This window comes from Streptomyces sp. NPDC007875, assembly GCF_042868035.1.
Classification (GTDB): Bacteria; Actinomycetota; Actinomycetes; order Streptomycetales; family Streptomycetaceae; genus Streptomyces; species Streptomyces antimycoticus.
Genome location: NZ_JBIADZ010000016.1, coordinates 169,661 through 226,401, shown reverse-complemented (window position 1 = coordinate 226,401; position 56,741 = coordinate 169,661). Strand labels below are relative to the sequence as shown.

Sequence of the window (56,741 nt, the reverse complement as noted above, 5' to 3'; positions counted from 1 at the left end):
TGACCGACGCCGGGGCGCCGCCATGTCGCGCTGGCGGCCGACCGGCGGACACGGCTGCTGGGCGAGGCCATCGCGGACTGGCCGGACGAGGATCTCGCCCGGCTGACGGAGTTCCTGGAGCGGCTCAACGCCTCCGTGGCGCGGCATCTGCCGGTGTCCGGCGCGTCCGACGTATCTGACGTATCTGACGCGTCCGACGGCCGGTGACACGGGGCCGGGGTGCCGCCGGCCCCCTGTCACCGCCGCGGGGGTGCTTCGCCGCGGGAGCGGCCGCCGGCTAAGCCTTGGACGCCTGGAAGTTCCGGAACAGCAGATAGGTGTCGAGGATGTCCGACGAGGCGCTCTCGACCGAGCGGTAGATGCCCCACTTGGGCCGCTGGTAGTCGTCCTGGTCCGGCATCTTCACATTGGACATGCTGCCCCGGACCGCGACCGGGGCGCCGGACCCGGTGCCGTTGCGGGCCACGAAGGCCGCCTTGCCCTTCGAGCCGATGGTGAGCGTCCACTCGATGGTGATCCACTTGTTGCGCAGCGGCGACAGATTGGTCGAGGCGATGTCCGGTGAGCCGGAGTTGGCGTACGCGCGGGCCCGCAGCGTTTCCGTGCTGCCGCTGCGGCCCAGGTCCAGGGTGATGTACGGACCGCCGTTGTCCGCCGGGGTCTTGGTCTGGAAGATATGCGTGAACTTGCTGGTGCCGTGCAGCGAGGTGGGCATGAACATCTCGTAGCTGATGGTCCATGTCTCACCGTCGCGCATCTTCAGGGTGGTGCCGTCCTGCACCATGCCCTTGGACTCGGTGCGCTGGCGGTCGCCGCCACCTGTGGTGTCCCGGTCGTCCTTCCAGATGTTGAAGCGGTAGTGGTCACCGCCCTCGACGACGACATAGTCCCGGTCGGGGTGCGCGTTGCCCCGGTCGGCCTCGATGCCCTCGAACGCCTTGAGCCCGGCGCTGGACGGGTTCGGATGCCAGAGCAACTGCGCGGCCGCGACCCGGGAGGCGGCGGAGGCCGGGGTGGCCCCCGAGGTCAGTTGCCCGAGGGCGATCGGTGTTCCGACGGCGGCCGCGGCCATCGAGCCGAGGACCCGGCGGCGGCTTAACGAGCGGGGAACGAGGGGTTCTGCCATGGTCGTTGACTTCCTTCCTGATCCGGTAAAGGAGTGGCGTGCTCATGGCGCACCACGCACATTGGACCGGACCAAATGGACCGTCAAGGCTCACGGGCGGTTCTTTACCTCAGAATGGAATTCACGTAGATGAACATGCATGCCCCTTTTTGGGTGCTTCACAGGTTCGCTGGTCTCTGATCGTGGTCATTCATTCGTCATTCTGAACGCGTAGACACTGTCTACTCCACTCTGGTAGACAGTGTCTATGGCTGAGCGTGAGCAGAACTCGGGTCTCCGGTCCCGATTGGTGGACGTCGGAGTGGAGCTGGTGGAGGCGGAGGGGGCGCAGGCGCTTTCGCTGCGGGAGATCGCCCGTCGGGCCGGGGTGTCCCACGGGGCGCCGCGGCGCTACTTCCCGACGCATCTGGCCCTGCTGTCCGCCATCGCGCGACGCGGCTTCGAGAGCCTGGCCGACCAGGCCGGTGAGGCGACCGCCGCTCATGAGGGCGATCCGCGCGGGCAGCTGACGGCTCTGGCGCGGAGCTGTCTCGACTTCGCGCTGACCAACCGCGGCATGTTCGAGCTGATGTTCCGCCACGATCTTCTGGAGAGCAACCAGCTTGGCCTGCGGGAGACGAGCCTCCCGCTGTTCGCCACCCTCGTCGACCTGGTGGCCAGGGTGCGGCAGGACTCCGGCGCGGAGCCGCGGATCGTCGCGGGCGCGCTGTGGGCGAATCTGCACGGCATCGCCCAACTGTGGGGCTGGGGCAGCCTTCAGCTCGCGGTGGGAGTGGATGACGCCGAGCCGCTGCTGCGTGCCGCGCTCGACGCACACCTCGGCCCGGAGGCCCGATGAGTGCCCCGCGTGCACGACGCCTCACCCTCGTCGGCAGCGTCACCGGGGCCGTGATCGTCGCCCTCGACGGTACCGTGCTGACCGTCGCCCAGCCACGGCTGCAGCGGGATCTCCATGCCACGTTCGCCCAGGTCCAGTGGACCAGTACCGGATATCTGATCGCCGTGGCGAGTCTGCTGGTGTTCGCGGGCCGCCTCGGTGACCGCTACGGCCATCGGCGCGTCTTCGCCATCGGGATGCTGGGCTTCGGCGCCGCCTCGGCGGGCATCGGGCTCGCGGGCGGCATCGGCTGGGTGATCGGGCTGCGGGTCGCCCAGGGGGTCTTCGGGGCGCTGCTGCAACCCGCCACCCTCGGGATGCTGCGCGCCGTGTATCCGCCCGACCGGCTCGGCAGGCCCCTCGCGGTGCGGACCGGCGCCATCGGGTTGGCGGCCGCGGCAGGTCCGCTGGTCGGCGGGGCGCTGACCACCCATCTGGGGTGGCGGGCGGTGTTCTTCCTCAACGTCGCGCCCGCCCTGGCCATGGGCCTGACGGCGCTCGCCGTCCGGGCCCCGGTGCCGCCTCGTGAGATCGCCCGGCCGCGGCTCGATCTGCCCGGCGCCGCTCTGCTCGCGGTGGCGCTGGCCGGGCTGGTGCACACGCTCGTCGGCGTCCCCGGAACCGGCTGGACGGCGGCGACCGCGCTCGGGCCGACGGCCGCCGTGGTGGCCGGAGGCGCCTTCGCGGGGCATGAGCGCCGCACGGAGCATCCGCTGGTACCGCCGGGTCTGCTGCGATCGGCCACCGTCGGCCCGGCGCTCGGCGTGCTGGTGTCCGCGTCGGCCGCACTGTTCGGGGCGCTTTTCCTCGGCACCTACTATCTGCAGGAGGTGCTCGCGCTGGATCCGCTCGCCAGCGGGCTGAGGGCGCTCCCGCTGGCGGTGATGATGGTGCTGGGCGCACCGGTGGCGGCGCTGCTGATGCGCCGTCAGGGATCCCGCCGGACGACGGTTGCGGGGATGGTTCTGGTGGCGGCCGGTGTGCTGCTGATGTCCCGTCTCGGCCGGAGCTCGGGCCCCGAGGCGATCGGCGGATGCTTTCTCGTGCTGGGCGCGGGTTTCGCCACCGTGATGGTCACCGCGACCACCGTCGTGGTGCGCGACGCGTCCGTGGACACCGCCGGGGTGGCGGGCGGGCTCCAGCAGACCGCCATGAACATCGGCCCCGCACTGGGGGTCGCGGCCTCGACCACGCTGATGAGCGTGGCCGGGTCGGGCGGCACCACCGGACGGCCGCCCGGCGACGGGCCGGGCTGGGCGGCCGATGCCTTCCTCTCGGCGATGGGGCCGGCGCTGACGGTCCTCGCGGCCGTGGCCGCGGCCGGTGCGCTGCTGGCCACCAGGCTGCCGGGCCGTGCGGCGGCGCGGCCACCCGGGGGTCAGCCGGTGGAAGAGCTCCCGGACGGGCCCCCGAGGTCGGATATCGCGTCGAGCGCCTGACCCCACTGCGGGTACATCGCCACCTTCCTCAGATGCATCCCCATGACCTGTTCGCCGAGCGCCGGGTCCATGTCGTCCGACAGCTGGAACGCCGAGAGCTTCGCGAGATGCGGAAGGATCTCGTCGTCGCCCGCGATATGCAACGGGTCGTGGAGATACCGGTCCAGTGCCGCCAGATCGGCCACCGCCGCGCAGTAGGCATGGGTGAAGCCCTCGGCCGAGTCGCCGAGGAACTGGCCGGCGGTGGAGAACGCGACCGGCTCCAGCGCGCCCGTACGGCGCATCGCCGCCAGAACCCTGGCCTTGTCGTCCTCGGTTGTGCCGTCCTTGAAGCTGAACCGCAACACGTTGAGCAGCATGGGGGGTTCCCCTCGTAGATGAACTGGCCGGTTCAAATTAATGTCCCATCGCGTCAATGGACAAGAGGGTTGGGAAATCTGAACCGACGAGTTCAGTACGGCCGGTTGTGAGATACGATGCGCTGATGACGGCAGTGACAGCCTCGTCCGGGCGGAAGGTCCCGCGAGGGCGTATCGACAAGCGGCAGGCGATCCTTGACGCCGCCTTCACCGTCTTCGCCCGCCGGGGCTACGGCCAGGCGTGTGTCCAGGACATCGCGAATGAGGCGGGTGTCGCCAAGCCCACGGTGTACAACCACCTCACCGACAAGGAGACCCTGTTCCGCCACGCCATGGAGGCCGCGGCCGACGCCGTGATGGCGGAGAACCTCGCCGTCGTCGAGCGGTTGCGCGAGCCCGGGGACGATCTGCGCGCCGCCCTGGAGGACATGGCGTACCGGATGCTCCAGGTGTGCTGCGGTCAGCGGTCCCGCGCCCTGCGGCGGCTCACGTACGCCCAGGCGGCCGACTTCCCCGACCTGATCGAGATCGTCCAGGGGCGTACGGCCATCCGGCTCGCTGAGGCGCTGGCGGACCGGCTGGCCCGGCTGTCGCTGGCCGGGCGGCTGCGGCCGGGCGATCCGGCGCAGGCCGCGGAGCAGTTGCTCGCGCTGCTCACCGGTCCCATGGAAGCGCGGTCCCGGCTGGGCACCCGCAAGGTCTCCGCGGCCGAGACGCGCACGGTCGCCCGGTCCGCGGTGGACACGTTTCTGCGGGCATACGAAGCCGCCGCCACCGAGCACCCCTGACCCGAGGGCCGGGGACCGGTGGCGGCGGCTCGCCGCCGCTGTCGGCTCAGCCGAGGGCGACCAGCAGATCGCCGCCTTCCACCTGCTGGATCGCGCTGATGGCGATGCGCGACACCGTCCCGCTCTTCGGGGCCGCGATGGTTGCCTCCATCTTCATCGCCTCGATCGTCGCCACGGTGGCACCGACCTCCACCTGATCGCCCTCGGCCACCGCCAGCGTCACCACACCCGCGAAGGGCGCCGCCACATGGCCGGGGTTGCTCCGGTCGGCCTTCTCGGTGGCCGGTACGTCGGAGGCCGCCGAGTTGTCCCGCACCTGGACCGGGCGCAACTGCCCGTTCAGCGAGGCCATCACCGTGCGCATACCGCGCTCGTCGGCGTCGCCGATGGCCTCCAGCTCGATCAGCAGCCGGACCCCGGGCTCGAGGTCCACCGTGTACTCCTGCCGCGGGCGCAGCCCGTAGAAGAAGTCCTTGCTGTCCAGCACGCTGGTGTCGCCGTGGGCCTGCCGGTGCGCCTCGAACTCCTTGGTCGGACCGGGGAACAGCAGCCGGTTCAGCGTCGCCCGCGGATCCTTCTCCAGCTGCTCCCGGTCCTCCGTGGACAGCTCCGCGGCCGTCGGCTTGGCGGCGGCGCGGCCCTCCAGCGCCTTGCTGCGGAACGGCTCGGGCCAGCCGCCCGGCGGATTGCCCAGCTCGCCGCGGAGGAACCCGATGACCGAGTCCGGGATGTCGTACCGGCCCGGATCCGCCTCGAAGTCCTCCGGCGACACCCCCGCCCCCACCAGGTGCAGCGCGAGATCGCCCACCACCTTCGACGACGGGGTGACCTTCACCAGATGGCCCAGCATCCGGTCCGCGGCGGTGTACATCGCCTCGATCTCCTCGAAGCGGTCGCCGAGGCCGAGCGCGATGGCCTGGGTGCGCAGATTGGACAGCTGACCGCCGGGGATCTCATGGTGGTACACCCGCCCGGTGGGCGAGGCGAGGCCCGCCTCGAACGGTGCGTAGATCTTGCGCACGGCCTCCCAGTACGGCTCCAGGCCGCCGATCGCCTCGAGGTCGAGCCCGGTCGGCCGGTCGGAGTGGTCGGTGGCGGCCACGATCGCCGACAGCGACGGCTGGGAGGTGGTCCCGGCCATGGAGGCCACCGCGCCGTCCACCGCGTCCGCACCGGCCTGGACGGCCGCGAGATAGGTGGCGAGCTGACCGCCCGCGGTGTCATGGGTGTGGATGTGCACCGGCAGGTCGAACTCCCTGCGCAGCGCGGAGACCAGCGTGGCCGCGGCCGGGGCGCGCAACAGCCCCGCCATGTCCTTGATGGCCAGCACATGCGCGCCCGCGTCCACGATCTGCTCGGCGAGCCGCAGATAGTAGTCGAGGGTGTAGAGCTGCTCCGAGGGATCGGACAGGTCGGAGGTGTAGCAGAGCGCCACCTCGGCGATGGCCGAGCCCGTCTCCCGTACCGCGTCGATCGCGGGCCGCATCTGCCCGATGTCGTTCAGCGCGTCGAAGATCCGGAAGATGTCGATCCCGGTGGCCGTGGCCTCCTGTACGAAGGCGGTGGTCACCTCGGTCGGATACGGCGTGTAGCCCACGGTGTTACGGCCGCGCAGCAGCATCTGCAGACAGATGTTGGGCACCGCCTCGCGCAGCTTGGCCAGCCGCTCCCACGGGTCCTCGGCGAGGAAGCGCAGCGCCACGTCGTAGGTGGCCCCGCCCCAGCACTCCAGCGACAGCAGCTGCGGCACGCTCCGCGCCACCACCGGGGCCACGGCCAGCAGGTCCCTGGTGCGGACCCGGGTGGCCAGCAGCGATTGATGCGCGTCCCGGAAGGTGGTGTCGGTGACACCGATGGTGGGCGACTCGCGCAGCCATCGCGCGAAACCCTCCGGGCCCAGCTCGGTGAGCCGCTGCTTGGAGCCGGCGGGCGGCTCGGTGTCCGGCACCGGGGGCAGCTTGGCGGTCGCGTTGATCAGATGGGGCCGCTCGCCGTGGGGCTTGTTCACCGTGACATCGGCGAGATAGGTGAGCAGCTTGGTACCGCGGTCGGCGGAGTGACGCGCGGTCAGCAGATGCGGCCGCTGCTCGATGAACGACGTGGTGACCTGCCCGGCCCGGAAGTCCGGATCGTCCAGTACCGCCTGGAGGAAGGGGATGTTCGTGGATACGCCGCGGATGCGGAACTCGGCCACCGCGCGCCGGGCGCGGCCGACCGCGGTCGCGAAGTCCCGCCCCCGGCAGGTCAGTTTGACCAGCATCGAGTCGAAGTGGGCGCTGATCTCCGCGCCGGAGTGGGTGGTGCCACCGTCCAGCCGGATGCCCGAGCCGCCCGGTGAGCGGTACGCGCTGATCATCCCGGTGTCCGGGCGGAAGCCGTTGGCCGGGTCCTCGGTGGTGATGCGGCACTGCAGCGCCGCACCTCGCACATACACGGTGTCCTGGGCGAGGCCGAGGTCGGCCAGCGTCTGACCGGCGGCGATCCGCAGCTGCGACTGGACCAGATCGACATCGGTGATCTCCTCGGTCACCGTGTGCTCGACCTGGATCCGCGGATTCATCTCGATGAACACATGGCGGCCCTCGCGGTCGAGCAGGAACTCCACCGTGCCGGCGTTGCGATAGCCGATCTGCCGGGCGAACTTCACCGCGTCCTCGCAGATCCGCGCCCGCAGCTCCGGATCGAGGTTGGGCGCCGGCGCCAACTCGATCACCTTCTGATGGCGCCGCTGCACCGAGCAGTCGCGCTCGAACAGATGGATGACGTCGCCCTGCCCGTCGGCGAGGATCTGCACCTCGATATGGCGGGGCTCCACCACCGCCTTCTCCAGGAAGACCGTGGGATCGCCGAAGGCGGACTCGGCTTCCCGCGCCGCCGCCTCGATGGACTCACGCAGCGTCTCCCGGTTCTCGACCCTGCGCATACCGCGCCCGCCACCACCGGCGACGGCCTTGACGAACACCGGGAAGCCGAGCTCGTCCGCGGCCCGGACCAGCTCGTCCACATCGGTCGACGGCTCGGAGGAGCCGAGCACCGGCACCCCGGCCGCCCGGGCCGCGGCCACCGCGCGCGCCTTGTTCCCGGTGAGCTCCAGGATCTGCGCGCTGGGCCCCACGAACGTGATCCCCGCCTCCTCGCACGCACGTGCGAGATCGGGGTTCTCGGACAGAAAGCCATATCCGGGATACACGGCGTCCGCGCCCGCGCTGCGCGCCGCGCGGACGATCTCCTCGACGGAGAGATAGGCCCGCACCGGATGGCCCGGTTCACCGATCTCATACGCCTCATCGGCCTTGAGCCGATGCAGCGAGTTGCGGTCCTCATGCGGGAACACGGCTACGGTTCTCGCGCCCAGCTCATAGCCGGCGCGGAAGGCGCGAATGGCGATCTCTCCACGATTGGCGACCAGCACCTTGCGGAACATGCCCGATCCCTTCTACCTGCCCGGTACCTACAACACACGCTTGTCGGCGAACACTACTGCCGCGTTCCACGCAGGACGCCCGGGGTGTGATCGAGTTCTCGTGGATGGCGTACGGGATGGCACCCGGTCCATGTCATCCATGGCCGCCGGGGATACGGAGAGTGGCCCTGTGATCGCACCGGGTGGTGCTATACATGGAGCCGGAACGCCGCTTCGAACGCTGGGATCGGTGGGGGATGGAGCCAGGAGCCATCGGCATCGGGATACGTGCGGCCGCGGCGGCGGCCGGTCCGCTGATCCGCAGACTGTTCGCCCAGCCGGCCCCGGGGGCCGAGCTGGTCCACGATCCGGTGCGCATCTCCAGCCTGGTGGCCTGGCAGGGGGAGCAGCGGACGCTGACCGAGGACGATGTCCGCAAACTGGTCGAGGAGCTGGTCGAGCGCGCGGCCACCGCCAACCCCCGCGAACCCGCCGTGCCCGAGGACGAGCGCCGGGCCGTCACGGACGCGCTGACGGTGACCCTGCTGGCCCTGGGCCACATCGGCATGGGCGACGTTCAGGCCGTACGCCTGGGGTACCGCACCCTCGCCCACACCCTCAAGAAGCGGGCTCCGCAGGCCACCCGGGAACTCAGCGCCGACGGAACCCATCTCTACAACAGCCTGCTGGACCTCAGCTGTCTGCAGATCCTCAACTTCTTCACCCAGCGCTCCACCTTCATCGCCCGCACCCTGGTCGAGGCCATCCAGCAGCTCCAGGAACAGTCCCGGCAGCTCGGCATCCTGCTGGAGCGGGCACCGCAGCCGGTGCGGGACGCCAGCTTCGAGTACCGCTACAGCGAGCACGTCGTCGACAAGCACGGCATGCTCCGGATCCTCGGTCTCAGGCTGCGCCATCAGGAAGGCGACAGCTGGCCCTTGGACGCCGCCTATCTGAGCCTGGAGGCCACGGCCCCCGAGGGCCCCGCGCCGGAGGGCCCCGCCCATGGCCTCGGCGGCTACCACCACCCCCGGCCGACCTCGGTGGCTCCGCGCCGGGTGGAAATGCTCCTCCAAGGGCAGCGCCGGGTCCTGCTGCGCGGCCACGCCGGATCCGGTAAGACCACCCTGCTGCAGTGGCTCGCCACCACCGCCGCCCGCCGCGCCTTCCCGGCCGAGCTCGACGAGTACAACGACTGCGTCCCCTTCGTCCTCCAACTGCGCACGCTCACCCGGCGCGAGGCGCTGCCCAGCCCCTCGGGTTTCCTCTCCGCGGTGGGCAGCGTCCTTGCCGACGCCCAGCCGGACGGCTGGGCGGTCCGCACCCTGGAGTCCGGGCGCGCTCTGCTGCTGATCGACGGGGTCGACGAGGTGACCCAGCATCACCGGGAGCGCACCCGGGAGTGGCTGCGCGAACTCCTGGCGGCCTATCCCGACGTCCGCTGCCTGGTGACCGTGCGCCCCTCCGCCGTCCAGGACGGCTGGCTGCGCCGCGAAGGGTTCGCCGAGCTGTGCCTGCAGCCCATGGGGCGCGACGACATCGCCGCGTTCATCAGGCACTGGCATCGCGCGGCACGTGCCGAGTCCGCCGGCGAGCCGGAGCGCACCCGGCTCGAGGTGCTGCAGACGGCCCTCACCGAGACCGTGGCCGTCAACCAGAGCATCGCGCGGCTGGCCGAGAACCCCCTGATGTGCGCGCTGATCTGCGCCCTGCACCGGGACGAGCAGGCACGCCTGCCACGGGACCGCAAGGGCCTCTACGAATCGGCGCTCGAGCTGCTGCTCGTGCGGCGGGACGCGCACCGCAGCATCGACGCCCCCGAGGGCATCCATCTGTCCAAGGAGGCTCAGCTCCGGCTGCTCTCCCGCATCGCCGCCTGGTTCACCCTGCAGAAGCAGTCTGAGGCCGAACAGGACGATGTGGTCGAGGGGGTCCTCGCCGAGACGCTCCCCTCCATCCGGGAGGCCCAGGAGCAGGGCGGGCCGGAGGAGATCTTCCGGTACCTGCTGCTGCGCAGCGGGCTGCTGCACGCGCCGACCGAGGACTCGGTCGCCTTCATCCACCGCACCTTCCAGGACTACCTGGGTGCCAAGGCGCTTCAGGAGACCCGGTACTTCAACACCATGGTGCGCAACGCACACGACAACCAGTGGGAGGACGTCATCCGCATGGCTGCCGCCCACGGGGGCAAGAAGCAATGCGGTCAGCTCCTGCGCAAGCTCATAAAACGCGGCGACGACGTGCGCAAGCACCGCCACCGCCTCCATCTGCTGGCGGCCGCGTGCCTGGAGCACGCCACCGAACTGGACCCCGAGATCAGGCGGGATGTGGAGGAACGGATGGCCTCGCTGATCCCGCCGCGCACCATCGAGGACGGACACACCCTGGCGGCTGCGGGCTCCGTGGTGCTGGATTTGCTGCCCAAGGGGCCGGAGGGGCTCGGGGACGAGGAGGTGGCGGCCGTGGTGGCGACGGCCTGCCGGATCGGCGGTGAGCCCGCCCTCGGCCGGCTCAAGCGGTTCCGCCACCATTCCTCGCCCGCGGTCCACGGGCAGTTCATCGAGGCGTGGGACACTTTCGACTGCCGGCCGTTCGCCGAGGAGATCCTTTCCTGCCTGCCGGAGAACTCCCTCTTCATGGCCAGCTCCCGCGAACAGCTCCATGAGCTGTACCGGATGGGCGGCCGCGCCACGATCCAGTGCACCGGTCCGATCAGGACCGGGGACTTCGCCACCGAGCTGGTGCCGGACGTCCTCAAGCGCCTCAGCGTCTTCAACAACCCCCTCTTGAACGACCTGGCCTTTCTGCACGCCTTCCCGCGGCTCACGGAGTTGATGATCGGGCACTGCCCGGAGGTCAGAAGCGTCGAGCGGCTCGCCGGCCTCCCTATCACCCTCCTCGCGCTGTACGCCCCCACCGCACGCGAGGGCATGGAGGCCCTCGGCTCGCTGACGGCCCTGGAGACGCTGGCGCTCGATCTTCCGCTGCCCTGCGGCGCGCTCGGTGATCTGCCCGTGGACGCGCCGCTCACCGCGCTCTACGTCGGTCCGGCGACGTATGCCACCTCCGGTATGCGGGGCATCGGGCGATGGCCCACCCTCCGGCACATCTCGCTCTTCGACTCGGTACGGCTCTCGGCGGGCGACCGCTCCGAGATCCTCTCCCTGCCGCAGGTGGAGTCCCTCAGCCTCACCGGGGAGAGCGTCGCCCGGATGCGCGAGGCCGTGCCGATGCCGGGCATCTCCCACCTCTCCCTCGCGGGCGCGGTGGAGGCCGAGGATCTTGCCCCGCTGCGGGACGCGTTTCCGGGGCTGCGGCGGCTGTTCCTGTCCTGGCGCCCGGGGCAGGGGCCGACGGTGGACCTGACGCCGCTGAGCGGGATGCGGGAGCTGATCGTGCAGGTGAGCAATGCCGCGTACGTCAAGGGCCTGGGCCGCTTCCCCGATGGCCGCGCCCTGGTTGTCCCGGCGCCGTCGCGCTGAGCCAGGCGCCCGCCGGCGCCCGGCCCAGCCATCCCGCGCGGGGCCGTGGCGTTGACACCGGCAGAAACAATGCGGCGGGGTCCGACCCCGGCCACCCCGTGCGGGGCCGGGGCTCACCCGGACCGCCGAAAAGGACCTTGCGCCACGCCATGGCGACCTCTGGCGAAACCGCCCATCATGCCGCCATGACAGCAAATCTGACGCGTCGTCACATTCTTGGTCTGGCCGCCCTGCAGAGCGCGGCGGCCCTCGGACTCACCCGCATCGGCCTCGCCCCGGCGACCGCCGCCGAGAGCGCCGAACACTTCCCCGCCGTCGTCGTCGGCTCGGGCTACGGCGCGGCCGTGGCCGCGCTCCGGCTCGGCGAGGCGGGCATCAGAACCCTCGTCCTGGAGATGGGGCGGTTATGGGACACCCCGGGCCCCGACGGCCGGGTCCACTGCTCGATGACCGCCCCCGATCAGCGCTCCATGTGGTTCAAGAGCAGAACCGAGGCGCCCCTGTCCACCTTTCTGTGGCTCGATGTCATCAACAAGGACATCATCCCCTACCCCGGCGTCCTGGACCGCGTCCGCTTCCCCGGCATCTCCGTCTACGTGGGCCGCGGGGTCGGCGGCGGCTCGCTGGTCAACGGCGGTATCGCGGTCACCCCGCCGCGCTCGTACTTCCAGCAGATGCTGCCGCAGGTGGCCGCGGACCCGATGTACGACACCTACTTCCCGCTGGCCAACCGCATGCTCGGCGCCACCACCGTGCCCTCCGCGTGGTTCGAGGCCACGGAGTGGTACACCTACGCCCGCGTCGCCCGCGCCCAGGCCGCCAAGGCGGGCCTGAAGACCGTCCTCATGCCCAATGTCTACGACTTCGACTACATGCGGCGCGAGGCCGACGGAACGGCGACCAAGTCCGCGCTCGCCCAGGAGGTCATCTACGGCAACAACTTCGGCAAGCGCAGCCTCGACAAGACCTATCTCGCGGCCGCGCTCGGCACCGGCCAGGTCACCCTGCACACCCTCAGCCGCGCCCGGGCCCTGCGACGGACGCCCGACGGCACCTATGTCCTCACCGTGGAGCGCATCGACGTCACCGGCACCGTCGTCTCCACCGACGAGATCACCTGCGGTTCGCTGTTCCTCGGCGCGGGCAGCCTCGGCACCACCGAACTCCTGCTGCGCGCCCGCGAGACCGGCGCCCTGCCCGAGCTGAGCGCGGAGGTCGGCAGGGGCTGGGGCGGCAACGGCAATGTCATGCTCGGCCGCGCCAACCATGTGTGGCACCCGACCGGCGCCCACCAGTCCACCGTCCCGGTGATGGCGATCGACGACTGGTCCAACACGGCCAACCCGGTCTTCGCCGAGATCGCCCCGCTGCCCGCCGGCCTCGAGACCTGGGTCAGCCTCTACCTCGCCATCACCCGGAACCCCGAGCGCGCCGCCTTCACCTATGACGCGGCCAAGGACACCACCGTGCTCAACTGGACCCGCGACCAGAGCGCGCCCTCGGCCGCCGCCGCCAAGGCACTCTTCGACCGCGTCAACTCCGCCAACGCCACCATCTACCGCCATGACCTCTTCGGCGACACCCGGGCCTTCGCCGACGACTTCTGCTACCACCCGCTGGGCGGCTGTGTCCTGGGCCGGGCCACCGACGCGTACGGCCGGGTGACCGGCTACGACGGGCTCTATGTGACCGACGGATCCCTCATCCCGGGCTCCATCGGCGTCAACCCGTTCGTCACCATCACCGCCCTGGCCGAGCGCACCATGGCCCGGGTGCTGGCCGAGGACCGCGTCGGCGGCCGGTGACGCGCGGTCTGACGCCCGGCCGCGCCCGGATCACTTCCAGGGAAGGGTGAGCCAGGGGCTCTCCGGATCGGTGGTGAGGATGCGATGCGCGGTGAGCATGTCCTCGTACCACTCACCGAACTCCTCGTCGTCGAAGTGGAGACACCGCCCGAGGATGTACGCGGCGGAGAACTCCTCCCAGGAGCGGTAGTTGGCCTGCGCCGACCGTCCCGCGCGCAGCACCGCGCGCTCGGCCTCCTCGAGGGAGCAGAAACGTGCGGCGAGCCCCCAGCGGGCCATCCCCGAGGCCCGCCCGTAGTCCCACGCCTCCACCGTGCGGACGAACTTTCCCTCGGCGAGCAGGCCGTCCGCACGGAACCGGGCCTCATAGCGGGCGATCCGGCCGATGAGCCGCTGCACGCCCGCCACCTGCGCCTCCACCTCCGCGCTGTCCCGGGGCTCCGCCTTGGTGACCCCGTCGGGGGTGATCCGGACCTCGCCGGGCTCGGCGGCGGTGCGCCGCAGCACCCGCTCGGCCACCGTCCGCCAGTGGTCCACCCCGACCGGGCCGGCGAAGTCCAGGGCCAGGGTGCGGCGCACCCCGAGTGCGAACTCCCAGACGCCGCTGATCATTTCGGCGCCCAGCAGCAGCTCCTGGATGCGCTGCCACTCCTCCCGGCCGGTGATGCCCCACCACTCCTTGAGCCGGCTCCGCTCACGGGTGTATCCGCCGCCGTGGTAGGCCATCGCGTTCCACAGCTCGCCGTTCTTGACGAACAGCAGCGCCCCGCAGGCCAGTCCATGGGCCACCGGGCCTTGGGTCGGCCCGCCCACCCACAGCCCGCGCAGCTTCATGGGGGCGTGTGCGCGGCCTTCGCCGTCGGCGGCGTGCTCGGCGTGGCCGCTCCACAGCGCGCGGTGCGCCGGGGAAGTCGGGAAGAACGTCTCACACGGACTGCCGGGGTTGACCACGATCCACGGCGGATCGCCGGGCTCCCACTCCGTGGCGAACCACCCCAGGGAGTAGGAGAGATAGACGGTCTCCGGATGAGGCGCGGGGAGCATGCCCTCGGTGAAGAGGGGCAGGCAGTTGGCCTGCACCTGGGGATACCAGTACGGCGTGAACAGCACCGTCCCCGGGCGTGCCTGAAGGCGGGAGTACGCATCGGCGACGAAGAGTTCGGTGCGCGCCAGCACATCGAAGTACGCCGACCAGTCGCCGCGGGCCTTCGCCTCGTACAGCTCCCGCTCGATCGCGCTCGGCGCCTGCCATGTGGTCTGTGTGCTGCCCTGGACGCCGTGTTCCGGCACGGCGGCCGGCCCCTCCCCGTTCCCCATGGCCGACCACTCTATCCAGCGGTCCTCCGTGCCCGCGTGATCAACCCAGGGCCCGGTCCAGGTTGAACGCGGCACTGATGAGCGCGAGATGGGTGAACGCCTGCGGGAAGTTGCCGATCTGCTCACCGGTGCGGCCGATCTCCTCCGCGTACAGCCCGACATGGTTGGCGTAGGTGAGCATCTTCTCGAAGGCCAGCCGCGCATCGTCCACCCGTCCGGCCCGGGACAGCGCCTCGACGTACCAGAACGAGCAGATCGAGAAGGTGCCCTCCGCACCGCGCAGCCCGTCCGGGCTGACCGTCGGGTCGTAGCGGTAGACCAGCGAATCGGACACCAGCTCCTCGCCCAGCGCGTCCAGCGTGGACAGCCATTTGGGGTCGGTGGGGGAGATGAACTTGGACAGCGGCATCATCAGCACCGAGGCGTCGAGCACCTCCTCGCCCTCGCGCTGTACGAAGGCGCGCCGCCGCGGCGACCAGCCGCAGCGCATGATCCGGCGGTAGATGTCGTCGCGCGCCTTCGACCAGCGGGCCATGTCCGCGGGCAGGCCGCGGTGGCGGGCGATGCGCATCGCCCGCTCGATCGCGACCCAGCACATCAGCTGCGAGTACAGGAAGTACTGCGGACCGGCGCGGGTCTCCCAGACGCTCATATCGGGCCGGTCCCAGTTGTCGCAGACCCAGCCGACCGTGTCGCTGACGGTGTCCCAGTGGTCGCTGGCCAGCGGCTGCCCCCATTTGTCGTAGAGATAGAGGGAGTCCACCAGCGCTCCGTAGATGTCCAGCTGGAGCTGGTGGACCGCCGCGTTGCCGATCCGGACCGGGGAGGAGCCCTGATGGCCCTCCAGATGGGGGAGCATCTGCTCGGGGATCTCGCTGCGGCCGTCGATGCCGTACATGATCTGCATCGGACCGCCGGGGCCGTCCTCGAAGCTGATGTCCTCGGACAGGAACCGCACGAACGCCTCGGCCTCCTGGGTGAAGCCGAGCCTGAGCAGCGCGTAGATGCAGAACGCGGCATCGCGGACCCACACATAGCGGTAGTCCCAGTTGCGCTCGCCGCCGATCTGCTCGGGCAGGCTGGTCGTCGGGGCCGCCACGATGGCGCCGGTCGGCGCGTAGGTGAGCAGCTTGAGGGTGAGCGCCGAGCGGTGCACCATCTCCCGCCACCGCCCGCGGTAGCGGGACTGGGAGAGCCAGCGGCGCCAGTAGCGCACGGTGGCGTCGAACAGTTCCTCCGCCTCCGCCTGCGGGCAGTGCCGCGGCTGCACCGTGCCGCCGATCCGGTCGAGCGCGAAGACCGCGGCCTCGCCCTCGACCAGCTTGAACGTGGAGACCACATCGGCCCCGTCGGTCTCCACGGTGACGCTGGACGTCAGCGCCAGCGACAGCTCCGGGGACTCGAAGATCGTGAGCCCCTCCTCGGCGCGCACCGTATGCGACTGCCGGGCGTAGTCGAACCGGGGCGCCACCCGCGCGGTGAAGGGCAGCGATCCGCGCACGCACAGCACCCGGCGGATCACCCGGTGCCGGTCCGCCTCGCGTGAGTCGTCCACGATCGGCATGAAGTCCTGGACCTCGGCGACCCCGTCGTCCGCGAAGAAGCGGGTGATGAGGATGTTGGTGTCGGGGAAGTAGAACTGCTTCGTCCGGGCGGGCACCTCCGGTGTGAGCCGGAACGAACCGCCGCGGTCGGCGTCCAGGATCGACGCGAACACACTGGGCGCGTCGAACCGGGCCGGGCAGTACCAGTCGATGGTGCCGCGGGTATCGACGAGCGCGGCGGTGCGCAGATCGCCGATCAGACCGTGCTCGGCGATCGGCACATAGCGGGACGCGTCCGTCGGACGGCGGATGCTGTCGGCGACGGTCATCGGAACCTCCCGCGCTGAGGGAGGGGCGGGAAACCCTGGGTAGCGCAGACTCTCGCTTCAGCATACGACCGACGGGCCGGTCCGGCGCAGCGCCGACCCTCTGCGTAGCCGGCCGCCACGCTCTGTGCGCGGGGGTGCTCGCGGGCGCCCCGGGCCGGTGCGAACGGGGACGGGACCGCCGTCACACGCCGGCCCGCTGATCATCCGCGCCGCCCCCGGAGGGCGCGGTGCTCCGGCCCGGTCGTCACCGGTGGGCGGCTCCGGGTGCCGCCAGCCAGGACGCGACGGCGGCCGCGATGGGCTGACCGGTCTCCAGCTCGACAAAGCCGAATTGGCCGCCCTGGTTGCACTCCAGGAACCACCAAAGACCATCGGCGTCCTCGGCGAAGTCGAAGGCCCCGTAGGCGAGACCGGTGAGAGCCATGTACTCATGAACGGCGCGCATGATTCTGGCGGGCACATCCACGGCTTCCCAGTGGTGTCCATGACATCCATAGCGCCCGTCCACCTGCCCCGAGGCAGCGGTCTTGCGTGCGGCGAATAACTCGCTGCCGACGCAGAACAGCCGGATGTCGGCCGCTTTGGGAATGTACCGCTGAAGAAGGGTCGCCCCGGCCGCGACATCGGAGAAATCCGTGTCCGGTCCGATACGGGTAGTAGGCAGTGCGACCGGCGGATCGGCGGTCGGCGGACCGGACGCGGATTTCACCACGATGTCCGCGCACTGGACGGCGAAATCGCGCGCCGCGCGCGGATAGGTGGTGACCAGAGTCGAGGGCACGGCGAAACCGCTGTGCTGGGCGACCCGCAACTGGAACGGTTTGTGCCGGGCCGGTTCGGCGGCCGCCGGATGGTTCATCCAGCGGGCGGTTGTCGCGTAGAGCATCCCGTAGAGCGCCTGTCCGCACTCGGCCGTCAGCCACTCCGATGGATTCGCCGCGTGGGCCGCGGGCCGCCCCGGCCTGCGCACCCAGACGGACCGCACACCGTGGACGCTGACGAGGCGTCCCTCGGTCGACAGATATCCCGTGAAGTCACCGCGATCGAATTCGACCGACAGCCCGGCCTGATCCGGAAGGTCGGCCGGATCGAAACGCACCAGAGGGACGCCTTGTTCGCGCAGCTCTGCCACCACCAAGTCGGCCGTGACATCCTGGCGACAGGTCAGGATGAGTACCGTCATCGACGTATGCGCAGGTCAGTCGTCGAAGTGCGTCTTCGAACCAGCTGTGGACGTGGTCGTACCGGTGGCCAGCAGCACCGCCCGGTCGGCGATGGCCGGACGGCCGTCGGAGAGGACATTCAACTGCAGGGCGGCGTTATAGGCGTAGGGAACACTGCCCGACGACCGCTCGGCAGGGATTGCGTGCTTCAGTACGAAGGGCTGCATGAGTGACCTCTTGGTGCTCCATGTATTCGTCTATCCACCACGCAACAGTACGTACTAAAAGTCTACGGCACTCCGTAGCGGCAACTTTGTCCTCTGCGTTGCGATATGAAGTGTGTCACAGGATCCCTGTGGAACCTCAAGGCCCGATTGAACGTCCACATATGCCTCAGGTATTGCGTCACCGAATAGTCGGCCACCGCGGCGGGAGCACCAGCTGAGGAACGGCGGGTCAGGACGTCTGCGCGCCCTCGCGGTGGGTGACGCGGATCTTCGACTGGCCGTGTGGCAGCTCCTCCCAGTCCGCCATGAACCGCGCCGCCAGACCGTGTTTCTCCGCCAGCGCGACGAGCGTCTCGGTGCGGTAGTAGAAGTCCTCCCGCAGCACCTGGTGTTCGACGCCCTCGGTGCGGTCGAAGGTGAAGTCGAACCAGCCGCCGGGCGCCATGACGCGGCCGACATGGGCCAGGCACTCCTCGATGACGGGCAGTGGGGAGTGCGAGAAGACACTGTGCGCGTGCACCACGTCGAAGTGGGCGTCGGGCAGGAAACGCAGCGTCAGATCGCGCACCGGGGTGAGAGTGGGACGGCGGTCCTGCAGCCCCTCGCGCACCAGCGTGTCCTGTGCGGCCGCGAGGATCTCGGGCGAGATGTCGACGCCGTAGTAGTGGCCCGGCTCCAGATGGCTGATGAACCGCCAGCCCGCCCGCAGATTGCCGCAGCCGATCTCCAGCATCCGGTGTTCCGGCCGCAGACCGTGGCCGAGGAGATAGTCGAACTGCATCGCGCCCAGCGCCAGCCACCGCTCATGGCTGTGGCTGCCGACCGCCGCTTCCGGGCTGGTGCGGGTGTCGGACCGCATCACCGCGCGGTAGTACGCGACGTGATCCGGGTAGCGGTAGCGCAGCCAGGCGTCCCGGGTGGCGCGGACCAGATGGCGCGGTACGCGCTGCGGGTGGCGCAGCGCGTAGGAGACCCGGTGACCGAGGGCGGAGCGGTTGACGGTGAGTTTCTTGGCGGGCATGTGGACTCTCCCGTGGTCGTCGTACGGACGCGGCGGACCATGCGTTCCCGCGTCGCTGTTGCCGGTACCAGCCTCGGCGCCGTGGCGGCGGCGGGGATCAGCGGAGCGGTCCCGGTCCGGAGCCGGTCCGGGTGATCGCCTTATCAACCGATCGGATGATGCGGCGTCCGGTCCGGCGCGTTAGGACTGGCTGAGGGAGTGAACCCAGAAGAGACGGAGTGGTCCGGAGCGAACCGAAAAGGTCCGGAGCGAATCCGGAGAGGTCCGGAGTGAAACCGGGAGAGCAGGGAGGGGCCGGGGTGCGGTCGGCGGTCAGGGCGGTCGGGCGGTCAGGGTGGGCGCCGTGGTCGGCCATGTGGTCGGCATGGTCCGGGCGGTCGGGGACCGACGGGGTGGACGATCCGGATGAGCGGTGGCTGACGGCGGTCCTGCATATCGCGTTCTTCCTGCTGCTGGGCTCCTCGCTGGTCCGCTATCTGATCCGGGACACCGGCACCGCGCCGGACGGCCGGGTCGTCGCCCTCTTCGTGGCCTTCGGCGCGCTCTATCTGCCCGGCCGGTGGCCGGCGCCCGCGCCGAGCCCCGGCGGCCGGCCCTCCGGCCGCTATCTGGTCTGGCTGACAGCGGTGCTGGCCGCCTGGGTCGCGCTGCTGGTCCTCGCGCCGAGCGCCGCATGGTGCGCCATGCCGCTGTTCTTCACCGGTCTGCACACTCTGCCCACCCGGTTCGCGGTGCCCTTGGCCGCCGTGCTCACCGCGCTCGTCGTCGCCTCGAAACTGCGGTTCATGCACGACGGCTTCGACCCCAACGCGCTGATCGCGCCGCCCGCCATCGCCGCCGTGGCCGCCGCCGTCCTCATCCATCTGCGGCGCCAGTCGGCGCGGCAGCGGGTGCTGATCGACGATCTGGTCCGCACCCGCCGCGATCTGGCCGCGACCGAGCGGCGGGCGGGAATCCTGACCGAGCGCCAGCGGCTGTCCTCGGAGATCCATGACACCCTCGCCCAGGGCCTGTCCAGCCAGCGGATGCTGCTGCAGGCCGCCGACCGCACCTGGGAGACGGACCCGGAGGCGGCCCGAGGCCATATGCGCGACGCGGCGGAGATCGCCTCCCGCAGCCTCGCCGAGGCCCGCCGGTTCGTCCAGGACCTGGCCCCGGCCGACCTCGCCGAGCGCTCCCTGGCCCAGGCGCTCGGCGCGCTCGCCGAGCGGGAGAGCGGCGCGGGGCAGACGGTGGACTTCCGCCTCGACGGACCCCTCGGGCCGCTGCCCGAGCGGGTCGAGGCGGCGCTGCTGCGCATCGCCCAGGGCGCGCTGGCCAATGTGCGCGAGCACGCCGGGGCGAGCCGGGCCGCGCTCACCCTGACCTGTATGGGCGACCAGATCTGTCTGGACATCGCCGATGACGGCCGCGGCTTCGACACCGACACCGTCCCCGCCCCCGGAGCCGACCGGTCGCGCGGACACGGGCTGCCGGCGATGCGGGTCCGCGTACGGCAGCTGGGCGGCACGCTCACCGTTGAGTCCGCACCGGGCGAGGGGACCGTCGTCTCGGCCGCGATCCCCGTCGAGCCCCTTCCCGCCCTCGTCCCCGACCGTCCCGTGGAGGCCACGGCATGAGCTCGATCCCGTCCCCGTCGTCCGGCCCGGCCACGAGCCCGGTCCCGCCCGTCCCCGCCATCCGGCTGCTGCTCTGTGACGACCACGCCGTGGTGCGGGCCGGGCTGCGGGCGCTGCTGGCCAGCACCGACGGCATCGAGGTGGTCGGCGAGGCGGGCAGCGGCGAGGAGGCCCTCGCCCTGGCCACCCGGCTCCGGCCCGATGTGGTGCTGATGGATCTGCAGCTCGGGGAGGGCATGGACGGGGTGACCGCCACCCGGCGGCTGGTCTACGGCGACCCGCCCGCGCCCCGTGTCCTGGTGCTCACCATGTTCGACACCGACGCCGACATCACCCGTGCCATCGAGGCCGGGGCCACCGGTTATCTGCTCAAGGCCGAGCGGCCGGAGGAGCTGTTCGCGGCGATCCGGAACGCCGCCTCCGGCCGTACCGCGCTGTCCGCCCCGGTCGCCGACCGGGTGCTGGCCCGGATGCGCAGCCCGCGCCCCGGACTGTCCGAGCGGGAGCGCGACATCCTCCGGCAGCTGGCCCGCGGCCTGGGCAACCGGGAGATCGCCCGGGCCCTGTTCATCAGCGAGGCCACGGTCAAGACCCATCTGGGTCGGATCTACGGGAAATTGGGGGTCGAGACCCGGGCCGGAGCGGTGGCGGTGGCCACCGAGCGGCGGCTGCTGCCCTGACGGCGTCAGATCGCCGAACGGTCCGGCAGCGGCAGCCGGTCCTGGTCGGGCAGGACGAGCGTACGCGTGGGCAGCGGGATCTCGATGCCCTCGGCGCGGAACCGGCGGTGCAGCTCCTTCATGAACTCATGCTTGATGAGGTATTGGTCGCTGAACTCCAGGGCCCGCAGAAACACCGAGAAGTCGATGCCGGACTCTCCGAAGGTGTGGAAGCGCACGCTCGTCTCGTGGTCGACGACGCCGCCCTCGACGCCGGACATCACCTTCCCGGCGACCTCGATGGTCACCCGCTCGACATGGTCCAGATCGCTTCCGTAGCCGACCCTCGCCTGGACCATGACCGACATCTGCTGCTCGGGCTGGTGAAAGTTGGTCATGATGGTGTTGCCCAGCTTGGCGTTCGGGATGATGACGAGGTTGTCCGACAGCTGCCGCACCGCCGTGTTGCGCCAGTTGATGTCGACCACATAGCCCTCCTCCCCGCTGCTGAGCCGGATGTAGTGGCCGGGCTGCACCGTCTTGGAGGCCAGGATGTGCACCCCCGCGAAGAGATTGGCCAGGGTGTCCTGCAGGGCCAGGGCGACCGCCAGACCACCCACGCCCAGGGCGGTGAGCAGCGGCGCGATCGAGACACCCAGCGTCTCCAGCAGGATCAGCACGCCCATCGCCAGCACCGCGATCCGCGTGATGTTGACGAAGATGGTGGCCGTTCCCGCCACCCCGGAGCGGGACAGCGCAAGCGAGCGCACCATACCGGCCACCACCCGCGCCGCGGTGACCGTGCTGACCAGGATCAGCACGGCCTTCAGCGTCTGATTGACGTCATGGCCGACCGTGGGGGTCAGCGGCAGCGCGGCGGCCGCGGCGGCGACACCGGCGGCCATCGACGCCCACGGCGCCAGTGTGCGCAGCGTGTCGACGATGATGTCATCGCCGCTCCACCGGGTGGAGCGGGCCCGCTCACCCAGCCAGCGCAGCGCCACGCGCAACAGCACACCACCGGCCGCGCCGCAGACCAGCGCCGCCCCGACGACGATGACATCGTGCAACGTCAGGGCCCGGTTCATCGGCCACCGCCCGCTATGCCGGAAAGCGCGTCAGAACCGGCCGTGCGGTCCGCGGTCGTCGGTGCGGCCCCCGGTCTGGAGTTCTGTGGGATCACGTTGTCACCTGCTCGTGCCTGGGTTGTACGGGTTGCGCCGGGCGTACATGTGTACGGCTCCGGCGTGAGGTGCCATCCTGCCGCATGCGATCAGTGCCGAATGACGGGATGCCCCGCTACCGCACGTAACCCGCCAGGAAGGCGGCGGCGCGCCACCGCGTTTGACGGACAGGTGATGTGTGGTGGAATCGGGTCATATGGAAAGCCGCAGCGATGTGGACAAGGGATGGCCGTTCCTCGCGGCCGCCTACGCCTTCGTGGTCACGATGTGCGGTACGACGCTGCCCACCCCGCTCTACTCGCTCTACCAGCGGGAGTTCGGCTTCTCCTCGTTCGTGGTCACGGTGATTTTCGCCGTGTACGCGGCGGGGGTCATCGTCGCGCTGCTGCTGCTCGGACGTATGTCCGACTTCATCGGGCGACGGCCCGTTCTGCTGGCCGCGCTGGCACTGTCGGGCCTGAGCGCGGTGTGCTTCCTCCTCGCCGGCGGACTGCCGGAGCTGTTCACGGGCCGCACCCTGTCGGGGCTGTCCGCCGGTCTGGCCACCGGCACCGCCACCGTGATGGTGATCGAGCTGGCCCCCGAGCGCCGGCGCCGTGCCGCCACTCTCCTCGCGACCGGGGCCAACCTGGGCGGTCTCGGTGTCGGTCCGCTGCTGGCGGGCGTGCTGGCGCAGTACGCCCCGGCGCCGCTGAGGCTGGTGTTCGTGGTGGACCTGGTGCTGGTGGCGGTTGCCGCCGCCGTGGTGCTCGCTCTCCCGGAGACCGTACGGACCCGGGGCCGCCCGCCGCTGACGCCGCAGCGGCTGCGGGTACCCAAGGAGATGCGCGCGACGTTCGCGCCCGCGGCCATGGCGGGGTTCGCGGGCTTCGCCACGCTGGGCCTGTTCACCTCGGTGTCGCCCACGTTCCTGAGCGAGGTGGAGGGGGAGAGCAATCTCGCGGTGGCCGGTGCCGTGGTGTTCTCCGTGTTCGCCGCCTCGGTCGCCGGGCAGGCGCTGGGGCGGCGGCTGGGCCCGGGGCGGTCGCTGCCCGGCGGGTGTGCGGTGCTGGTGGCCGGTATGGCGGCCATCGCGGTCTCGCTGGCGATCGCGTCACTGGAGCTGCTGGTGCTGGGCGCCGTGATCGCGGGGACGGGTCAGGGGCTGTCGTTCCTCGCCGCCGTACGGGTGGTGACGGAGCGCAGCCCGGCCGACCGTCGTGCCGAGGTCACCTCGGCCCTGTTCGTGCTGATGTATCTGGCGATCTCGATTCCGGTGATCGGCGTGGGGGCGCTGTCGGTCGCGGTCGGGCTGCGGTCCGCCGGGCTCATCTTCACGGGCTGTGTGGCCCTGCTGGCCGTGGCCGCCCTGCTGCGGCTGCGGGGGATCTCCGTCGCGGCATCCAGCCGCTGAGCGCCCCTTACGAACGCGGCGAGGACGGCGCACAGCGCGGCGAACCGCTCGATCCGCCCCCCGGGGGGAGCGGATCGACGGGATCACGGCGTCCGGCGCGGCCGTCTCGCGTCACAGCTCCAGGACGGTCCGCACCGGCAGATGGTCGCTGGGGTACTGGCCGTCCGCGGAGTAGGTGTCGATGACGGCGTGGTGGGTGCGCACACCGGGTGAGGTCAGGATCCAGTCGATCCGGTCGCCGTCCGGGACCAGCGGGCCAAAGCCGTGGAACGTCCCGTACAGCGGGCCGCGCCGCTCGGCGGTGTCCCACGAGTCCACCAGCGTGCCGCCGTTCAGCATGGCGTCGTAGACCGGGTTGCCATGGGCGGCCACATTGAAGTCGCCGGTCACGATGCGGCGGAGTGCGGAGTCCAGCCCGCCGAGCCGCTCGGTGATCAGTGCGGCGGCGCGCTCACGGGCGTTCTGGCTGCGGTGGTCCAGATGGGTGTTGAGGGCGTAGAACTCCTTGCCGGTCCGCCGGTCGTGGAACCGCACCCAGGTGACCATCCGGACCACGGCCCCGCCCCAGGTATTGGAGCCGATCACATTCGGGGTGTCGGACAGCCAGAAGTGGTCGTACTCCACGGGCTCGAGCCGTCCGGTGTCGTAGAAGACGGCCATGAACTCGTCGCGGCTGCCCCCCATCCGCCCGGTGCCGATCCATGCGTAGCGCTGTCCGAGGTCGTGGGCGATATCGCGCAGCTGGCCGTACAGCCCCTCCTGAGTGCCCAGCAGATGGGGCCGGGCCCGGCGCAGCAGCTCCCGCATGACCGGGCGGCGCCGGCCCCAGGAGTTGGGCTCGCTGTCGCCGGCGTAGCGCAGATTGAAGGTCATGGCGGCCAGCCGCGGACCGTCGGCGGGGGTGACCGGGGCGGCGGTGGCCGCCGTGGCCACGTACTGCGGCGGGGAGGCGAGCGGAAGCGCGGTGGCGGCCGCGGCCGCGACGCGCATACCGTGACGGCGGCTGAACACAGGTGCGGGCATGGCTCCTCCAAGGTCTTGAAGGTGCGGTGACGGACCCAGTGTCGGACCCCGCGGTGTGGGGGGCGTGTCCTGTGGTGGCCGTCCGATGGAACGTACGGTCACGCAGAGCCGACCTCAAGAGCGCGGGCGCACTCCACCCGTGGCGGCGGACCCTGTCCGTGACGAAAGTGGCCGGGGATGCGCGATGGCGGCGATGGGTAGACAACGGCGGTAGTTGTCGAGACGGAAGGGGCACCTGGGGTGACGTTACGGCAGCTGACCTTCGTCGTGGGGACCGGACGATGCGGTTCGACCGCTCTGTCGCGTGTCCTGCGGCTGCACCCGGATCTGCTCAGCGTGAGCGAGCTGATCGCCGCACTGGAGCCGGACGCGCTTCCCGAGGCGCCGCTGACCGGGGCGGAGTTCTGGCGGATTCTCGCCACCCCGCGGTCGTTCGCCAATCGCGTCATCCGCGATGGCATCCCGCTGCCGGAGTACCGGTATCCGCATGTCAAGGGGCGGTTCTCGGTGGCGGGCGGTGGCATTCCGGCCCTGTGCATGATGACGCTGCCTCATCTCACCGACGACCCCGACGCGCTGTTCGACGCGCTGGAGCCGGAGCTGTCCCGGCGGCCCGCAGCGCCGGTGGCCGATCACTACCGGGCGCTGTTCGGCCTGCTGGGGGAGCGGTTCGGCCGGCGGGCCGTCGTGGAGCGCTCCGGTTATTCGCTGCGGTCGGTGCCCCGGCTGCGGGAGGTTTTTCCCGAGGCCCGGTTCGTCCACCTGCACCGGGACGGCGCCGACTGCGCGCTCTCCATGAGCCGCCACCCCGGGTTCCGGCTGATCCAGCTGATGGCGGAGCGCGCCGAGACCACCGAGGACCTTCCGGCCGGTCTCGAGGCGCTGCTCAGCGACGATGACGCCGATCTGCGCCCGCTGTACGAACGGTCCGTACCCGTCGCCGAGTTCGGCCGGCTGTGGTCGCACACCATCGTGGAGGGGCTGGCGCAGCTGTCCCGGCTCCCCGCCGCGATCCGGATGTCCCTGTCGTACGAGAGCCTGCTCGACGCGCCCGAGCGCGAGCTCACCCGGCTGGCTCACCACCTCGGCGTGGAACCCCTCCCGGAGTGGCTGGCGGCCGGAAGCGCCCTGCTCGACGGCGACCGCCGGGGCACGGCCGCCGCGACCCTGCCGCCCGCCGAACTGGCCGCCCTCCGCGAGAGCTGCGCCCCCGGCGCCCGGGCCCTGAGCCTGGCCGGCGCCGGATGAGATAGCTGCTCCCGTGTGCGGATGAGGCAGATCCGGCGTACGGATGGGCCGGCTCGGGCGTCTGGATGGGCCGGCTCCGGGATAGGTCCGGCGTCAGGCCGTCGCCGCCTCGGCGACCTCCCCCGACTGCTCGATGGCCACCGCCCGCAGTGCCTCCAGCAAGGCGGCCACCGCCGGCACCCGCGCCGCCTCCGGCCGCAGCAGCGCGCAGACGTGGCGCCGGGGCCAGTCGTCCAGCGGGCGCGGCTCGACCCGCGGATCGGGCCGGGGGAGCAGACCGAGGCCGTCCATCAGGGCGATGCCCACCCCGTCGCCCACCAGGCCGAGGGTCGTCGCCTGGTCATCGGTCGTGGTCACCACCCGGGGCTCGAACCCCGCCTCCGCGCAGCGCCGCAGCAGCCGCTCGCGGTCCCGCTCCAGGATCCACCGCTCCCGCGACAGATCGGCGAGGCGGACGCTGCGCCGCCCCGCGAGCGCATGGCCCCGCGGCAGCAGCACATGGCGGCGGTCGACCAGCAGCGGGACGCGGCGCAGCGGGGTGTCATCGGTCCCCGAGGCGTCTCCCGTCTCATCGTCGGCGACGATGGCCAGATCGGTCTCGCCCGCGTCCAGCAGTCGGTGCGCGTCTTGGGAGTCGGTCTGGCCCAGCTCCACCTCCACCTCGATACGTGAGGCGCCCAGCCTGGCCAGCGCCGCGGGCAGCACGGCGACACAGACGCTCTGCACCGAGGACATCCGCACCCGGCCACGGGTGCGCGCGGCGAGTGCCTCGAACTCGTTCTCCACATCCCGCAGCCCGGCCAGCACGTCCTGGGCGCGCTCGGCGAGTCTGTGGCCCGCGGGCGTGAGCCGTACCCCCCGCCCCGCCTTGACCGTGAGCGGCACGCCCACGGCACGTTCCAGCGCGCGCATGTGATAGCTGATGGCGGGTTGGGTGTAACCGAGGCGGTCCGCCGCGGCGCTGTACGAGCCGGCGCGACAGACCTCTGCGAGTACGGTGAGCTGGCGAAGATCGATCACTACAGGACGATAAAAATCGTTTATCAATTCCCGTAAGACTCTAATTGGACGCGTGATCGAGAGACCGTCAAAATCATCGTGACGGATTTCGCCCGCACCCGCTCATTGAACTGACCGATCGGACACGGCCCCACCCGCACTGGCTGACCGTACGGTCGCAGCCCGCCCACGACGGTTTCCTCCCCACCGATCCGGCCGGACCGGCAAAGGGACCCGGGCGCGGTGACTTTCCTCCCTCCGCCCGAATCCCCCGCTGGAATGGATGGATGGTGCCCGATGCATGATGGCTGGAATCGCATGACTCCGGTGGTCGCGGAGAACAATCCCTTCCACCAGATGTCGCTCAACGAAACCGTTCATCCCCCGCTCCCCGAAGTGGTGGACGCCGTCCTGCGCACCGCGCGGACCGCCCACCGTACCCTGGATGCCCTCGGCACCGGGCTCTGTCAGGCCCTCGCCGGACATCTGGGAGTGCGCCCGGAACATGTGCTGGCCGGACCGGGTTCCGGCGCGCTGCTCCAGCAGCTGTTCTCCACCCTCACCGGACCGGATACGGACACGGTGCACGCCTGGCCCTCGTGGGAGGCGTACCCCATGATGGCGGCCAACGCCGGATCCACCACCGTCCGGGTGCCGCTCACCGGATACGACCACGATCTGAAGGCGATGGCCGACGCCGTCACCGACCGCACCCGCATGGTCCTGCTGTGCACCCCCAACAACCCCACCGGCACCGCGCTGGACCAGGAGCGGATCCTTCGCTTCCTCGACCGGCTCCCCGCACATGTCACCGTCGTCATCGACGAGGCGTACCGGGACTTCGCCGACCGCGGCGGCGTCGCCGACGGCATCGCCCTGCACCGCGCCGATGAACGGGTCTGTGTGGTGCGGACGTTCTCCAAGTCGTACGGGCTGCTCAGCCTGCGGGTCGGCTATCTCGTGGCGCATGAGCCCGTGCTCGCCCCGCTCCGCTCCGTGCTGCCCTTCTACCGGGTGAGCGCCGTGGCGCAGGAGGCCGCCATCGCCGCGCTCGGCGCCCAGGAGCAGGTGCTCCGGCAGTGCGCCGAGACCGCCGAGGAGCGCGACCGGCTCCACCGGACCCTGCTCGACCAGGGCTGGGAGGTGCCCGCGAGCCAGGGCAACTTCCTGTGGCTGCCCATGACCTCCGGTGTGGAGCGCTTCACCCAGTTCTGCGCGGACCACGGCGTGGTGGTCTGCGGCAAACCGGGCGAAGGGGTACGGGTGACCGTCGCCGAGCCCGCCGCCAACCAGGCGTTCGCGGAGCTCGCCGGGAAGTACCGGGAGGCGTCCGTATGACCCGGCCCGACGTCGCGGTCACCGATGTGGCCGACCCGCTGGCGGAGGCCGCGCCGACCGTGGAGCTCCTGCTGCGCGAGCTCGACCGGCGCTGGCCCCCGGAAGCCGAACGCCTCCACCAGATCTCCCGGTACGCCCTGCTCCCGGCCGGGAAGCTGCTGCGCCCGCTGCTGCTCATGGAGTCGGCCGAGGCGGTGGGCGGCGGCGGACCCGCCGTCGTCCCGGCCGCGCTGAGCGTGGAGTACCTCCATGTGGGATCCCTCGTCCACGACGATGTCATCGACGGCGACGCGATGCGGCGGGGCCGTCCGTCCATCGTGGCGCGCTACGGCACCGCCGACGCCATCGTCACCGGGGACGCCCTGATGCTGGGCATGTTCGGCGTGCTCACCGACGGCGCCGAAGAGGCCGGCGGACTGCCGCCGGGCCGGGTCCTGGGCGCCGTGCGGGTCTTCGCCCGGGCGGGCGTCGACCTGTGCCGCGGCCAGGCGATGGAGGGCGAACTCCGCGGCGACCTCGGCTGCGGACTCGACCGGTACCTCACCATGAGCTCCCTGAAGACCGGGGCGCTGTTCCGGGCCGCCTGCCGGGGCGGGGCGATCCTGGGCGGCGGAACCCCCGCCCAGCAGCACGCGCTCACCGCCTACGCCGAACATCTGGGGCTGGCCTTCCAGATGCACGACGACCTGCTGCCGTACACCAGCGACCCCGGTACCACCGGCAAGTCCGCCCTCAGCGACATCGCGGCCGCCCGCCCCACCTTCCCCGTCCTGCTCTGCCACGCCATGGCCGGCGCCCCTGGCCGCGCCCGGCTGGCGGCGGCGCTCGGCGGCGCCCTGCCCGCCGCCGACGCGCTGCGGACGGTGCACGAACTGCTGGAGACGACCGGCGCGCTCGACGCCGCGCGGGACCAGGCCACCGCCCAGGCGGACCGGGCCACGTCCTGTCTGGCGGAGCTGCCCCGCTCCCGGGCCACCGCCGTACTCGCGGCGGTGGCCGATCTGTCGGTCAGCCGGGACCGGTGACGCCGTGGCGGCCCCGCGCACCGCACTCCTGGCCCATCTGCAGACCTGGCGCCCGTACACCCTGTGGTATCCCGGGCTCGTCGGCCTCGCCGGAGCCACCCTCGCCGGATCACACCCCGCCACGGGGCAGTTGCTGGTGGCCTGGGCCGCGCCGACCCTCGGCTGGATCGCCGGCCACTACCTCGGCGACTACTACGACCGTGACCTCGATGCGCTCAGCAAGCCCCAACGCCCCATCCCCTCCGGCCGGTTGAGCCCACGAGCCGCCGTGGCCACGGGCATCGGATGCGCCATCGCCGTGGCCGCGCTGGCCCTGTGGGCCAACTGGCGCGCCGTGGCCGTGGCCGCCGCCGCGATGGCGGGCATCGTGGCCTACAGCCGGGTGCTCAAGGGGCGTGGCCTGTCGGGCAATCTCATCCGGGGCGTGCTGACCGCTCTCACCGTGCTCTTCGGCGCGATGGCCGTCCAGCCGTGGCCACCGTGGCGGGCGCTGCCCTTCGCCCTGGTCTTCCTGGCCCATGACACCGCGTCCAACCTCGTCGGCACCCTCCGCGACGTCGACGGCGACCGCGAGGGAGGCTACGCCACCGTGCCGGTCCGCCAGGGCGTCCGGCGCGCCACCCACACCGCGGCCGCGCTGTATCTGGCCGCCGTGGCCGTGGCCTGCGCCGCCACCGGGCTGGTGCCGGGGGACACGGCCGGCTATCTCGTGCTGCTGTCGGCGGCGGCGCTGTGCGGCGCGGGCGCCTTCGGGCTGCTGCTGCGATCACCGGGGCACCTCGCCCCCGCGCTGGCGCTGCGCGCCCACGCCGTCCTCGTCGCCGAACGCCTGGTGCTGGCCGCGGCGGTGGTGGCCGCGGGCGCCGGCGCGGCACCCGCCCTGGCGCTGCTGACGCCGCTCCTCACGGTCAGCGTCATCACCCAGAGCCGGATGCGGTCGCGGCATGAATTCCCCGCCCCCCTGGCCGACGGCGGGCCCACCCTCCCCGATCCACGCCCCTGAACCACCGCGCGCCACCAGCAGAAGGGTCCGCTCCCATGCCCGCTTCCGCCTTGACCGAGAGCGTCGGCACGGCCGTCACCGCCGGTACCGAGGCACTCCTCGCCCACCGGCGCGACGACGGCGCCTTCGTCTTCGGCGCGCACCACGCCTCCCCGCTGAACACCGCCGGAGCCCTCACCGCACTGCACTTCGCCGATCCGGAGGGCTCGGCCGAGACCATCGAGCGCGGTGTCACCTGGCTGTGCGAGACGCAGCGGGACGACGGCGGCTGGGCCATGCAAGGGGTGCCGACCGAACCCCTCACCACCGCGCTCGCCGCCGCGACGCTCCACCTGCTCGCCCCCCGCCGGGCGGCGTCGGCGGTACACGCCGCACGGGCCCGGTTCGACGAGCTCGGCGGCTCCGGGGCCGTCCCGGAACCCGCGATGACCGCCCTCATCCGTCAGTTCCACACCTTCGCCGGACTGCCCCACGAGGGAGCCCAGCGCCGACTCCCCCTGGAACTGCTGCTCTTCCCCGGCCTCAGCCGCCGCCTGCTGAGCCTGCGGCTGCCCATCTACGCGAGCCAGGCGCTCGCCCAGTCCGCACACCGCCGCCGCGGCCCGGCCGGCCGCGCCCTGGACCGGATGGCCCGGCCGAGGGCCCTGGCGATCATCCATGACGCGTACGAACGCGAGGGCGCCACCGGCGGGTTCAGCACCGACCCCTGGCTCACCGGACTCATCTGCCTGGGCCTCGCCCGCTCCGGCCAGGCGCCCGGCCTGGTCCGCGCCGCCGCCCGCTGGCTCCGCTCGGCGGCGAACCCCGACGGCTCCTGGGATCTGATGCCGCTCGATGTGACCTGGACGAACTTCGCCACCGCCGCGCTGCTCGAAGCCGGTTACGCCGACGACCCGCAGCTGATCGGCACCCGCGAGATGCTCCACCGCCACCAGCAGCCCGAGACGTTCGACGCCCTCGGCTGCCCGGCCGGCTACTGGGGGTTCTCCAGCCCCCGCAGCTGGCCGATGGCCCTGGAGACGGCCGAGTCCAGCGCCATCCTGCTGAAGCTGCCCGGCGGCGCGGACGACCGCCACGTCCGCGCCGGACTGGCGTGGCTGACCGCCACCCAGGACGCGGCCGGGTCCTGGAGCCTGGCCGTACGGAACAGCAAACCCGGGGGCTTCGGGCCCTGCCCCCAGATGACCGCCAAGGTCGTCGGCGCCCTGCTCGACTCGGGGGCCGGGGCCGACGACCCGCGCGTGGCCAAGGCGGTGCGCTGGCTGCTCGGCCGGCAGCGCCCCGACGGATCGTTCGAGGCCATGTGGTACCGCGGGGGCACCCCCGGCACCGCCGCGGCGCTGGAGGCGCTCAGCCGGGCGGGCCGCACCGGGGAACACCACCGGGCGGCGGCCCGGGCCAGGGACTGGCTGCTGCGCACCCGGCACCCCGACGGCTCGTGGAGCACGGGCGAGGGCACCCGGCCGGGCACCGTCGAGGAGACCGCCTGGGCACTGCGCGGGCTGCTGGCCGCAGGGCTGAGCCCCGCCGACCCGGCCCCCGCGGCGGCGGCCCGATGGCTCGTCGACGCGCAGCGGGCGGACGGCGGCTGGACCCCGGGCCCGGTCAACGAGTACGTCCGCGGCTGTGCCCGCTATGCCGACGACGGCATCGCGGCGGGCCTGGCGCTGCGGGCCCTCGCCCACTACCGCTCGGTGGAGGCGGCGGAAGCTGCGGGAGCCACCGGCGCAACCGGCACAACCCCCGGCAGCACCGGCACCACCGGCACCGGCGAAGGAGGCCGGAAATGACCCCCGATGTGCTCGTGTGCGGGGCGGGCGTCGGCGGTCTCGCGGCGGCCCGCGCGCTCGGCGGCCTCGGACTGGACGTCCTGGTGGTCGACAAGCAGCCGAAGGTCCGTCCGATTGCCAAGGGAGAGGTGCTCCAGCCGGGTGCGCTGCGCCTGCTGCGCTCCTGGGGCGTGGAGAAGCGGCTCGACGCGCAGGGGGCGGTCCGGCTCGGACGGCTGGTCGTCCGCGATCCGCGAGGCACCGCGCTGATGTCCCTCGACTACGGCCAACTGCCCGCCCCTGACCAGTGGTTGCTGGCCCATGACCACACCGCGATCCTCGCCGCCCTGGCCGAGAGCCTCGGGCCGGGTGTCGAACTGCGCCGGGGCGTCCGCGCGGAGGCGCCGCTGCGCGACGACTCCGGCCGGATCACCGGACTGCGGCTGACCGAAGGCGGCAGGGTCTACGAGCAGCGGGCGCCACTCGTGGTCGCCGCCGACGGCATCTCCTCACGGCTGCGGTCCTGGGCGGGCATCGAGGCCAAACGGGCCGACTATCCGCACCGGCTGGTCTCCTTCGACATCGGCGACGCCGACGCGGCCGCACGGGCCGACGACTTCTCCGCGTATGTCACCGACCGGGGGCTGCGGCTGCTCTATCCGCTGCCGGGCGGCCGGCTGCGGCTCTACCTCCAGGCCGGGCCCGATGAGCTGCGCGGCGTCACGGCACGTGGGGGACTGGCCGACTGGGCCGCCCGGGCGCTGTCCCAGGTGCCCGCGCTGGAGCCGCTGACCGCGTCCCTGCTCGCCCATCTCGGCAGCCGTCAGACGCTGCCCGTCGGAACGCTGTTGTCGCCCCGGCTGTCCGGCCGCGGACTGGCGCTCGTCGGCGAGGCCGCGTACGCCGTCCACCCGATGGCAGCGCAGGGCATGAACACCGCCATCACCAGCGCCGGTGCCCTCGCCGAGCGACTGTCGGGCCATCTGGAGCGTATGGGCCGGATGTCGGCCGCGGTGGTGGACGCCGCGCTGCGCGACTACCACGAGCGGCAGCTTCCCCTTCTCACCCAGGCGGCCAGGACCAGCGGCAACGCGGCGCGGATGGTCACCGATCTGTCGTGGCGCGGCCGGGTCCTCGGGCGTCGGGCCGTTCGTCACACCGGCGCCAACCCCCGGCTGCTGCACACCGTCACCCACAACATGTCGGGCCTCGGCCCGCGCCCGCTGACCGCGCTGGACCGGCTGCAGCAGCTCGGCCTCCTCCCCGATCCGCGCGCCCACCGAGTGCCGACCGCCCCGGCCGGCCGACCGCAACCCATGTGAGGACGGTTTACCGCATGCCCACTTCCGAATTGATGGTGACCCCCGTCTCCGGAGCACTCGGCGCCGAGATCCGCGGTGTCGATCTCACCGAGCTCACCGACGAACTCTTCGAACAGATCCACGAGTTGCTGCTCAAGCACCTCGTGGTCTTCTTCCCGGACCAGGAACACCTCACCCCGGAGGCGCATATCGCCCTGGGACGGCGGCTGGGGGAACTGGAGGTCCATCCGTTCCTGCCCAAGGTCGAGGGCCATCCCGAGATCGTGGTCCTGGACGCGGACCAGGGCGCCAAGGCCGACGAGTGGCATATCGACGTGACCTTCCAGCCCAATCCGCCGGTCGCCTCCATCCTTCATCTGCAGGTGTGTCCCGCCTCCGGCGGAGACACCATGTGGAGCAACCAGTACCTGGTCTACGAGACGCTCTCCGAGCCGATGCGCGAACTCCTCGACGGCCTCACCGCCGTCCATGTTCTCAACACACCGCAGACCGGCGAGCACTCCGCCGAACACCCCGTGGTGCGGATCCACCCCGAGACCGGCAGGCGCTCCCTGTACGTCACCCGCATGTGGACCTCGCACATCCCGCAGCTCAGCCGCCCGGAGAGCGATGCCCTGCTGCAGTACCTCTTCGAGCACTCCGAGTCGCCCCGGTTCAACTGCCGCTACCGCTGGCAGCCCGGCGCCGTCGCGATGTGGGACAACCGCGCCACCCAGCACCTGGCCGTCAACGACTACACGGAACCCCGCAGGGGACAGCGGGTGACGGTCCTCGGCGACCAGCCCACCGGTGACACCCCGCGCTGGAAGGAGTACCGGCCCGCGCCCGACGAGCGCTACTACCCGCGCCACGTCACGGCCCGCCACGGCTACCGGTGACAGCAGCCCGTCAGCGGCTCGGGCGTCGCCGCCGTACGGTGGCGACGACACCCGTGCCGAGCACCAGCACGGACGCACCACCGGCGAGCAGCACCGGAGTGCTGTCGCCGTCGTCCTCCTCGGACGTGGCGGAGGTGGCGCGGGAGGCCGCCGCGGCGTCCCGGGACGGCGGGGCGGCGGTGCGGGACGGCGGGGTGGCGGCCTCCGACGAGGGAGCATCCGACGAGGGGGCTCGGGAGCCCAGCACCACATCGGAGCAGGAGTAGTAGGTGTCCGGGGTGCTGGTGTTCCGCCAGATCGTATAGAGCAGCTGACGGCCGGTCCGGTCGGCGGGCAGCGTGGCCTTGATGCGGTACGCGTCGTCGACCAGCGCGGGGTCCTTGGCCGTGGCGAACGGCTTCGCCTCCAGGTCCGACCACTTCAGCGGCCGCGCGGGATCGTAGCCCTCCTTGGTGAGATACAGCTCGAAGGTCCCCGTGTGCGGGATCGTCGACCGGTAGGTGAGCGTGAGATCGGCCCCGGCCGACAGCCGCGTCGAAGGCCAGTCGGCGCGCGCCAGATCCAGCCCCCGGTATGCCTCGAGGCCCCCGCTGCACAGCTTCCCGTCCGGGACCCGCTCCCGGTCCCGACCCGCCACTCCCGCGATACGCAGGTTGTCCCAGTCCGCCGCCTCCGGACCATTGGCGGCCCGAGCCGCCCGGCACGCCGCCGACCGCGCCGCGCCCCCGCCCTCGGGGGAGCAGGCGAACGTCCGGCTCACCGGGTCCGTCGGCGCCCCGTGCGCCTGCGCGGGCTGAGCGGCCAGCGCCGTGAACAGACAGGGGAGGGCCCCGAGAAGAGCGCCCACGGCGGCGGTGCGATACGAGGTCATCCGGTGCGGCCCTCCGAGTCGGTGCGACGGGACGGGCGCGTCGCCCGTCCCGTCGAATACGGGAAGCCCGGATGGGGCGTTCAACGGCCGCCGGAAGCAGGCGTGCAATGCCGTACAACCATCCGTGACCCCAGCATGTCTCCCTAGGCAGACGCAAACAGCGCCTACGCCCATGAAGAATCATTAAGGGGGACAAATGAATCTTTCTCGCCGTATGGCCGCCACCGCGGTGCTCGCCACCGCCATCGCGGGCACCGTGGCCCTGACGCCGCAGGCATCGGCCGTCACCACGGCCGCCTACAACGGGGTGTGCGGCAGCGGGTACAAGGTGGTGAACTCGGCGCCCATCGGCTCCAAGGGCACCGTCTTCCTCACCTACAACTCCGCCAAGGGCAAGAACTGCGTGGTCACCGTCCGGAACACCACGGGCAAGGCGGTTCCGATGTTCGCCTACCTGTACGTTCAGGGCGCCGACGAGTCGGCCGAGGACGGCGGCGCGTACACCTCGTACGCGGGCCCGGTGTACGGCGACGGGCGCGGTAAGTGCGTGGACTGGGCCGGGGGCATCGAGAACCAGTCCACCTGGACGTACGGATCGAACTGCGGATCCCTGACGGCTCACCGTGTGACCAAGGGCTGGTAAGCCTGGGAGCCATGCGTCGGCACGGCCGACGGGGGAGCGGCGGCCACCTTCTCGGAGGTGGCCGCCGCGATCGTCGTATGGACCTCTTGGCGTTTTCCGCGGGCTTCGGCCGGCAGGGAGTAGCGGCCCGCCCGCATATTCGCTGTCTTCCGCGGCCCTCGCCGCCTTCCGGGCGGTGGGCACGGCGCTGATGTTCGACGAGATCAAGACGTCGCTCGCCGCGTTCGGTACCCGCTTCGACGTCTACTTCAACGAGAAGGACCTGCATGACCAGGGCGACCTGGACGCCGCTGTCGCCCGCCTGCGGGAAGGCGGTCACGTCTTCGAGGACGAGGGCGCGATGTGGCTGCGCACCACGGACTTCGGTGACGACAAGGACCGGGTTCTGGTGAAGAGCGACGGTTCCTGGACGTACTTCACCGCGGACTGCGCGTACTACCTGAACAAGCGGTCCCGGGGCTTCGAACGGGTCGTCATCATGCTCGGCGCCGACCACGCGGGCTATGTGGGCCGGATGCGGGCCATGGCGGCCTCCTTCGGCGACGATCCGGACACGCATCTGGAGATCCTGATCGGTCAGCTCGTCAACCTGGTCAGGGACGGGGAGCCGGTCTGGATGAGCAAGCGGGCGGGCGCGGTCCTCACCCTGGACGATCTGGTCGAGGCGGTCGGCGTGGACGCCGCTCGGTACGCGCTCGCGCGGGCCAGCGTGAACGCGATGATCGACCTCGATATCGACCTGCTCACCCGGCAGTCGAACGACAACCCCGTCTACTACGTCCAGTACGCGCACACCCGGCTGTGCGCCGTGCAGCGCAGGGCGGAGGAAGCCGGGACCGGGAAGGGCACACCGGAGGACTTCGCCCCCTCCCGGCTCACCCACGAGCGGGAGACCGATCTGCTGGGCATGCTGGCCGAATTCCCGCAGGTTGTGGCCACCGCCGCCACACTGCGCGAGCCGCACCGGGTGGCGCACTACCTGGAGGCGCTGTCCGGCACCTACCACCGCTTCTACGACGCCTGCCGCGTCCTGCCGCGGACAGGCGAGGACCCGGACGACCGCACCCGGGCCAGGCTGTGGCTCACGGAGGCCGGCAGGCGGGTGCTGCGCAACGGGCTGCGGCTGCTCGGGGTCTCGGCGCCCGAACGGATGTGAGCAGCGCACAGGAGAATTCGCGGAAGCCACCGACCCGCCGGTATGTCGATGGTGCAATAGCGGGGCAGGCTCTGGTATCTAACCTGGCCGTGGCCTCACGCTGCCGCGTCGAGCTGCGCATTGCCCGTCACAGGTGGAGGAACGTTCATGCACCCAGTCACCGGCTCCCGCGCTTCCGTCCCCGCCAAGGGCCGCCCCGCCCCTCGCCTGTCCGCCGACCGGGTGCGGACGCCGCCCCGGATGCCCGCCGCCCGTCCGCCGATCCGGTCGCGGGCCGATGCCGAGACCGTGGCGCTGCTGCACCGCGCCGCCCGGGTGCTCATGGAGGAGGTGCCCCGGCTGGCGGACCGTATCGTCGCGCTGATGAAGGAGCGGGAGCCCGCCTACCGGTCGCCCTCCCTCGACCCGCATGAGGTGTGGCGGGAGGTCCACGACTCGCTCAGCAACAATGTGCGCTCGCTGGTGCACCCGAAGGAGACGCGCGAATCGGCCAGGTCCTGCGCGTGGCGGATCGGTACCGACCGCGCCGCCCAGGGCTTTCCGCTGGACGCGCTGCTGCACGCGTACCGCATCGGCTGCACCGTCGTATGGGAGCAGCTCCTGGAGACCGCCTCGAAGGAGGATCCGCTCGGCGCGCAGTCGCTGGTCCATGTCGCCGCCGACGTATGGAACTTCGTCGACGAGCACTGCACCCTCGTCGCCACGGCGTATCAGGAGGTTGAGCGGCAGCTCTCCTGGCACCGGGAGAACCGCTACCGGATCATCGTGGCGGCCCTGCTCGACGGCACCGCCCGGGTGAGCGACTTCCCCGAGGCGGAGGAGGTCCTCGGCCTGCCCGAGCAGGGGCGTTACGCGGTCGTGGCGCTGGAGGACGCCGACGCCTCGTCCCGGGCGCCGCATCCTGCCGCGGTGTGCGCGGGACTTCGCACGGTCTGGCATGCGGCGGAGGGCACTGCCCACGCCATCGTGCTGCTCGGCGACGCGGGCGCGGAGCGGCTGGTGCGCGAGCTGGAGGTGCCGCCCGGCGCACGGGCCGGGGTCAGCCCCGCCGTGTCCGGTCTCGCCGCGGTGAACACGGCCCGCCGGCTCGCCGACACGGCACTGCGCACCCGCCCGGCCGCCGGTGAGGCGGCGCTGCTGGACGAGCGTTATCCGGAGGCGCTGGTGGTGTCCTGCCCGGATCTCGCCGCCGCGCTCGCCGACCGGATGCTCGGGCCGGTCCTGGCGTTGGAGTCCGCCGACCGGGAGATGCTGCTGACGACACTGGCCGCCTGGCTGGAGGGCGGAGGATCGGCGCGCCGCGCGGGCGAGCTGCTGTTCTGCCACCGCAACACCGTGCTCAACCGGCTGCGTCGCTATGAGCAGTTGACCGGGCGTTCGCTGGACCACCCCCGAGAGGTCATGGAGTTGTCGCTCGCGCTGTCCGCGCACCGGCTGCTGACGCCCTGAGAAGCGCCCCTCGGCTTGAGGCGATGTGGGCGTGCACAACGGCCCTCGGCCGATCATGTGCACCCGTCACACGGTCCGCCGGTTGGGCTGTACGCGACCGCGCTGACCTGCTGTCGTGGCGATTCCGCCCCTGTGACATGGGGCGGAACCCGCACAAGGAGCCGCGACATGTCCGACTACGACCAGCCCTGGCGCGCGTCCGTTCCGCCCGTCGAGCCCCGCACCACGCGCCGCACCATCACCATGCCGCCCCGCCCCACGGCACCGCCTCCGCCGGCGCGGCGCACACCGTGGCAGCGGCCGTGGCCCTGGCCGGCGCGGGCGGCCTGCACCGCGCTCGCCTGTCATGTGGCCGCCGTGGTGGTGAACTGTGCCGCCGAAGGCGTCGTCAACCTCGGCGCGGGCGGCGGGTTCACCGTGGGCGCCATGCTGATCGGCCTGGACACGGCGGTGCTGCTCACCGTCCTGGCCCGGGCCCACCGCCGGTCCACCGCCACGATGAGGGAGGGGGAGGGGTGAGCTTCCTCGATCCCAGAACGCTCGCGTTCGTGCTCTTCGCGGGCTTCATGGCCGTCTCGTTCCTGCTGTGCATCCTCGCGGCCACCGGCAATGACGACCCCACCGAGTTCTACCTCGGCACCGGCTCGCTCAGCCCGATGCAGAACGGCCTGGCCATCGCGGGTGACTACATCTCCGCCGCCACCGTGCTCAGCACCACCGGCACCATCGCCCTGGCCGGCTTCGACGGGGTGCTCATCGCCTCGTCCACCGTGCTCTCCATCCTGCTGTTCATGCTGGTCCTCTCCGGACCGCTGTGCGGACGGGGGCGGTTCACCCTCGGCGACGTCCTCTCCGAGCGGCTGAGCGAACGCCCCGCCCGCATCGGCACCGCCGTCGTGGTGCTGGTGGTCGTCATGCCGCTGTTGCTGGTCCAGCTCAACGGCGCCGGCGCCATGCTGGCGGTGCTGCTCGGCATCCCGGGAGGCGGCGCGGTCACCGGCTGCACCGTCTTCATCGGCTCGCTCATGGTCTGCTACGCCGCCCTCGGCGGGATGAAGGGCACCGGATTCATCCAGATCCTCAAGACGGTGCTGCTCCTCGCCGCGTTCGTCCTGCTCGCCTGTCTGGTGCTGAAGCGCTTCTCCTGGAATCCGTTCACCCTCTTCGACGCCGCGGCCGACGCCAGCGGCTACGGCGACGGCTTCTGGCAGTCCGGCCGCCAGTACGGCGACTCCCTCAGCGGGCGGCTGGATGTCATCAGCGTCCAGCTCACCCTCGCCGTCGGCGCCGCCTGCATGCCGCACCTCACCATGCGGCTCCACCCGATCCGCGGCATGCGGGCCGCCCGCGCCGCCACCACCTGGGCGGTGGGCGCGGTCACCACCATCCTCGGGCTGATCGTGATCGTAGGCGCCGGAGCCACCGCAGTCGTCGGCGCCCGCGCCCTGCGCGCCTCCGACCCCACCGGCAGCGACTCGCTGCTGCTGCTGACCCTCGCCCTGGACCCGGCGGCGCAGGAGGCCCACCGCAGCCTGCTCTTCTCTGTCGTGGCCTGCGCGGTTGTCGCCACCACCCTCGCGGCGGTCGCCGGACTCACCCTGGCCGCCGCGGCCTCCCTCGCCCATGACGTCCTGGCCAAGGTCGTCTTCAAGGGCAGGCTCTCGGCCAACCGGGAGCTGGCCGCCGCCCGTACGGCCATAGTGGTCGTCGGCGTCGTGGCCGTCGTCCTCGCCATCGTGACCCAGCACTGGAACCGGCAGGCCCTGATCTCCTTCACCTTCGCGGCCGCCGCCTCGGCCCTGCTGCCGATCGTGCTCTACGGCACCTTGTGGCGCGGCTTCACGGTGAACGGACTGCGCTGGGCGCTGTACGGAGGACTTCTCCTCACCGCCGTGACCATGGCCTTCTCCCCGGCGATCTCCGGCAACCCGCTCGCGGTCTTCCCCGAGCGCGACTTCCACTGGTTCCCGCTCCGTAACCCGGGCCTGATCACCATTCCCGCCGGGTTTCTGCTCGGCTGGCTCGGCTCCCGTACCGGACGGCGGGCACGGCATGCCCAGGACCCCACGCGGGGGGACCTGCCGTACGCGATGCACACCGGCTGACGCGCCCGGTGCCGCCCCGGGTCCTTTACGGGGATCGGGGTCCGGCCTTGGCGCGCCGGTGGGCGGCCACCCGCTCACGGGTCGCGCACCGGCGTGAGCAATAGCGGCGCTCCGGTCCGCTGCCCACGGTGAGGAAGACATCGCCGCAGCTGGGGGAGGAGCACAGGCCGCCGGGCGGGCGCTGGCCGTCCCAGATCAGCACGGTCAGCGCCATGCACGAGGAGGCGAGGAACCATTCGCCCCAGGGCGCCTCGTCATCGCTGTCCAGGTGCGGATGCCAGGGCGAACGGCCGTCGTGCGAACTGAGCCGGAGCGGACCCGTGCCCTCCCGCAGCAGCCGGTTCAGCACCCCGGCGGCGGCGTCGACATGCTCGGCGGCGAACACCTCGCGCAGCCGCAGCGCGGCGGTGCGCATGCCCGCGACATCGCCCGCGGTGAGCTCGACCGGGCCGGGCTCACCGTGGTCGAGCAGGATCCCGGCGATCGCGCGGGGATCAGGGCTCGGCTCCTCGGTCAGGGCGTTGACGAGGGCGGCGGTGCGCCGGGCGGTATCCCGCACCGAAAGCCGGGTGGACCGGTCGTCGTTCGAGAGGGGCGACACGACGCCAATGTAACGCACCTGGCGAATATTTACGTTACCCCCGTAACGTGATCCACATGCCAGGGCGTTACACGATGGGATGCTATCTGGGCGGGGCGGCCGCCGCCCGCGCGGGGGACGAGATGTCCGGGCCCGCGCTGCTGATGGCCGGACCGGCGCTCACCGGTTCGGCCTCCTCGGGCTCGTCGCTGCTGGCGGGCATCATGGTCGCGGCGGCGGTCGGCGGACCGCTCTTCGGGGTGCTGCTCGACCGCTCCGCCCGGCCGGGCCGGCTGCTGGCCGCGGCACTCGTCCTCTACGCGGCGGCGCTGACCGCGATCCTTCTGGGCCTGGGGCGGCTGCCGTTCGTCCTCACGGTTCTTCTCGCGGTGGGCGCGGGGCTGCTGGGACCGGCCCTGTCCGGCGGATGGACCTCCCAGCTGCCACGGGTGGCACCGCCGCGGGCCCTGCCCCGGGCCAACGCGCTCGACGCGATGACATTCAGCCTCGCCGCGCTGGTGGGACCCGCACTCGCCGGGGCCGTCGCGGGGGCGGCCGGAGCCCCGGCCGCCGTAGCGGTGTCCATCGCGCTGATCGGCCTCGCGCTGCCCGCCGCCTGGGCGCTCCCCGCGCCGCCGCGGCCCGCCCCGGTCCGGCCGCCGGCCACGTCGGTTGTCGCCGATCTCACCGCCGGGCTGCGCGCCATCGCCCGCAACCGGCCCCTGGCCCGTGCCACCGCCACCTCCGTCGTCTCCTGCGTCGGTCAGGGCGCGCTGCTCACCTGCTGTCCGCTCCTCGGCGCGGCCGTGCTCGGCGGCGCCGACCGTGGCGCCCTGCTGCTGTCCGCCACCGCCGCATCCGCCCTCGTGGCCAACGCGGTCCTCGCCCGCCGCCCCCGCCCGCCGCGTCCGGACACCGTGCTCCTCGGCGGAGTGCTGCTGCTCGTCCTCGCGCCCCTGCTCGCGGCCACCGGCCATCCGGTCCCGCTGATCGCCGCCGTGCTCCTCGCCGGGGCAGCCGAGGGCCCCCAGCTCACGGCCCTGTTCGCGGTGCGCCACCGGGAGGCGCCCGAGCGGCTGCGCGGCCAGGTCTTCACCACCGGCGCCAGCCTGAAGATCACCGGCTTCGCGGTGGGCGCGGCCTTCGCCGGTCCGCTCGCCACCTGGTCGCTGCCGGGCGCGCTGGTGGCAGCAGGGGGGTGCGAGGCACTCGCGGCTCTGGTGTTCGTATGCTTGCCGGACGATGCGGAGGCTGTCGTTCCGGATTTGCCCCCGGGGGCTGTGTGACAGAGGCATGTCAGGCATGATGACCTGCATGGAAGACCTGAAAGACCTGTTGCCCGTCGAAGCCGTCCGGCTCGACGTCCGGGCGGCCGACTGGCGTGAGGCGATAGGCGCGGCCGGCCGGCTCATGGTGGAAACGGGCGCCACCACCGACGAGTACACCGGCGAGATGGTCGCCAACGTCGAGGAGAACGGGCCGTACATCGTCATCGCCCCGGGGGTGGCGTTCGCCCACTCCCGGCCCTCCCCGGCGGTGCTCAGGACCGGGATGTCCTGGGTCCGGCTCGCCGAGCCCGTGGAATTCGGGCATGAGTCCAATGACCCCGTCACCCTCGTCGTCGCCCTGGCCGCCCAGGATTCCGCCGCGCACACCTCGGCGATGGGGAGCCTGGCGCGGCTCCTGGGTGATCCCGCCACCGCGACCGCCCTGGCGGAGGCGCCCACCCCGAAGGCGCTGCACGCCGTGCTGGCGGGGGAGCGGCCGGAGGAGGGCCCCGAGAAGTCCGGGCCGACCGCCGCCCCCGAGCCGTCCACCGCTCCTGAAGCGTCCGCCACCCCCGAGCCGCCCACCGCCTCCGCGCCCCGAGCGGCCTCGCTGCACAAGATCCTCACGGTCTGTGGCAACGGCGTGGGCACCAGCCTGTTCCTCAAGAACACCCTGGAGCAGGTGCTGGACCGCTGGGGGTGGTCCAGGTTCGTCACCGTGGAGGCCACGGACACCATCTCCGCGAAGGGCAAGGCGTCCGAGGCCGTGGCCCTGCTCACCTCCCGTGAGATCGCCAGGACTCTGGGGGATGTGGGACGGCCCGTGAAGGTCGTCCAGGACTTCACCAGCACCGCTGAGGTGGACGCGGTGCTCCGGGACACGTACGACGTCTGAACGACGGGGACAGAGGAAGCACCATGGGCTGGTTTGTCACCCTTGCCACGTTTCTCGTCAATGAGATTCTGAGCGAGCCCGCGTATCTGATCGGCATCATCACCGCCGTCGGACTCATCGCGATGAAAAAGAGCACCGGGCAGATCATCGGCGGCGCCATCAAGGCGACCCTCGGCTTTCTGCTGATCGGCGCGGGAGCGGGACTGGTCACCGCCTCCCTCGACCCGCTGGGCACCATGATCCAGGGCGTCACCGGCGCCCACGGCGTCATCCCCACCAACGAGGCCATCGTCGGCATCGCCCAGGACCAGTTCGGCTCACGGGTCGCCTGGCTGATGATCCTGGGTTTCGTGGTCAGCCTGCTGCTGGCCCGGTTCACCCCGCTCCGCTATGTCTTCCTGACCGGGCACCACATGCTCTTCATGGCCACGCTGCTGACCGTGGTCCTGGCCAACGGCGGCCGCTCGACCGTCGCCGTGGTGGCCGTCGGCGGTGTGCTGCTGGGCATCATGCTGGTCGCGATGCCCGCCTTCGCCCACCCCTGGACCAAGCGCGTCACCGGCAGCGACACCGTCGCCATCGGCCACTTCGGCACGGCCGGATACATCGTGGCGGGCGCGACCGGAAGGGTGGTCGGCAAGCGCAGCCGCTCCACCGAGGAGATGAAGCTCCCCGAGGGGCTGCGGTTCCTGCGCGACTCGATGGTGGCCACCGCCCTGTCGATGCTGCTGATCTACCTGGTCATGGCCGTCCTCCTGCTCGTCAAGGAGGGGCAGAAGACCGCCTTCAAGGCGTTCGCCACAGGCACCGGCACGGTGGCCACCGGCACCGGGAACTACCTGATGCAGTCCGTGATGCAGGGGCTGCAGTTCGGCATCGCGGTCGCGGTGATCCTCTTCGGCGTCCGTACGATCCTCGGCGAGCTCGTCCCCGCCTTCCAGGGGATCGCGCAGAAGGTCGTCCCCGGCGCCCTGCCCGCGCTGGACGCGCCCATCGTCTTTCCGTACGCGCAGAACGCGGTGCTGATCGGCTTCATCTCCAGCTTCACCGGCGGCCTGATCGGCCTGGCTCTGCTGACCTGGGTCTTCAACCCGGCCTTCGGTCTCGCCCTGGTGCTGCCCGGTCTGGTGCCGCACTTCTTCACCGGCGGCGCGGCCGGGGTCTACGGCAACGCGACCGGCGGCCGGCGCGGCGCGGTCGTGGGGGCGTTCCTCAACGGGCTGCTCATCACCTTCCTTCCCGCCCTGCTGCTCAAGGTGCTCGGCGCGTTCGGCGACCAGAACACCACCTTCGGCGACGCCGACTTCGGCTGGTTCGGCGCGCTCATCGGCAACGCGGGCAAGGCCGGTGGCGCCCCCGGACTCGTCATCATCGTGCTGCTCGGCCTCGCCGTCCTCGGAGGCGCGATCCTGGTGCAGAAGCGGGTGGTCGACACCGGCTGGGACCCGGGCGCGGCGCGCGACGCCCTGATGCCGCGCGAGAGCGTGGTGGCGCCCGCCGAGGCGAGTGCCACCACGGCCACCTACGCCAAGGTCCCGCCGCCCGCGGGCGCTCCCGCACCCCCGCCTGCCGCTTAGGTCAGCGAGGACGCCCCGGTGGTCCCGTCCCGAGCCTCGGCCCGGGACGGGACCACCGGGGCGCGGAGGCTCACGCCCGCTTGACGTAGTCGCGCAAGTGGACGGCGGTGAGGGAGCCGCCGGTGTCCACGAGGTCGGCGGGGGTGCCGGTGAACACCACCTGACCGCCGTCATGACCCGCCCCCGGACCCATGTCGATGATCCAGTCCGCATGCGCCATCACGGCCTGGTGATGCTCGATGACGACGACCGTGTTGCCCGCGTCGACAAGGCGGTCGAGCAGGGCGAGCAGCTGGTCCACATCGGCGAGATGCAGTCCGGTGGTCGGCTCGTCCAGGACGTACATCGTGCCGCTGCGCGCCATGTGGATGGCCAGCTTCAGCCGCTGGCGCTCACCCCCGGAGAGCGTGGTGAGCGGCTGGCCGAGGCCCAGATAGCCCAGCCCCACCGCGGCCAGCCGGTCCAGGATCAGCCGGGCCTGACCGCCTGTGAAGAACTCCCGCGCCTCGGCCACCGACATGCTCAGGACATCGCTGATGTTCCGCCCGCGCAGCTGGTACGTCAGCACCTCGGGCCGGAACCGCTTCCCCTCGCAGTCCTCGCACACCGAGGCCACCTCGGCCATCATGGCGAGATCGGTGTAGATCAGCCCGATGCCCTTGCACCGGGCGCAGGCACCCTCGGAATTGGCGCTGAACAGACCCGGTTTGACGTGGTTGGCCTTGGCGAACGCCGCCCGGATCGGATCGAGGAGCCCCGTATACGTGGCCGGGTTGCTGCGGCGGGAGCCACGGATCGCCGACTGGTCGGCGACGATCACCTCCTCTCGCCCGGACAGCGACCCATGGATCAGGGAGCTCTTGCCCGATCCGGCGACACCGGTGACGACGGTGAGCACCCCGAGGGGGATGTCGACGCTCACATCCCGCAGATTGTGCAGCCGCGCGCCCCTGACCGGCAGTTGCCCACTGGGCTGCCGCACTGTCTCCCGCAGCCGCACCCGGTGGTCCAGATGGCGCCCGGTCAGGGTGTCCGAGGCGCGCAGCCCGGCCAGGTCGCCCTGGTAGCAGATCCGCCCGCCCGCCACCCCCGCGCCGGGCCCCAGGTCCACCACATGGTCCGCGATCCGGATGGTCTCGGGTTTGTGCTCCACGACCAGCACCGTGTTGCCCTTGTCCCGCAGCTGGAGCAGCAGACGGTTCATGCGCTCGATGTCATGCGGATGCAGGCCCACCGTGGGCTCGTCGAAGACATAAGTGACATCGGTCAGACTGGAGCCCAGATGGCGGACCATCCGCACCCGCTGGGCCTCGCCGCCGGAGAGGGTGGAGGACTCCCGGTCCAGGCTCAGATAGCCCAGGCCGATCTCGACCAGTGAGTCGAGGAGCGCCCGCAGGCTCTCCAGCACCGGTCCGACGGAATCGTGCCGGATCCCGCGCATGAACTCCGCCAGATCGCCGATCTGCAGGGCCGAGCACTCCGTGATGGAGCGGCCGTCGATCCGGCAGGACCGGACGGCCTCGCACAGCCGGGCGCCCTCACATTCGGCGCACTCGGTCAGGGCCATGGCCCGGTCGGCGAACGCGCGCATCCGCGGCTGCATCGTCTCCCGGTCCTTCGCGAGGTACAGCCGGCGGACCTTGGTCACCAGCCCCTCGTAGGTGAGGTTGTTCTTCCCCACCTTGATCTTGGTGGCCGGTTTGTGGAGGAAGTCCTCCCACTGGGCGGGGGAATAGTCCCGGAGCCTGATATCGGGGTCGAAAAGGCCGGAGGCCGCCATAACCTGCCAGTGCCAGCTGTCCACCTCGAATCCGGGAACGGTGATCGCCCCCTCCCTCAACGACTTCTCCCTGTCGATGAGTTGGGCGATGCCGATGTCGGTGACCCTGCCGAGCCCCTCGCACCGCGGACACATGCCCTCGGCCGTGTTGAAACTGAAGGCGAGGGGAGGGCCGACATAAGGGCTGCCGATCCGGCTGAACAGGATCCGCAGCAGGGTGTGGGCGTCGGTGGCGGTGCCCACCGTGGAACGGGAGTTGGAGCCCATCGGCTCCTGGTCCACGATGATCGCCGCGCTCAGATTCTGCAGCGAGTCGACATCCGGACGGCCGAGCGTCGGCATGAAGTTCTGGACGAACGCCGTATAGGTCTCATTGATCAGCCGCCTCGACTCCGCGGCGATGGTGTCGAAGACGAGCGAGGACTTACCGGAGCCGGAGACGCCGGTGAAGACCGTAAGGCTTCGCTTGGGAATGTCCACACTCACGCCCTGGAGATTGTTCTCCCTGGCGCCACGGACCTTGATTTCGCTGACATCCATGCCTTCAAGTGTTTCATTGAAGTGCACGTTGAGACTTTTCGCGGATTTCCTCCCAACACCCGCCGGATACAGTGCGGCAGAGCCGCGGTAACCTTCAACTCGCCCGTGAACCCTTGCCGGGAAGGTGACGAACCGTGAGCCGTACGGACGCCGCGCTGCGCCCCGTCGACCTGGCCCGGATGGCGGGTGTCTCCACCCAGCAGATCCGCAACTACGTCGACGCGGGCATCCTGCCCCCGGCCGCCCGCACCCCCGCCGGCTACCGCAGGTTCGAGGAACGGCACCGCAGAGCCCTGGTGACCTACCGGGCCCTGACGCCGGGATACGGCGCGGAGACCGCCCGCGCGGTCATGCGGGCCGTCCACGCCGAGGACATCGCCCTGGCGCTCACCCTCGTCAACGCCGGCCATGCCGCGCTTCACGACCAGCGGCTCTCCCTCCAGGCGGCGGGGGAGGCACTGGAGACGGTCGCCGGGCAGACGGCGGACACCTCGGCGCCGTCACGCTCCGGGCCACTGCGCATCGGCGAGGTGGCCGCCCGGATCGGGGTGCGCACCTCGGCCCTCCGGGTCTGGGAGTCCGCCGGTCTGCTGCGCCCGCGCCGCGACCGGGGCACCGGCTACCGTGTCTACGGCCCCTCCGACGTCCGGGACGCCCGGATGATCGACCTGCTGCGCCAGGTCCGCTATCCCCTGCCCCAGATCCGGCCCGTCCTCGAGGGCCTGCGCCGCACCGGCAGCAGCGAGGCCCTGCGCGCGGTCATCGCCCGGCGTCAGGAGGGGCTCGCCCAGCGCGCCGCGGCCATGCTCGAGGGCTCCTGCCGGCTGCACCACTACCTCACGGAAAATCGGTCGGCCGAGGACCGATGAGTTCCCGGCGCGGGAGCGGTCGAAAAGGGTAAACGCTCCCCAGCGCAGGAGGAACCGATGGCCACCGACGGATTCACCACATGCCTGTGGTTCGACGGCAACGCCGAAGAGGCGGCGCAGCACTACCTCTCGATCTTCAAGAACTCCAGGCTCGGACGGATCGCGCACTACACCGGGGTCGAGCCCGGCGGCGCGGAGGGATCCGTGATGACCGTCGAGTTCGAGGCCAACGGACAGAAGTTCGTGGGGCTCAACGGCGGGCCGCAGTTCACCTTCAGCGAGGCCATCTCCTTCCAGGTGCACTGCGCGGACCAGGACGAAGTGGACTACTACTGGAGCAGGCTCTCCGAGGGCGGCGAGGAGGGCCCCTGCGGCTGGGTGAAGGACAAGTTCGGGGTGTCCTGGCAGGTTGTCCCCACCGCGCTCCTCGACATGGTGACCGGCTCGGACCCGCAGAAGGCCAAGCGGGCCACCGACGCGATGATGAAGATGGGCAAGATCGACATCGCCGCGCTGCAGGCGGCGTACGACGGCGCGTAGCCAGCCGTCGGGGCGGGCTCGTACGGCATTCGGTCAGGCTGCCGTACGGGCCCGGTCCGCAGTCGTACGGGCCCGGCCCGCGAGCGCGCCGCTAGCCGCCGTGGGTGAGGTCCGCGGGGTCGGTGTTGGCGCCGCAGAGGAGCACGGCGACCCTCTCCCCGGGCCGCGGCCGGTACTCGCCGGAAGTGAGGGCCGAAAGCGCCGTGGCCGCCGCGTGCTCGACCGCGATCCTGCGGTCGTCCCACAGGGCCTGCCGTGCGGAGACGATCGCCTCGTCGGGCACCAGGACGGACCGCACCCCGTCCTTGCGGGCCCACTCCAGCGCGTCCGAGGACACATGGCGCGCCCCCAGCGAGTCCGCCGCGACCGAGTCCACCGGGACATCGACCACGGCGCCGGCCTCCAGCGCGGCGTTCAGGGCCCGGCACCCGTACGGCTCCACGGTGACGACCCCCACCCCGTGCTCCAGAGCGGACACCGCGACACCGGTGAACAGCCCGCCGCCCCCGACCGCCACCACCACGGTGTCCAGGTCGGGCCGGGCCTGGAGGATCTCCTCCATCACGGTGCCCGCCCCGGCGGCGATCAGCGGGTGGTCGTACGCGTGCGACAGCAGCGCACCGGTCTCGGCGGCGTGCTTCTGCGCGGCCTCCCGCGCGTCGTCGTACTCGGTGCCGATCTGATGGACCTCGGCGCCGAGCCGGCGCAACCGGTCGACCTTCACCGGGGGCGCGGTCTCGGGCACGAACACCGTGGCGGGCACCGAGTGCCGTGCCGCCGCCCACGCACACGCGAGCCCGGCGTTTCCGCCGGAGGCGATGGTGACACCCGTGTCCGGCAGGGTGCCCGCCTCCTGGTGGGCCCTGACGAAGTTGAACGCGCCGCGTGCCTTGAAGGTGCCCGTGTACTGCAGGAATTCCAGGGCCAGCCATCCCTCGGCCGCACCCCATGCCCCCTGCTCCACCGGAGCGAGCGCCACCGGCCGGATATGTCCCGCGACCCGTTGGGCCGCGGCTCGTACGTCCTCGCTGGAAAGAGTCACTGAAACACTGTAACAACCACTGGTACGCTCGGGCCATGCGAAGCAGCCGGGACCGAGCCGATCAGCCCACCCTGGAGGCCATCGCGGAGGCCGCCCTGTCCGTCGTCGACGACGAGGGGCCCGAGGCGCTGAGCTTCCGCAGGGTGGCGCAGCTGCTGGGCGTCTCCCATGCCACGGTCTTCCGTCGCTGCGGCGACTTCGACGGTCTGGTGAACGCGTGCGCGGACCGGCTGGCCGCGCGGATGCCGCTGGTGGGCCAGGACCTCGACTGGGCCACCGCCACCGAGGCCCGCTTCTCCGCGTTCTACGAGGCGCTGATCGAGCATCCCGGGCTGGTCGCACTGCGGTCGGGCCGCGCCTGGTGGGGCCCGCATCTGCTGAGCCGTCTCGTGGAGCCGCAGCTGGCGCACAGCATCGCCGCCGGAATGGCGCCCGAGGCGGCGATCCGGGTCTACCGGCGGCTGTACCTGCTCACCCTCGGCGCCGTCGCCTTCGTCGACCACCGCGACGCGAAGAAGGTGCGCACCGCCGCGCGCACGGCGCTCGCCGCCCTGGACCCCGAGGAATTCCCGGCCCTCACCGGGAACCTCGGCGTCATCGTGCCCGCGCTGACCGACCACGAGGTCTACCGCGGCGCGCTGCGGCAGCTGATCGACGCCTCCGCGGCGGCTTTCCCCGGACGGTGACCAGCGCCCGCGGGGCGGGCCCCGACAGGGCCCGCCCCGCTTCGCGCCGCGGCGTGGTTACAGCGTCTGCTGCACCCGCTCCGCCACCAGCTTGATGAAGCGCGACGGATCGCTCAGCTCACCGCCCTCGGCGAGCAGCGCCATGCTGTAGAGCAGCTCGGCCGTCTCCGCGAGACCACTGTCGTCCTTGCGCTCACCATGGGCCTTGCGCAACCCGCTGACCAGCGGATGGGTGGGGTTCAGCTCCAGAATGCGCTTGATCTGGGGCAGGTTCTGGCCCATGGAGCGATAGATGTTCTCCAGGGCCGGGGTGACATCGAAGGTGTCACCCACGATGCAGGCCGGGGAAGTGGTCAGCCGCGTGGACAGCCGCACCTCCTTGACCTGCTCGCTCAGCGCCGTCGTCATCCAGGAGAGCAGCTCGGCGAAGTCCTTCTGCCGCTGCTCCCGCTCGGCCTCCGCCTCCTCGTCCTTCTCGTCCTGGGAGTCGAGGTCGACCTGCCCCTTGGCGATGGAACGCAGCTGCTTGCCCTCGAACTCCGGCACGGCGTCGACCCACAGCTCGTCGATGGGGTCGGTGAGGAGGAGCACCTCGAAGCCCTTGTCCCGGAACGCCTCCATATGGGGCGAGCTCTCCACGATCGAGCGGGACTCGCCCGTCATGTAGTAGATGTGCTCCTGCCCGTCCTTCATGCGCTCGGTGTAGCCGCGCAGAGTGGTCGGCTGCTCGGCGTCATGCGTCGAGGCGAACGAACACACCTCGAGGATCGCCTCGCGGTTCTCCAGGTCGCTGAGGAGACCTTCCTTGAGAACGCGGCCGAATTCCGTCCAGAAGGTCGCGTAGCGCTCCGCGTCGGAGGACATGATGTCCTTCACCGTCGAGAGCACCTTCTTCACCAGGCGACGCCGCATCAGCTGAATCTGGCGGTCCTGCTGAAGGGTTTCCCGCGAGACGTTCAGCGAGAGGTCCGCGGCGTCCACCACGCCCTTGACGAAGCGGAGATATTCCGGCATCAGCGCTTCGCAGTCGTCCATGATGAAGACGCGCTTGACATAGAGCTGCACACCCCGCTTGCGGTCCTGCATATACAGGTCCTGCGGTGCGCGGGCCGGAATGAAGAGCAGCGACTGGTATTCGAAGGTGCCCTCCGCCTGCATGCGGATGGTCTCGAGCGGATCGACCCAGTCGTGGCTGATGTGCTTGTAGAACTCGTGGTACTCCTCGTCGGTGACCTCGTCCTTGGGACGGGCCCACAGCGCCTTCATCGAGTTGACGGTCTCGAGCTCGGGCGCCTTCTCCTCGCCCTGCTCCGCCTCGTCCGTCTCGTCCGTCGTGACCGGGGCCTGGGCGGGGGCCATCCTGATCGGCCAGGTGATGAAATCCGAGTGCTGCTTGATGATCTCCCGGATCTTCCAGGGCGAGGCGTAGTCGTAGAGATGGTCCTCGGTGTCCTCCGGCTTGAGCTTCAGCGTCACGGAGGTGCCCTGGGGCGCGTCGTCGGCCGGTTCGAGGGTGTACGTCCCCTCGCCGCTGGAAACCCAGCGGGTGCCCTGGCTCTCCCCGGCGTGACGGGTCAGCATGGTCACCTCGTCGGCCACCATGAAGCTGGAGTAGAAACCCACCCCGAACTGCCCGATGAGGTCCGCGGAAGCGGCCGCGTCCTTCGACTCCCGCAGCTCCTTGAGGAATGTGGCGGTGCCGGAGTTCGCGATCGTGCCGATGAGCTCCACGACTCCGTCATGCGACATGCCGATGCCGTTGTCGCGAACGGTCAGCGTGCGGGACTCCTTGTCGACCTCAATGGCGATATGGAGATCAGAGGTGTCCGCCTGAAGGTTTCCGTCGCGGAGCGATTCCAGCCGCAGTCTGTCCAGCGCGTCGGAAGCGTTGGAGATGAGCTCGCGCAGGAAGACGTCCTTGTTCGAGTAGATCGAATGGATCATCAACTGCAGAAGCTGCCGCGCCTCGACCTGAAACTCGAAAGTCTCGACCCCTGTAGTCAACTGTTTCCCCTCATGAGATAAGTGTCGACGCCATCAAGCACCGTGCGTCATCGGCAGCTTATCGAAGGTGAGGGGTGCCGAGCGGCCTTCCGGGTAGATGACGGACGGCCGCTCACGGGACACGGATACGGTCGCCCGGGCGCGGGGCCGCAGTGCGTCAGCCGCGGCCGCGCACCTTGCTCCAGTCCAGGGCCTCGGCGGCCTCCCGCTGGATGACCTCGGCCGCCTCCCGGGCCTCGGCGGGGACGTCGCCGTGTTCCGCCACGAGGCTGTCGTAGATCGGCACGAAATCGGGTTTGTCGGTCGCGGTCATGTGGCGCACTTCCTTGGCTACGGATTCCGGGTCAGCCCCCGGCTACCCGATCTATCAGACAGTCATGCTTTGGCGTAGATCACACAGGGGTTCCCGTGGTCCACAGGGGCCCGGCGCGGTGGGAGGCGCCGGGCCCCGCCGCAGGTCAGTGCCCGGTGGGCGCCGGCTCCAGGACGAAGACCGGGATCTGGCGGTCGGTCTTCGCCTGGTAATCCGCATAGTCCGGGTACGCCTCGACCGCGCGCTCCCACCACAGGGCCTTCTCCTCGCCCGTGACCTCGCGCGCGGTCATGTCCTGCCGCACCGGGCCGTCCTGCAGCTCGACGCGCGGGTCACCCAGGACGTTGTAGTACCAGACCGGATGTTTGGGGGAGCCGCCCAGCGAGGCGACGACGGCATAGGTGCCGTTGTGCTCCACCCGCATCAGCGGGGTCTTGCGGATCTTTCCGCTCTTCGCGCCCCGCGTGGTCAGGAGGACCACGGGCATGCCCCGCATGGTCGTTCCCTCGGTGCCACCGGAGCTCTCGAACAGCTCGACCTGATCCCGTACGAACTTCTCCGGGCTTGGCTCGTACTCACCCTGCAACGGCATGTGTCCGTCCCCTTGCTGCGTTGTCCCTGATGCGAAGACTCGCCTGACGTCTCCCCGTGCTCATCCTCAACACGGGGAGTACGCGAGATCATCCCGGCAACACGGGGAGTACGCGAGATCACCCCGACGGGCTCCGGCCGTCGGGGCGGCGACGTGGAAGACGTCCGTTACGCCGCCATGCGGCGCTGGTCGGGGGAGGGAGTGGAGGTGGGGGCAGAGGTGGGGGTTTCCTTGTCACCGTTCCGTTCCGCCGCGCGCTTCGACTCATCGGACTGACGTCCACGAGCAGGGAACGTTAGGTCCGGTACGTCGACGACCGGCGGCAGATCGGGAGTGAGCAGTGGCTGCTCATTTCTGTTCATGGGCAGCGGGTACCCAGGCGCGGCACGCTCACCCTGCGATACCGGTCACAGGCGGACATGGCGGTCAGATCGGCGGTTCACGCCGGGGTGAGGGAAGGCCGTGGAGACGTCGGCGATCTGCGACGCGTCCACGGCCTGTCCTCGGCGCCGGTGGCTCAGCCCACGCGTTCGATGCGCGCGTTGCGGATCAGGAATTTGCCCGGCTCGCGAACCTGTTCGAAGGCGGCGTTGTTGAGCAGGGCGCAGCTGCCCGAGGTCGAGGCGACGGAGACCGTTGTCGACTTGTCGTTGTCCAGATTGGTCACCTTGAGTTTGGTGCCGACCGGGAATTGATTGCTGGAGGCGGCCGGGGCCCCGCCCTCACCGGACAGGGTGACGGTCGACCCCGCGCAGACAACCTCGCCGGAGGCGCCGGAATCACCGGCACCGGAGTCCGAGGGGGCCGCCGAGGCGGGAGCCGAGGCGGACGCGCCGCCGTCGGACGGGGCCGCCGCCTCCCCCTGCCCGGCCGCCTCGTCGACGGCGCACCCCGACGCCTGCTGCTTTCGCTTGATCTCCTCGATGACGGCCTGACGATTGGCTATCCGCGCCTCCGACTGTGCGTCCGGGTTGGCCTGCTGGTCCGCGATGAACTTCTGGTTGTTGGCCAGCGCCTGGTCCAGCCCGGCGCAGGCCGTGGAGGACTGCGCCGCGCTGTCGGTGCTGGCGTTGCTGGTGGCCGCCAGGACCCCGGCGCCGGTGCCCGCCAGCGCCAGCGCGCCGACCATCAGGCCGAGCTTCTTCTTGCCGCTGAGTGTCCTTTTGCGTGTCATTTCGACTCCTTTTCAAGCTGTCCGTCATCCCATACGGGCGGATGCCGGAGTCGTCTCATGACCGGCGGATTTTTTTTGACGAATGTGATTGAGGGTTAAACGGCGCTGGGGTCTTCCGGGCCTCACCTTAAAAGGGCCTTAAGGCTTCATGAAGCCTTAAGGCCCTTTCGTGCGTAAGCCGATTTCCTCAGCCCAGCCGCTGGTGCAGGAAGTCCACCGTGCTCCGCCAGGCCGACGCGGCGGATTCCGCGTGATAGGACGGCCGCTCGTCATTGAAGGAGGCGTGACCGGCGGGATAGAGCCGGAAATCCGGCTCCACCCCGGACTGCTCCCGGATGGCCAGGCGCAGCCGCTCTAGACCGTCCAGCGGCACAGTGCTGTCGTTCTCCCCGAAATGGCCCAGGATGTCGGCCCGCAGCCCCGAGAAGTCCGGCAGGTCACCCTGAATGACACCGTAGAAGGGCACCGCCGCGCCGACCCGGGCATCGGTGGCGGCCAGATAGAGCACGAAGCCGCCGCCCATGCAGAACCCGACCGCCCCCACGGTGGCGGAGGTGACCTCGGGTCGGCCGAGGAGATGGCCGACCGCCCCGGAGAGCAGCTCGACGCCGCGCTCCACCGGCAGATCCGCCATCATCCGGTATGCCTCTTCGGCGTCATGGGCGACGCTGCCGCCGTACAGATCGGGCGCCAGCGCGACGAAGCCCTCGCGGGCCAGCCGGTCGGTGACATCGGCGATGTGGTGGTCCAGGCCCCACCACTCCTGAATGACGATCACCCCGGGCCCCTGCCCGGAGGGCGGCAGCGCCAGATAGCCGTGGGCGGTTGTGTCCGCACTGGGGAAGGTGACGTGTCGACGGGGGGCGGGGGAGCCGGTCGGCTTCGGGGCCTCGGGCATGCGGCATTGCTCCTGTCGTACCGATCGTCGCCGGCCCCACCCATCGTAGGGACGGCCCTGGCCACCAGGCTCGCGCCGGCGCCGAGTGCACTGCAAGGCGATACGCCCGGCCGTGGCGGCGATGGCCGCCACGGCCGGCCCCCTCGGGCGGTCGGTCTCAGTAGGCGTAGATCGACGTTGCCTTGATCCGGCGGTCGACGCCCCATGTCGTGCAGTGGGTGGTCCCACCGGAGCTGGTGTAGGCGGTTCCGTTGGCCTTGATGTTCCAGCCGGGGTAGGCGATGAAGCCGCCACCCTGCTTGTACAGGCCGCCGTTGCCGCCCATGGTGTAGCCGGGGAGGTAGTACGGAGTGCCGCTCGAGGTCACCAGATACACACAGCCGTCACGCTGCTCGTATGTGCCGTAGTACGTCGCGGTGGGCGCGGCGTTCGCGTGGCCCGCGGTGGTGAGCACCGCCCCCAGGGAGAGCATGCCCCCGGCCGCGGCGAGCGAGAGCCGGCGCAGTTTGCGTGTCATCACGTTGCCTCCGTTGCGAGTGAGCGAGGTCGACGGAGACGAATGTGCCAGTGCCCGGGGGCGGATGGTGGTGCTGAGCGCTGTCCCGGACAGCCTCACGGCCGTGGCCTGGGCGTCCGTGTCCTGTCCGGGACAGCGCGGTTACGTGACCGGTCGATCCGGCCGTGGGTCAGGATCCGGCGGCGGGGGAGGACGTGGCCGATGCGCGGATGTCGTGTCCGTCCGACGTCAGACAGCGGCCCGTGGACAGGTCGTAACGCCAGCCGTGCAGGGTGCAGGTGAGCACCTCGCCCTCGATCTGCCCGAACCGGCTGAGGTCGGCGCGCAGATGGGGGCAGCGCCGCTGCACCCGCCAGCCGTCCAGCTCGATGTCCTGGCCGTCGTCCTGGCATGAGTCGTAGTAGTTCTCCACGTACTCGATGCGCTCCATGGACAGGCACTTGAAGAACACATACAGGAACTCGTTGTACGGCCCGATCCGGCTGGCGGTGAACCGCATCGACAACAGCAGGCTGTTGGACCAGTCCACCTCGCGCCGCTCGATGTTGGTGGCCACCAGATCGGCCGAGGTGGACAGCGTGTAGCGGCAGCGCTCACCGTCCCAGAGACGGACCTCCCGCACCGGGAAGTCGATCACGATCGGCACCTCGCCCACGTCCAGCCGCGCCGGGCCGCCGACGCCCGCGCAGATCCGGTCGGCCCGGGTCAACAGCGGTTCCCACCATTGCTTCAGCTCGGCCAGCAGCCGCTCACGCGGCAGCGCCGGGGCCCGTGAGGCGCGCTCGGCGGCGAGCACGGGCTGCTGCCGCCGGGCGAAGTCCCGCAGATACGCGCGCTTCTCACCGAAGATGTGCTCGATCTCCGACTCGGTGTAGCGGTGGGTGAGCTTGCACGCGGTGCCC

The 56,741-nt window shown here is 71.1% G+C and carries 49 protein-coding genes (2 of these 49 running past the window's edge); 27 read left to right on the top strand and 22 right to left on the bottom strand.

The features are described 5' to 3' along the window. Positions 1–179, top strand: partial view of a MarR family winged helix-turn-helix transcriptional regulator gene (locus ACFYOY_RS30055; protein ID WP_388590641.1) — the final stretch only. It extends 316 nt beyond the left edge of the window; only the last 179 of its 495 coding nucleotides appear in the window; its start codon lies off the left edge, out of view; its stop codon occupies positions 177–179. A 98-nt stretch (positions 180–277) separates the two neighbouring features. Here the strand turns inward: ACFYOY_RS30055 and ACFYOY_RS30050 are convergent, their stop codons facing one another. Beyond that, positions 278–1,126, bottom strand: a complete 849-nt coding sequence (locus ACFYOY_RS30050) for a hypothetical protein (RefSeq protein ID WP_351885086.1) — start codon at positions 1,124–1,126, stop codon at positions 278–280. Positions 1,127–1,373: 247 nt separating this feature from the next. Here ACFYOY_RS30050 and ACFYOY_RS30045 point away from each other — a divergent pair, with 247 nt between their 5' ends. Further along, positions 1,374–1,964, top strand: a complete 591-nt coding sequence (locus ACFYOY_RS30045; RefSeq protein WP_351885089.1) for a TetR/AcrR family transcriptional regulator — start codon at positions 1,374–1,376, stop codon at positions 1,962–1,964. After that, positions 1,961–3,442, top strand: coding sequence for an MFS transporter (locus tag ACFYOY_RS30040; protein ID WP_351885092.1), 1,482 nt, complete (start codon positions 1,961–1,963; stop codon positions 3,440–3,442). The genes ACFYOY_RS30045 and ACFYOY_RS30040 overlap by 4 nt, the downstream gene beginning before the upstream one ends. Here ACFYOY_RS30040 and ACFYOY_RS30035 read toward each other — a convergent pair. Further along, positions 3,382–3,801: a Dabb family protein gene (locus ACFYOY_RS30035; RefSeq protein ID WP_351885095.1), complete on the bottom strand. Its 420-nt coding sequence runs from the start codon at positions 3,799–3,801 to the stop codon at positions 3,382–3,384. The two genes, ACFYOY_RS30040 and ACFYOY_RS30035, sit on opposite strands and share 61 nt — an antisense overlap. Positions 3,802–3,926: 125 nt before the next feature. Between ACFYOY_RS30035 and ACFYOY_RS30030 the strand changes: the two genes are divergently transcribed. Continuing rightward, positions 3,927–4,589: a TetR/AcrR family transcriptional regulator gene (locus tag ACFYOY_RS30030; RefSeq protein ID WP_351885098.1), complete on the top strand. Its 663-nt coding sequence runs from the start codon at positions 3,927–3,929 to the stop codon at positions 4,587–4,589. Positions 4,590–4,635: 46 nt separating this feature from the next. Here ACFYOY_RS30030 and ACFYOY_RS30025 read toward each other — a convergent pair whose 3' ends face one another. Then, positions 4,636–8,013: a pyruvate carboxylase gene (locus ACFYOY_RS30025; protein WP_351885101.1), complete on the bottom strand. Its 3,378-nt coding sequence runs from the start codon at positions 8,011–8,013 to the stop codon at positions 4,636–4,638. 194 nt (positions 8,014–8,207) lie between these two features. Between ACFYOY_RS30025 and ACFYOY_RS30020 the strand changes: the two genes are divergently transcribed. Both ACFYOY_RS30020 and ACFYOY_RS30015 read left to right on the top strand, forming a co-directional pair. Next, positions 8,208–11,474, top strand: coding sequence for an NACHT domain-containing protein (locus ACFYOY_RS30020; RefSeq protein WP_388590637.1), 3,267 nt, complete (start codon positions 8,208–8,210; stop codon positions 11,472–11,474). A gap of 185 nt (positions 11,475–11,659) precedes the next feature. Next, entirely contained in the window at positions 11,660–13,279 is a 1,620-nt protein-coding gene (locus tag ACFYOY_RS30015) for a GMC oxidoreductase (RefSeq protein ID WP_388590635.1), read from the top strand. Positions 13,280–13,309: 30 nt separating this feature from the next. Here ACFYOY_RS30015 and ACFYOY_RS30010 read toward each other — a convergent pair whose 3' ends face one another. The 5 genes from ACFYOY_RS30010 to ACFYOY_RS29990 all read right to left on the bottom strand — a co-directional run bounded on the left by ACFYOY_RS30010 (position 13,310) and on the right by ACFYOY_RS29990 (position 18,880). After that, on the bottom strand, positions 13,310–14,596 hold the full coding sequence (locus ACFYOY_RS30010; RefSeq protein ID WP_351885110.1) for a DUF1266 domain-containing protein: 1,287 nt from the start codon (positions 14,594–14,596) through the stop codon (positions 13,310–13,312). Positions 14,597–14,636: 40 nt separating this feature from the next. Further along, positions 14,637–16,469, bottom strand: coding sequence for a glycoside hydrolase family 15 protein (locus tag ACFYOY_RS30005; RefSeq protein WP_351885112.1), 1,833 nt, complete (start codon positions 16,467–16,469; stop codon positions 14,637–14,639). A gap of 244 nt (positions 16,470–16,713) precedes the next feature. Further along, positions 16,714–17,652, bottom strand: coding sequence for an ATP-grasp ribosomal peptide maturase (gene tgmB / locus ACFYOY_RS30000; protein WP_351885115.1), 939 nt, complete (start codon positions 17,650–17,652; stop codon positions 16,714–16,716). Positions 17,653–17,667: 15 nt separating this feature from the next. Continuing rightward, positions 17,668–17,859: a putative ATP-grasp-modified RiPP gene (gene tgmA, locus ACFYOY_RS29995; protein WP_093469586.1), complete on the bottom strand. Its 192-nt coding sequence runs from the start codon at positions 17,857–17,859 to the stop codon at positions 17,668–17,670. Positions 17,860–18,088: 229 nt separating this feature from the next. After that, the gene (locus tag ACFYOY_RS29990) at positions 18,089–18,880 is read right to left on the bottom strand and encodes a class I SAM-dependent methyltransferase (protein WP_388590632.1); all 792 of its coding nucleotides are present in this window, start codon (positions 18,878–18,880) and stop codon (positions 18,089–18,091) included. A gap of 353 nt (positions 18,881–19,233) precedes the next feature. Here ACFYOY_RS29990 and ACFYOY_RS29985 point away from each other — a divergent pair, with 353 nt between their 5' ends. Together ACFYOY_RS29985 and ACFYOY_RS29980 are read left to right on the top strand one after the other, a co-directional pair. Then, positions 19,234–20,499: a sensor histidine kinase gene (locus ACFYOY_RS29985; protein ID WP_351885121.1), complete on the top strand. Its 1,266-nt coding sequence runs from the start codon at positions 19,234–19,236 to the stop codon at positions 20,497–20,499. Beyond that, positions 20,496–21,179, top strand: a complete 684-nt coding sequence (locus tag ACFYOY_RS29980) for a response regulator transcription factor (RefSeq protein WP_351885124.1) — start codon at positions 20,496–20,498, stop codon at positions 21,177–21,179. The genes ACFYOY_RS29985 and ACFYOY_RS29980 overlap by 4 nt, the downstream gene beginning before the upstream one ends. A 5-nt stretch (positions 21,180–21,184) precedes the next feature. Here ACFYOY_RS29980 and ACFYOY_RS29975 read toward each other — a convergent pair whose 3' ends face one another. Continuing rightward, positions 21,185–22,246, bottom strand: coding sequence for a mechanosensitive ion channel family protein (locus ACFYOY_RS29975; protein WP_351885126.1), 1,062 nt, complete (start codon positions 22,244–22,246; stop codon positions 21,185–21,187). Positions 22,247–22,538: 292 nt separating this feature from the next. Between ACFYOY_RS29975 and ACFYOY_RS29970 the strand changes: the two genes are divergently transcribed. Then, positions 22,539–23,735: an MFS transporter gene (locus ACFYOY_RS29970; protein WP_351885129.1), complete on the top strand. Its 1,197-nt coding sequence runs from the start codon at positions 22,539–22,541 to the stop codon at positions 23,733–23,735. A 111-nt stretch (positions 23,736–23,846) separates the two neighbouring features. Here ACFYOY_RS29970 and ACFYOY_RS29965 read toward each other — a convergent pair whose 3' ends face one another. Beyond that, on the bottom strand, positions 23,847–24,758 hold the full coding sequence (locus tag ACFYOY_RS29965) for an endonuclease/exonuclease/phosphatase family protein (protein ID WP_388590629.1): 912 nt from the start codon (positions 24,756–24,758) through the stop codon (positions 23,847–23,849). Between the two features lie 240 nt (positions 24,759–24,998). Here ACFYOY_RS29965 and ACFYOY_RS29960 point away from each other — a divergent pair, with 240 nt between their 5' ends. Beyond that, the gene (locus ACFYOY_RS29960; protein ID WP_351885136.1) at positions 24,999–26,006 is read left to right on the top strand and encodes a sulfotransferase; all 1,008 of its coding nucleotides are present in this window, start codon (positions 24,999–25,001) and stop codon (positions 26,004–26,006) included. A 93-nt stretch (positions 26,007–26,099) separates the two neighbouring features. Here ACFYOY_RS29960 and ACFYOY_RS29955 read toward each other — a convergent pair whose 3' ends face one another. Beyond that, entirely contained in the window at positions 26,100–27,026 is a 927-nt protein-coding gene (locus ACFYOY_RS29955) for a LysR family transcriptional regulator (RefSeq protein WP_351885139.1), read from the bottom strand. Positions 27,027–27,323: 297 nt separating this feature from the next. On the opposite strand from ACFYOY_RS29955, the gene ACFYOY_RS29950 reads away from it, so the two are divergent. Genes ACFYOY_RS29950 through ACFYOY_RS29925 form a run of 6 tightly spaced genes read left to right on the top strand, consistent with a single transcriptional unit; the run spans position 27,324 to position 34,340 of the window. Continuing rightward, on the top strand, positions 27,324–28,343 hold the full coding sequence (locus ACFYOY_RS29950) for an aminotransferase class I/II-fold pyridoxal phosphate-dependent enzyme (protein ID WP_351885142.1): 1,020 nt from the start codon (positions 27,324–27,326) through the stop codon (positions 28,341–28,343). Continuing rightward, on the top strand, positions 28,340–29,368 hold the full coding sequence (locus tag ACFYOY_RS29945) for a polyprenyl synthetase family protein (protein ID WP_351885145.1): 1,029 nt from the start codon (positions 28,340–28,342) through the stop codon (positions 29,366–29,368). The genes ACFYOY_RS29950 and ACFYOY_RS29945 overlap by 4 nt, the downstream gene beginning before the upstream one ends. Before the next feature lie 4 nt (positions 29,369–29,372). Continuing rightward, on the top strand, positions 29,373–30,371 hold the full coding sequence (locus ACFYOY_RS29940) for a UbiA family prenyltransferase (protein ID WP_351885148.1): 999 nt from the start codon (positions 29,373–29,375) through the stop codon (positions 30,369–30,371). A 35-nt stretch (positions 30,372–30,406) separates the two neighbouring features. Next, a complete protein-coding gene (locus ACFYOY_RS29935) occupies positions 30,407–32,161 on the top strand; it encodes a prenyltransferase/squalene oxidase repeat-containing protein (RefSeq protein ID WP_351885151.1) in 1,755 nt (584 codons plus the stop codon). Further along, positions 32,158–33,462 (top strand): NAD(P)/FAD-dependent oxidoreductase, encoded by a 1,305-nt coding sequence (locus ACFYOY_RS29930; RefSeq protein WP_351885154.1) that lies wholly within the window; start codon positions 32,158–32,160, stop codon positions 33,460–33,462. Before ACFYOY_RS29935 ends, ACFYOY_RS29930 begins: the two co-directional genes overlap by 4 nt. A 14-nt stretch (positions 33,463–33,476) precedes the next feature. Then, the gene (locus tag ACFYOY_RS29925) at positions 33,477–34,340 is read left to right on the top strand and encodes a TauD/TfdA family dioxygenase (RefSeq protein ID WP_351885157.1); all 864 of its coding nucleotides are present in this window, start codon (positions 33,477–33,479) and stop codon (positions 34,338–34,340) included. Between the two features lie 10 nt (positions 34,341–34,350). Here the strand turns inward: ACFYOY_RS29925 and ACFYOY_RS29920 are convergent, their stop codons facing one another. Next, complete coding sequence (locus tag ACFYOY_RS29920; RefSeq protein WP_351885160.1) at positions 34,351–35,211, bottom strand: lytic polysaccharide monooxygenase; 861 nt, start codon at positions 35,209–35,211, stop codon at positions 34,351–34,353. Positions 35,212–35,425: 214 nt separating this feature from the next. Here ACFYOY_RS29920 and ACFYOY_RS29915 point away from each other — a divergent pair, with 214 nt between their 5' ends. From ACFYOY_RS29915 to ACFYOY_RS29895, 5 genes are all read left to right on the top strand, one after another. Further along, the gene (locus ACFYOY_RS29915; protein ID WP_388590655.1) at positions 35,426–35,854 is read left to right on the top strand and encodes a spore-associated protein A; all 429 of its coding nucleotides are present in this window, start codon (positions 35,426–35,428) and stop codon (positions 35,852–35,854) included. Between the two features lie 175 nt (positions 35,855–36,029). Continuing rightward, a complete protein-coding gene (locus tag ACFYOY_RS29910; RefSeq protein WP_351885166.1) occupies positions 36,030–37,010 on the top strand; it encodes an arginine--tRNA ligase in 981 nt (326 codons plus the stop codon). A 147-nt stretch (positions 37,011–37,157) separates the two neighbouring features. Then, the gene (locus tag ACFYOY_RS29905) at positions 37,158–38,459 is read left to right on the top strand and encodes a helix-turn-helix domain-containing protein (RefSeq protein WP_351885169.1); all 1,302 of its coding nucleotides are present in this window, start codon (positions 37,158–37,160) and stop codon (positions 38,457–38,459) included. A 168-nt stretch (positions 38,460–38,627) separates the two neighbouring features. Then, positions 38,628–38,978 carry a hypothetical protein gene (locus ACFYOY_RS29900; RefSeq protein ID WP_351885172.1) on the top strand — a complete coding sequence of 117 codons (351 nt, stop codon included), beginning with the start codon at positions 38,628–38,630 and terminating at the stop codon, positions 38,976–38,978. Then, entirely contained in the window at positions 38,975–40,564 is a 1,590-nt protein-coding gene (locus ACFYOY_RS29895) for a cation acetate symporter (RefSeq protein ID WP_351885175.1), read from the top strand. Before ACFYOY_RS29900 ends, ACFYOY_RS29895 begins: the two co-directional genes overlap by 4 nt. A 25-nt stretch (positions 40,565–40,589) precedes the next feature. On the opposite strand, the gene ACFYOY_RS29890 is transcribed toward ACFYOY_RS29895, so the two are convergent. Further along, on the bottom strand, positions 40,590–41,165 hold the full coding sequence (locus ACFYOY_RS29890) for a CGNR zinc finger domain-containing protein (RefSeq protein ID WP_351885178.1): 576 nt from the start codon (positions 41,163–41,165) through the stop codon (positions 40,590–40,592). A gap of 56 nt (positions 41,166–41,221) precedes the next feature. Here ACFYOY_RS29890 and ACFYOY_RS29885 point away from each other — a divergent pair, with 56 nt between their 5' ends. From ACFYOY_RS29885 to ACFYOY_RS29875, 3 genes are read left to right on the top strand one after another with little or no spacing between them, the layout of a single operon-like run. Then, the gene (locus tag ACFYOY_RS29885) at positions 41,222–42,430 is read left to right on the top strand and encodes an MFS transporter (RefSeq protein ID WP_388590622.1); all 1,209 of its coding nucleotides are present in this window, start codon (positions 41,222–41,224) and stop codon (positions 42,428–42,430) included. Between the two features lie 28 nt (positions 42,431–42,458). Beyond that, complete coding sequence (locus tag ACFYOY_RS29880) at positions 42,459–43,307, top strand: PTS sugar transporter subunit IIA (RefSeq protein WP_388590620.1); 849 nt, start codon at positions 42,459–42,461, stop codon at positions 43,305–43,307. A gap of 23 nt (positions 43,308–43,330) precedes the next feature. Further along, positions 43,331–44,884 carry a PTS ascorbate transporter subunit IIC gene (locus tag ACFYOY_RS29875; protein WP_388590618.1) on the top strand — a complete coding sequence of 518 codons (1,554 nt, stop codon included), beginning with the start codon at positions 43,331–43,333 and terminating at the stop codon, positions 44,882–44,884. 70 nt (positions 44,885–44,954) lie between these two features. On the opposite strand, the gene ACFYOY_RS29870 is transcribed toward ACFYOY_RS29875, so the two are convergent. Further along, on the bottom strand, positions 44,955–47,204 hold the full coding sequence (locus tag ACFYOY_RS29870) for an ATP-binding cassette domain-containing protein (RefSeq protein WP_388590616.1): 2,250 nt from the start codon (positions 47,202–47,204) through the stop codon (positions 44,955–44,957). A 134-nt stretch (positions 47,205–47,338) separates the two neighbouring features. Between ACFYOY_RS29870 and ACFYOY_RS29865 the strand changes: the two genes are divergently transcribed. Together ACFYOY_RS29865 and ACFYOY_RS29860 are read left to right on the top strand one after the other, a co-directional pair. Further along, complete coding sequence (locus ACFYOY_RS29865) at positions 47,339–48,073, top strand: MerR family transcriptional regulator (protein ID WP_351885193.1); 735 nt, start codon at positions 47,339–47,341, stop codon at positions 48,071–48,073. A gap of 57 nt (positions 48,074–48,130) precedes the next feature. Further along, a complete protein-coding gene (locus ACFYOY_RS29860; RefSeq protein WP_351885196.1) occupies positions 48,131–48,613 on the top strand; it encodes a VOC family protein in 483 nt (160 codons plus the stop codon). A gap of 91 nt (positions 48,614–48,704) precedes the next feature. On the opposite strand, the gene ACFYOY_RS29855 is transcribed toward ACFYOY_RS29860, so the two are convergent. Next, positions 48,705–49,655 carry a serine/threonine dehydratase gene (locus ACFYOY_RS29855; RefSeq protein WP_351885199.1) on the bottom strand — a complete coding sequence of 317 codons (951 nt, stop codon included), beginning with the start codon at positions 49,653–49,655 and terminating at the stop codon, positions 48,705–48,707. A 35-nt stretch (positions 49,656–49,690) separates the two neighbouring features. On the opposite strand from ACFYOY_RS29855, the gene ACFYOY_RS29850 reads away from it, so the two are divergent. Continuing rightward, positions 49,691–50,341 (top strand): TetR/AcrR family transcriptional regulator C-terminal domain-containing protein, encoded by a 651-nt coding sequence (locus ACFYOY_RS29850; protein WP_351885202.1) that lies wholly within the window; start codon positions 49,691–49,693, stop codon positions 50,339–50,341. A gap of 57 nt (positions 50,342–50,398) precedes the next feature. Here ACFYOY_RS29850 and htpG read toward each other — a convergent pair whose 3' ends face one another. The 7 genes from htpG to ACFYOY_RS29815 all read right to left on the bottom strand — a co-directional run. Further along, on the bottom strand, positions 50,399–52,345 hold the full coding sequence (htpG, locus tag ACFYOY_RS29845; protein ID WP_351885205.1) for a molecular chaperone HtpG: 1,947 nt from the start codon (positions 52,343–52,345) through the stop codon (positions 50,399–50,401). 157 nt (positions 52,346–52,502) lie between these two features. Next, positions 52,503–52,658 carry a hypothetical protein gene (locus tag ACFYOY_RS29840; RefSeq protein WP_351885208.1) on the bottom strand — a complete coding sequence of 52 codons (156 nt, stop codon included), beginning with the start codon at positions 52,656–52,658 and terminating at the stop codon, positions 52,503–52,505. Between the two features lie 145 nt (positions 52,659–52,803). Next, a complete protein-coding gene (locus ACFYOY_RS29835) occupies positions 52,804–53,250 on the bottom strand; it encodes a nitroreductase family deazaflavin-dependent oxidoreductase (RefSeq protein WP_351885211.1) in 447 nt (148 codons plus the stop codon). A 517-nt stretch (positions 53,251–53,767) separates the two neighbouring features. Then, on the bottom strand, positions 53,768–54,424 hold the full coding sequence (locus ACFYOY_RS29830) for a hypothetical protein (protein ID WP_388590613.1): 657 nt from the start codon (positions 54,422–54,424) through the stop codon (positions 53,768–53,770). Positions 54,425–54,611: 187 nt separating this feature from the next. After that, on the bottom strand, positions 54,612–55,322 hold the full coding sequence (locus ACFYOY_RS29825; protein ID WP_388590611.1) for a dienelactone hydrolase family protein: 711 nt from the start codon (positions 55,320–55,322) through the stop codon (positions 54,612–54,614). A gap of 157 nt (positions 55,323–55,479) precedes the next feature. Further along, positions 55,480–55,839, bottom strand: a complete 360-nt coding sequence (locus ACFYOY_RS29820; RefSeq protein ID WP_351885219.1) for a hypothetical protein — start codon at positions 55,837–55,839, stop codon at positions 55,480–55,482. A 169-nt stretch (positions 55,840–56,008) separates the two neighbouring features. Further along, on the bottom strand, positions 56,009–56,741 hold the final stretch of the coding sequence (locus tag ACFYOY_RS29815; protein ID WP_388590609.1) for a Rieske 2Fe-2S domain-containing protein. It continues 824 nt past the right edge of the window; 733 of the gene's 1,557 nt are visible here — the last part of the coding sequence; its start codon lies off the right edge, out of view; the stop codon is at positions 56,009–56,011.

Coding starts and splice junctions, on each gene's coding strand:
- ACFYOY_RS29965 (WP_388590629.1), bottom strand. CDS start 24,758: ATGCCCGCACCTGTGTTCAGCCGCCGTCACGGTATGCGCGTCGCGGCC.
- ACFYOY_RS30020 (WP_388590637.1), top strand. CDS start 8,208: ATGGAGCCGGAACGCCGCTTCGAACGCTGGGATCGGTGGGGGATGGAG.
- ACFYOY_RS29930 (WP_351885154.1), top strand. CDS start 32,158: ATGACCCCCGATGTGCTCGTGTGCGGGGCGGGCGTCGGCGGTCTCGCG.
- ACFYOY_RS29870 (WP_388590616.1), bottom strand. CDS start 47,204: ATGGATGTCAGCGAAATCAAGGTCCGTGGCGCCAGGGAGAACAATCTC.
- ACFYOY_RS29820 (WP_351885219.1), bottom strand. CDS start 55,839: ATGACACGCAAACTGCGCCGGCTCTCGCTCGCCGCGGCCGGGGGCATG.
- ACFYOY_RS29925 (WP_351885157.1), top strand. CDS start 33,477: ATGCCCACTTCCGAATTGATGGTGACCCCCGTCTCCGGAGCACTCGGC.
- ACFYOY_RS29990 (WP_388590632.1), bottom strand. CDS start 18,880: ATGCCCGCCAAGAAACTCACCGTCAACCGCTCCGCCCTCGGTCACCGG.
- ACFYOY_RS30015 (WP_388590635.1), top strand. CDS start 11,660: ATGACAGCAAATCTGACGCGTCGTCACATTCTTGGTCTGGCCGCCCTG.
- ACFYOY_RS29985 (WP_351885121.1), top strand. CDS start 19,234: ATGTGGTCGGCATGGTCCGGGCGGTCGGGGACCGACGGGGTGGACGAT.
- ACFYOY_RS29880 (WP_388590620.1), top strand. CDS start 42,459: ATGGAAGACCTGAAAGACCTGTTGCCCGTCGAAGCCGTCCGGCTCGAC.
- ACFYOY_RS30035 (WP_351885095.1), bottom strand. CDS start 3,801: ATGCTGCTCAACGTGTTGCGGTTCAGCTTCAAGGACGGCACAACCGAG.
- ACFYOY_RS29905 (WP_351885169.1), top strand. CDS start 37,158: ATGCACCCAGTCACCGGCTCCCGCGCTTCCGTCCCCGCCAAGGGCCGC.
- ACFYOY_RS29915 (WP_388590655.1), top strand. CDS start 35,426: ATGGCCGCCACCGCGGTGCTCGCCACCGCCATCGCGGGCACCGTGGCC.
- ACFYOY_RS29945 (WP_351885145.1), top strand. CDS start 28,340: ATGACCCGGCCCGACGTCGCGGTCACCGATGTGGCCGACCCGCTGGCG.
- ACFYOY_RS30025 (WP_351885101.1), bottom strand. CDS start 8,013: ATGTTCCGCAAGGTGCTGGTCGCCAATCGTGGAGAGATCGCCATTCGC.
- ACFYOY_RS29885 (WP_388590622.1), top strand. CDS start 41,222: ATGCCAGGGCGTTACACGATGGGATGCTATCTGGGCGGGGCGGCCGCC.
- ACFYOY_RS30030 (WP_351885098.1), top strand. CDS start 3,927: ATGACGGCAGTGACAGCCTCGTCCGGGCGGAAGGTCCCGCGAGGGCGT.
- ACFYOY_RS29840 (WP_351885208.1), bottom strand. CDS start 52,658: ATGACCGCGACCGACAAACCCGATTTCGTGCCGATCTACGACAGCCTC.
- tgmB (WP_351885115.1), bottom strand. CDS start 17,652: ATGACGGTACTCATCCTGACCTGTCGCCAGGATGTCACGGCCGACTTG.
- ACFYOY_RS29920 (WP_351885160.1), bottom strand. CDS start 35,211: ATGACCTCGTATCGCACCGCCGCCGTGGGCGCTCTTCTCGGGGCCCTC.
- ACFYOY_RS30050 (WP_351885086.1), bottom strand. CDS start 1,126: ATGGCAGAACCCCTCGTTCCCCGCTCGTTAAGCCGCCGCCGGGTCCTC.
- ACFYOY_RS29860 (WP_351885196.1), top strand. CDS start 48,131: ATGGCCACCGACGGATTCACCACATGCCTGTGGTTCGACGGCAACGCC.
- ACFYOY_RS29970 (WP_351885129.1), top strand. CDS start 22,539: ATGGAAAGCCGCAGCGATGTGGACAAGGGATGGCCGTTCCTCGCGGCC.
- ACFYOY_RS30005 (WP_351885112.1), bottom strand. CDS start 16,469: ATGACCGTCGCCGACAGCATCCGCCGTCCGACGGACGCGTCCCGCTAT.
- ACFYOY_RS30045 (WP_351885089.1), top strand. CDS start 1,374: ATGGCTGAGCGTGAGCAGAACTCGGGTCTCCGGTCCCGATTGGTGGAC.
- ACFYOY_RS29835 (WP_351885211.1), bottom strand. CDS start 53,250: ATGCCGTTGCAGGGTGAGTACGAGCCAAGCCCGGAGAAGTTCGTACGG.
- ACFYOY_RS29975 (WP_351885126.1), bottom strand. CDS start 22,246: ATGAACCGGGCCCTGACGTTGCACGATGTCATCGTCGTCGGGGCGGCG.
- ACFYOY_RS29935 (WP_351885151.1), top strand. CDS start 30,407: ATGCCCGCTTCCGCCTTGACCGAGAGCGTCGGCACGGCCGTCACCGCC.
- ACFYOY_RS29875 (WP_388590618.1), top strand. CDS start 43,331: ATGGGCTGGTTTGTCACCCTTGCCACGTTTCTCGTCAATGAGATTCTG.
- ACFYOY_RS30010 (WP_351885110.1), bottom strand. CDS start 14,596: ATGGGGAACGGGGAGGGGCCGGCCGCCGTGCCGGAACACGGCGTCCAG.
- ACFYOY_RS29980 (WP_351885124.1), top strand. CDS start 20,496: ATGAGCTCGATCCCGTCCCCGTCGTCCGGCCCGGCCACGAGCCCGGTC.
- ACFYOY_RS29950 (WP_351885142.1), top strand. CDS start 27,324: ATGACTCCGGTGGTCGCGGAGAACAATCCCTTCCACCAGATGTCGCTC.
- ACFYOY_RS29850 (WP_351885202.1), top strand. CDS start 49,691: ATGCGAAGCAGCCGGGACCGAGCCGATCAGCCCACCCTGGAGGCCATC.
- ACFYOY_RS30040 (WP_351885092.1), top strand. CDS start 1,961: ATGAGTGCCCCGCGTGCACGACGCCTCACCCTCGTCGGCAGCGTCACC.
- ACFYOY_RS29830 (WP_388590613.1), bottom strand. CDS start 54,424: ATGACACGCAAAAGGACACTCAGCGGCAAGAAGAAGCTCGGCCTGATG.
- tgmA (WP_093469586.1), bottom strand. CDS start 17,859: ATGCAGCCCTTCGTACTGAAGCACGCAATCCCTGCCGAGCGGTCGTCG.
- ACFYOY_RS29900 (WP_351885172.1), top strand. CDS start 38,628: ATGTCCGACTACGACCAGCCCTGGCGCGCGTCCGTTCCGCCCGTCGAG.
- ACFYOY_RS29825 (WP_388590611.1), bottom strand. CDS start 55,322: ATGCCCGAGGCCCCGAAGCCGACCGGCTCCCCCGCCCCCCGTCGACAC.